Source organism: Kineosporiaceae bacterium (assembly GCA_016713225.1).
Classification (GTDB): Bacteria; Actinomycetota; Actinomycetes; order Actinomycetales; family Kineosporiaceae; genus JADJPO01.
In genome coordinates this window covers 692058-749728 of record JADJPO010000002.1, presented here as the reverse complement: position 1 = coordinate 749728, position 57671 = coordinate 692058, and the positions used below count along the sequence as shown (strand labels likewise).

General features: G+C 69.4%; 54 protein-coding genes (2 of these 54 cut by a window edge). 19 read left to right on the top strand and 35 right to left on the bottom strand.

All coding sequences use genetic code 11. The features are described from left to right. Positions 1-796, bottom strand: partial view of an AAA family ATPase gene (locus IPK24_09370; protein ID MBK8075759.1) — the 5' end (the start) only. Its footprint begins 2339 nt before the window's first position; 796 of the gene's 3135 nt are visible here — the first part of the coding sequence; its start codon is at positions 794-796; its stop codon lies beyond the left edge, outside the window. Positions 797-1060: 264 nt separating this feature from the next. On the opposite strand from IPK24_09370, the gene IPK24_09365 reads away from it, so the two are divergent. Continuing rightward, positions 1061-2254 (top strand): type III PLP-dependent enzyme, encoded by a 1194-nt coding sequence (locus IPK24_09365; GenBank protein ID MBK8075758.1) that lies wholly within the window; start codon positions 1061-1063, stop codon positions 2252-2254. On the opposite strand, the gene IPK24_09360 is transcribed toward IPK24_09365, so the two are convergent. The 7 genes from IPK24_09360 to IPK24_09330 form a co-directional block, all read right to left on the bottom strand. Then, positions 2223-2699, bottom strand: a complete 477-nt coding sequence (locus IPK24_09360) for a MarR family transcriptional regulator (protein MBK8075757.1) — start codon at positions 2697-2699, stop codon at positions 2223-2225. The genes IPK24_09365 and IPK24_09360 overlap by 32 nt on opposite strands. Beyond that, positions 2681-3664 carry a porphobilinogen synthase gene (hemB, locus tag IPK24_09355; GenBank protein ID MBK8075756.1) on the bottom strand — a complete coding sequence of 328 codons (984 nt, stop codon included), beginning with the start codon at positions 3662-3664 and terminating at the stop codon, positions 2681-2683. Before hemB ends, IPK24_09360 begins: the two co-directional genes overlap by 19 nt. Beyond that, the gene (locus IPK24_09350) at positions 3661-5289 is read right to left on the bottom strand and encodes a uroporphyrinogen-III synthase (GenBank protein MBK8075755.1); all 1629 of its coding nucleotides are present in this window, start codon (positions 5287-5289) and stop codon (positions 3661-3663) included. The genes hemB and IPK24_09350 overlap by 4 nt, the downstream gene beginning before the upstream one ends. Continuing rightward, positions 5286-6269 (bottom strand): hydroxymethylbilane synthase, encoded by a 984-nt coding sequence (gene hemC / locus IPK24_09345; protein MBK8075754.1) that lies wholly within the window; start codon positions 6267-6269, stop codon positions 5286-5288. Before hemC ends, IPK24_09350 begins: the two co-directional genes overlap by 4 nt. 8 nt (positions 6270-6277) lie before the next feature. Continuing rightward, on the bottom strand, positions 6278-7636 hold the full coding sequence (locus IPK24_09340; protein ID MBK8075753.1) for a glutamyl-tRNA reductase: 1359 nt from the start codon (positions 7634-7636) through the stop codon (positions 6278-6280). Further along, the gene (locus IPK24_09335) at positions 7633-8388 is read right to left on the bottom strand and encodes a redox-sensing transcriptional repressor Rex (GenBank protein ID MBK8075752.1); all 756 of its coding nucleotides are present in this window, start codon (positions 8386-8388) and stop codon (positions 7633-7635) included. The genes IPK24_09340 and IPK24_09335 overlap by 4 nt, the downstream gene beginning before the upstream one ends. A 108-nt stretch (positions 8389-8496) precedes the next feature. Beyond that, complete coding sequence (locus tag IPK24_09330; GenBank protein MBK8075751.1) at positions 8497-8733, bottom strand: glutaredoxin family protein; 237 nt, start codon at positions 8731-8733, stop codon at positions 8497-8499. A gap of 174 nt (positions 8734-8907) precedes the next feature. Between IPK24_09330 and IPK24_09325 the strand changes: the two genes are divergently transcribed. Next, positions 8908-9660 carry an HAD-IB family hydrolase gene (locus IPK24_09325; GenBank protein ID MBK8075750.1) on the top strand — a complete coding sequence of 251 codons (753 nt, stop codon included), beginning with the start codon at positions 8908-8910 and terminating at the stop codon, positions 9658-9660. A 108-nt stretch (positions 9661-9768) separates the two neighbouring features. Here IPK24_09325 and IPK24_09320 read toward each other — a convergent pair whose 3' ends face one another. The 13 genes from IPK24_09320 to IPK24_09260 all read right to left on the bottom strand — a co-directional run bounded on the left by IPK24_09320 (position 9769) and on the right by IPK24_09260 (position 20980). Beyond that, positions 9769-11235: an acyltransferase family protein gene (locus IPK24_09320; protein ID MBK8075749.1), complete on the bottom strand. Its 1467-nt coding sequence runs from the start codon at positions 11233-11235 to the stop codon at positions 9769-9771. Continuing rightward, positions 11235-12272: an NAD-dependent epimerase/dehydratase family protein gene (locus IPK24_09315; GenBank protein ID MBK8075748.1), complete on the bottom strand. Its 1038-nt coding sequence runs from the start codon at positions 12270-12272 to the stop codon at positions 11235-11237. The genes IPK24_09320 and IPK24_09315 overlap by 1 nt, the downstream gene beginning before the upstream one ends. Before the next feature lie 98 nt (positions 12273-12370). Beyond that, positions 12371-12469, bottom strand: a complete 99-nt coding sequence (locus IPK24_09310) for an AURKAIP1/COX24 domain-containing protein (protein MBK8075747.1) — start codon at positions 12467-12469, stop codon at positions 12371-12373. Between the two features lie 300 nt (positions 12470-12769). Continuing rightward, positions 12770-12964 (bottom strand): helix-turn-helix domain-containing protein, encoded by a 195-nt coding sequence (locus tag IPK24_09305; GenBank protein ID MBK8075746.1) that lies wholly within the window; start codon positions 12962-12964, stop codon positions 12770-12772. Positions 12965-13205: 241 nt separating this feature from the next. Continuing rightward, on the bottom strand, positions 13206-13532 hold the full coding sequence (locus tag IPK24_09300) for a hypothetical protein (GenBank protein ID MBK8075745.1): 327 nt from the start codon (positions 13530-13532) through the stop codon (positions 13206-13208). Between the two features lie 87 nt (positions 13533-13619). Next, positions 13620-14735 carry an acetoin utilization protein AcuC gene (locus tag IPK24_09295; protein ID MBK8075744.1) on the bottom strand — a complete coding sequence of 372 codons (1116 nt, stop codon included), beginning with the start codon at positions 14733-14735 and terminating at the stop codon, positions 13620-13622. Positions 14736-15044: 309 nt separating this feature from the next. After that, a complete protein-coding gene (locus IPK24_09290) occupies positions 15045-15824 on the bottom strand; it encodes a clan AA aspartic protease (GenBank protein ID MBK8075743.1) in 780 nt (259 codons plus the stop codon). Next, positions 15806-16663 carry a pyrroline-5-carboxylate reductase gene (proC, locus tag IPK24_09285; GenBank protein ID MBK8075742.1) on the bottom strand — a complete coding sequence of 286 codons (858 nt, stop codon included), beginning with the start codon at positions 16661-16663 and terminating at the stop codon, positions 15806-15808. Before proC ends, IPK24_09290 begins: the two co-directional genes overlap by 19 nt. 99 nt (positions 16664-16762) lie before the next feature. Further along, positions 16763-17698 (bottom strand): proline dehydrogenase family protein, encoded by a 936-nt coding sequence (locus IPK24_09280; GenBank protein ID MBK8075741.1) that lies wholly within the window; start codon positions 17696-17698, stop codon positions 16763-16765. A gap of 167 nt (positions 17699-17865) precedes the next feature. Beyond that, entirely contained in the window at positions 17866-18600 is a 735-nt protein-coding gene (locus IPK24_09275) for an ABC transporter permease (GenBank protein MBK8075740.1), read from the bottom strand. Next, positions 18597-19418: an ABC transporter ATP-binding protein gene (locus IPK24_09270; GenBank protein MBK8075739.1), complete on the bottom strand. Its 822-nt coding sequence runs from the start codon at positions 19416-19418 to the stop codon at positions 18597-18599. Before IPK24_09270 ends, IPK24_09275 begins: the two co-directional genes overlap by 4 nt. Positions 19419-19458: 40 nt before the next feature. Further along, on the bottom strand, positions 19459-20088 hold the full coding sequence (locus IPK24_09265; protein MBK8075738.1) for a TetR family transcriptional regulator: 630 nt from the start codon (positions 20086-20088) through the stop codon (positions 19459-19461). Between the two features lie 40 nt (positions 20089-20128). After that, positions 20129-20980, bottom strand: coding sequence for a sugar phosphate isomerase/epimerase (locus IPK24_09260; protein MBK8075737.1), 852 nt, complete (start codon positions 20978-20980; stop codon positions 20129-20131). 94 nt (positions 20981-21074) lie between these two features. Here IPK24_09260 and IPK24_09255 point away from each other — a divergent pair, with 94 nt between their 5' ends. From IPK24_09255 to IPK24_09220, 8 genes are all read left to right on the top strand, one after another. Then, a complete protein-coding gene (locus tag IPK24_09255; GenBank protein MBK8075736.1) occupies positions 21075-21932 on the top strand; it encodes a hypothetical protein in 858 nt (285 codons plus the stop codon). A gap of 107 nt (positions 21933-22039) precedes the next feature. Continuing rightward, positions 22040-22627 (top strand): class I SAM-dependent methyltransferase, encoded by a 588-nt coding sequence (locus tag IPK24_09250; GenBank protein ID MBK8075735.1) that lies wholly within the window; start codon positions 22040-22042, stop codon positions 22625-22627. A 48-nt stretch (positions 22628-22675) separates the two neighbouring features. Continuing rightward, a complete protein-coding gene (gene radA / locus IPK24_09245; GenBank protein MBK8075734.1) occupies positions 22676-24052 on the top strand; it encodes a DNA repair protein RadA in 1377 nt (458 codons plus the stop codon). A gap of 99 nt (positions 24053-24151) precedes the next feature. Then, complete coding sequence (disA, locus tag IPK24_09240; GenBank protein ID MBK8075733.1) at positions 24152-25288, top strand: DNA integrity scanning protein DisA; 1137 nt, start codon at positions 24152-24154, stop codon at positions 25286-25288. 46 nt (positions 25289-25334) lie between these two features. Then, a complete protein-coding gene (locus IPK24_09235) occupies positions 25335-25874 on the top strand; it encodes an adenylyltransferase/cytidyltransferase family protein (protein ID MBK8075732.1) in 540 nt (179 codons plus the stop codon). A 77-nt stretch (positions 25875-25951) separates the two neighbouring features. Further along, the gene (locus IPK24_09230; GenBank protein ID MBK8075731.1) at positions 25952-26368 is read left to right on the top strand and encodes an adenylyltransferase/cytidyltransferase family protein; all 417 of its coding nucleotides are present in this window, start codon (positions 25952-25954) and stop codon (positions 26366-26368) included. Beyond that, positions 26368-27348 (top strand): glycosyltransferase, encoded by a 981-nt coding sequence (locus IPK24_09225; GenBank protein MBK8075730.1) that lies wholly within the window; start codon positions 26368-26370, stop codon positions 27346-27348. The genes IPK24_09230 and IPK24_09225 overlap by 1 nt, the downstream gene beginning before the upstream one ends. Positions 27349-27437: 89 nt before the next feature. After that, positions 27438-28076, top strand: coding sequence for a polysaccharide deacetylase family protein (locus IPK24_09220; protein MBK8075729.1), 639 nt, complete (start codon positions 27438-27440; stop codon positions 28074-28076). A 173-nt stretch (positions 28077-28249) separates the two neighbouring features. On the opposite strand, the gene IPK24_09215 is transcribed toward IPK24_09220, so the two are convergent. After that, positions 28250-29704 carry a lipopolysaccharide biosynthesis protein gene (locus tag IPK24_09215; protein ID MBK8075728.1) on the bottom strand — a complete coding sequence of 485 codons (1455 nt, stop codon included), beginning with the start codon at positions 29702-29704 and terminating at the stop codon, positions 28250-28252. Between the two features lie 121 nt (positions 29705-29825). Here IPK24_09215 and IPK24_09210 point away from each other — a divergent pair, with 121 nt between their 5' ends. After that, positions 29826-30026 (top strand): hypothetical protein, encoded by a 201-nt coding sequence (locus IPK24_09210; protein ID MBK8075727.1) that lies wholly within the window; start codon positions 29826-29828, stop codon positions 30024-30026. Positions 30027-30050: 24 nt separating this feature from the next. Continuing rightward, complete coding sequence (locus IPK24_09205) at positions 30051-31154, top strand: hypothetical protein (protein MBK8075726.1); 1104 nt, start codon at positions 30051-30053, stop codon at positions 31152-31154. A gap of 29 nt (positions 31155-31183) precedes the next feature. Here IPK24_09205 and IPK24_09200 read toward each other — a convergent pair whose 3' ends face one another. Further along, positions 31184-33403 (bottom strand): right-handed parallel beta-helix repeat-containing protein, encoded by a 2220-nt coding sequence (locus tag IPK24_09200; GenBank protein MBK8075725.1) that lies wholly within the window; start codon positions 33401-33403, stop codon positions 31184-31186. A 223-nt stretch (positions 33404-33626) separates the two neighbouring features. Between IPK24_09200 and IPK24_09195 the strand changes: the two genes are divergently transcribed. Together IPK24_09195 and IPK24_09190 are read left to right on the top strand one after the other, a co-directional pair. Then, complete coding sequence (locus IPK24_09195) at positions 33627-34988, top strand: polysaccharide biosynthesis tyrosine autokinase (protein MBK8075724.1); 1362 nt, start codon at positions 33627-33629, stop codon at positions 34986-34988. Next, on the top strand, positions 34985-36271 hold the full coding sequence (locus tag IPK24_09190; protein ID MBK8075723.1) for an O-antigen ligase family protein: 1287 nt from the start codon (positions 34985-34987) through the stop codon (positions 36269-36271). The genes IPK24_09195 and IPK24_09190 overlap by 4 nt, the downstream gene beginning before the upstream one ends. 228 nt (positions 36272-36499) lie before the next feature. Here the strand turns inward: IPK24_09190 and IPK24_09185 are convergent, their stop codons facing one another. From IPK24_09185 to IPK24_09175, 3 genes are all read right to left on the bottom strand, one after another. Next, positions 36500-37468 (bottom strand): IS110 family transposase, encoded by a 969-nt coding sequence (locus tag IPK24_09185; protein MBK8075722.1) that lies wholly within the window; start codon positions 37466-37468, stop codon positions 36500-36502. Between the two features lie 143 nt (positions 37469-37611). After that, complete coding sequence (locus IPK24_09180) at positions 37612-38511, bottom strand: IS3 family transposase (protein MBK8075721.1); 900 nt, start codon at positions 38509-38511, stop codon at positions 37612-37614. Further along, positions 38508-38810, bottom strand: coding sequence for a transposase (locus IPK24_09175; GenBank protein ID MBK8075720.1), 303 nt, complete (start codon positions 38808-38810; stop codon positions 38508-38510). Before IPK24_09175 ends, IPK24_09180 begins: the two co-directional genes overlap by 4 nt. A gap of 199 nt (positions 38811-39009) precedes the next feature. Between IPK24_09175 and IPK24_09170 the strand changes: the two genes are divergently transcribed. Beyond that, a complete protein-coding gene (locus IPK24_09170) occupies positions 39010-39945 on the top strand; it encodes an A/G-specific adenine glycosylase (GenBank protein ID MBK8075719.1) in 936 nt (311 codons plus the stop codon). A gap of 34 nt (positions 39946-39979) precedes the next feature. Here the strand turns inward: IPK24_09170 and rfbD are convergent, their stop codons facing one another. Together rfbD and rfbB are read right to left on the bottom strand one after the other, a co-directional pair. Continuing rightward, complete coding sequence (gene rfbD / locus IPK24_09165; protein ID MBK8075718.1) at positions 39980-40843, bottom strand: dTDP-4-dehydrorhamnose reductase; 864 nt, start codon at positions 40841-40843, stop codon at positions 39980-39982. Further along, positions 40840-41853, bottom strand: coding sequence for a dTDP-glucose 4,6-dehydratase (gene rfbB, locus IPK24_09160; protein MBK8075717.1), 1014 nt, complete (start codon positions 41851-41853; stop codon positions 40840-40842). The genes rfbD and rfbB overlap by 4 nt, the downstream gene beginning before the upstream one ends. 197 nt (positions 41854-42050) lie before the next feature. On the opposite strand from rfbB, the gene rfbC reads away from it, so the two are divergent. The 3 genes from rfbC (at position 42051) to IPK24_09145 (ending at position 45015) form a co-directional block, all read left to right on the top strand. Further along, the gene (gene rfbC / locus IPK24_09155; protein MBK8075716.1) at positions 42051-42680 is read left to right on the top strand and encodes a dTDP-4-dehydrorhamnose 3,5-epimerase; all 630 of its coding nucleotides are present in this window, start codon (positions 42051-42053) and stop codon (positions 42678-42680) included. Continuing rightward, positions 42677-43573 (top strand): glucose-1-phosphate thymidylyltransferase RfbA, encoded by an 897-nt coding sequence (rfbA, locus tag IPK24_09150; protein ID MBK8075715.1) that lies wholly within the window; start codon positions 42677-42679, stop codon positions 43571-43573. The genes rfbC and rfbA overlap by 4 nt, the downstream gene beginning before the upstream one ends. Positions 43574-43869: 296 nt before the next feature. After that, positions 43870-45015, top strand: coding sequence for a hypothetical protein (locus tag IPK24_09145; protein ID MBK8075714.1), 1146 nt, complete (start codon positions 43870-43872; stop codon positions 45013-45015). A gap of 26 nt (positions 45016-45041) precedes the next feature. Here the strand turns inward: IPK24_09145 and IPK24_09140 are convergent, their stop codons facing one another. The 5 genes from IPK24_09140 to IPK24_09120 all read right to left on the bottom strand — a co-directional run bounded on the left by IPK24_09140 (position 45042) and on the right by IPK24_09120 (position 52635). Then, positions 45042-45971: a hypothetical protein gene (locus IPK24_09140; GenBank protein MBK8075713.1), complete on the bottom strand. Its 930-nt coding sequence runs from the start codon at positions 45969-45971 to the stop codon at positions 45042-45044. A 38-nt stretch (positions 45972-46009) separates the two neighbouring features. Then, positions 46010-48889: a discoidin domain-containing protein gene (locus IPK24_09135; GenBank protein ID MBK8075712.1), complete on the bottom strand. Its 2880-nt coding sequence runs from the start codon at positions 48887-48889 to the stop codon at positions 46010-46012. Between the two features lie 345 nt (positions 48890-49234). Next, the gene (locus IPK24_09130) at positions 49235-50578 is read right to left on the bottom strand and encodes a hypothetical protein (GenBank protein ID MBK8075711.1); all 1344 of its coding nucleotides are present in this window, start codon (positions 50576-50578) and stop codon (positions 49235-49237) included. A 104-nt stretch (positions 50579-50682) separates the two neighbouring features. Then, on the bottom strand, positions 50683-51399 hold the full coding sequence (locus IPK24_09125; GenBank protein MBK8075710.1) for a CatB-related O-acetyltransferase: 717 nt from the start codon (positions 51397-51399) through the stop codon (positions 50683-50685). A 21-nt stretch (positions 51400-51420) separates the two neighbouring features. Beyond that, the gene (locus IPK24_09120; GenBank protein ID MBK8075709.1) at positions 51421-52635 is read right to left on the bottom strand and encodes a polysaccharide biosynthesis C-terminal domain-containing protein; all 1215 of its coding nucleotides are present in this window, start codon (positions 52633-52635) and stop codon (positions 51421-51423) included. Positions 52636-53456: 821 nt separating this feature from the next. On the opposite strand from IPK24_09120, the gene IPK24_09115 reads away from it, so the two are divergent. Continuing rightward, positions 53457-55388 (top strand): DUF4082 domain-containing protein, encoded by a 1932-nt coding sequence (locus IPK24_09115; GenBank protein MBK8075708.1) that lies wholly within the window; start codon positions 53457-53459, stop codon positions 55386-55388. Between the two features lie 161 nt (positions 55389-55549). Here IPK24_09115 and IPK24_09110 read toward each other — a convergent pair whose 3' ends face one another. Both IPK24_09110 and IPK24_09105 read right to left on the bottom strand, forming a co-directional pair. Then, positions 55550-56896, bottom strand: a complete 1347-nt coding sequence (locus IPK24_09110; protein MBK8075707.1) for an O-antigen ligase family protein — start codon at positions 56894-56896, stop codon at positions 55550-55552. Positions 56897-56966: 70 nt separating this feature from the next. After that, positions 56967-57671, bottom strand: partial view of a glycosyltransferase family 2 protein gene (locus IPK24_09105; protein MBK8075706.1) — the 3' portion only. 204 nt of this gene lie beyond the right edge of the window; only the last 705 of its 909 coding nucleotides appear in the window; the start codon falls outside the window, past its right edge — the gene reads right to left on this strand; the stop codon is at positions 56967-56969.

The following is a 57671-nucleotide window of genomic DNA, read 5'->3' as shown; positions in this document are numbered from 1 at the left end:
GCGCCCCGAGCAGCTCCTCGACGAAGAAGGCATTGCCCTCGGCCCGTTCGACGATGCTGTTGGCCTGGGCCGCGGGCAACGGATCCGGGTGCAGCCGGGTGATCAGGCGATGCACGTCCTGTGGCGGCAGCGGGTCGAGCTGCACCCGGTGGACGCCGCGACGGCGTCCCCACTCGGCCAGGTAGGGCCGCAACGGGTGCCGTCGGTGCAGGTCGTCGCTGCGATAGGAGGCCACGAACATCACTCGGCCGTCCAGCGGCCGGGACAGCAGGAAGCCGAGCAGATCGCGGGTGGAGGAGTCGGCCCAGTGCAGGTCTTCGAGCACCACCAGCACCGGTTCGTGCCCGCCGACCCGAGACATGAGATCGCGTGCCGCCTCGAACAGCGCGCCCCGGTCGAGGGCCTCGCGATCGGCCTCGAGCCGAACCGGCCCGCCGAGCACGCGGCGTCCGGGCTGCAGTCGGGCCAGCGCCGGGTGGGTCGCGGTCGCCTCGGCGAGCACCTCGGGCAGCTCGGCCCCGATCCGGGCCACCACCTCGGAGAAGGCCAGGTAGGGCAATCCGCTCTCGGCCAGGTCGAGGCTGTGCCCGATGAACGGCCGCCAACCGCGCTCACGCGCCGCGTCGACCAGAGCGTCGAGCAGGCGCGTCTTGCCGATCCCGGCATCACCACCGAGCAGCACGGCGACAGGTGAGGTGGTGCCGACGTCCGGATCGCCGGGCCCCGGCCCCAACCCGAGCAGCGCGAGCAGCCCGGCGAGCTCGCGCTGCCGGCCGATCAGCTGTGTCTGCGGCACAGCCCCATCGTGACAGCGCCCACCGACAGCCACCCGGCGAGTGGCCGGCACCGGCTGGGATGTTCGGACCAATCGACCACGTGGACCGTGCCGCACTCGACCGGCGCGCTCGTGCCGGCCGGGCGTCAGGTGTATCGCCGGGCGTTTCCGCGCCTCCTGCCCACCAGACGCGGGCGAACCGACGACCCGTCCGACCCTCCCGAGAAGGACGCCATGGTCATGTACCCGCCTGAACCGGCACCGGCAGCACCGGCGGCACCGGCGCTGCCGACCGCTCGCATCGAGCAGTTCCTCTGCCGGCGCCCCGACCTGCCGACCCCGTTCCTGGTCGTCGATCTGGACGTCGTCGCCGAGCGGTACCGGGCGCTGTGCGAAGCCCTGCCGCAGGCCGCCGCCTACTACGCGGTCAAGGCCAACCCGGATCCCGCGGTGCTCGGCCTGCTCATCGATCTGGGGTGCGACCTCGACGTGGCCAGTCTCGGTGAGGTCGAGCTCTGCCTCGATCTCGGTGCCGCCCCGCGCCAACTCTCCTACGGCAACACCGTCAAGAAGGAGCGCGACATCCGCGTCGCCGCCGAGCTCGGGGTCACCGTGTTCACCGCGGATTGCGTCGCCGAGCTCGACAAGATCACTCGACAGGCTCCCGGCTCGACCGTGCTGATTCGCCTGGCCACCAACGGGGCCGGCGCCGACTGGCCGTTGAGCCGCAAGTTCGGGTGCGGCCCTGCCGATGCCCTCGCCCTGTTGCGCCGGGCGGCTGCGGCGGGACACCCGGTCGGGATGGGCTTCCACGTCGGATCGCAGCAACACGACGTGCAGTCCTGGGATGCCCCGCTGTGCCAGATCGCCACCGTCGCCGACGAACTCGCCGCCGACGGCATCGCCCTGACCACGGTCAATCTGGGCGGTGGCCTGCCGAGTTCGCACCTGGCCCCCACCCCGGACGTCACCGTGTACGGCGCGAGCATCGGAGCCGCCATCGACCGTCATCTGGCCCACCACCCGGGGCTGCGCTTCATGGTCGAGCCGGGGCGCTTCCTGGTCGGTGACGCCGGCGTGATCCGCACCGAGGTGGTCCTGATCTCGCGGCGCGACGGTGAGAGCCACCCGTGGGTCTACCTCGACATCGGCATGTTCAACGGACTGGCCGAGACCGCCGAGGAGTCCATCCGCTATCGCATCCGCTGCCCGCGTCCCCACGGCCCGACGGCGCCCGCCGTACTGGCCGGGCCGACGTGCGACAGCCTCGACGTGCTCTACGAGGACACGCCCTACCCGCTGCCCGTCGATCTGCGCGAGGGTGACCAGCTGGATCTGTTGGCCACCGGCGCCTACACGACGTCGTACTCCTCGGTGTGGTTCAACGGGTTCGAGCCACTTCGCGCCTACTACCTACCCGCCACACCCACCCGGCGAGCGGTCGACGTCACGACCCGCGCAGCTGCTCGTGAAGCGTGATCAACGCCACGCCGAAGGCCTCGGTCTCGGCGCCGTCCAGCAGATCGAACACCGCCGCGCGCACCGCCTCGACATGGCCCGGGGCCGCCTTCTCGATGACGGCGAACCCGTCGTCGGTCAGCAGACACCAGACGCCGCGCCGATCCTCCGGACAGGGCTCGCGGCGCACCATGCCGCGCGCCTCCATCCGCGAGACGGTGTGCGTCAGCCGGCTCCGTGAGTTCACGGCGCGCTCGGCGAGCTCCGACATCCGCAACCGGCGATCCGGACTCTCGGAGAGCTGCACCAAGATCTCGTACTCGGCCAACGACAGCTGGCTGTCCTCGGCCAGCTGGCGTCCCAGCCGCTCGTTCACCATCCGGGTCACGTCGAGATAGGCCCGCCACACCCGCTGTTCGGAGGCGTTCAGCCACCGCGGCTCGGCCGTCACGGCGCGCCCAGCCACTGCGCCACCTCGCCGGCCCAATACGTCAAGATCACCGAAGCCCCCGCCCGCCTGATGCACGTCAGCGATTCCAGCACCGCCCGATCCCGGTCCACCCAGCCCTGCGCCCCGGCTGCCTCGATCATCGCGTACTCACCCGAGACCTGATAGGCCGCAACGGGGACGGATACGGCATCCGCCACTCGGCGCACCAGGTCCAGGTAGGCCATCGCCGGCTTGACCATCACGATGTCGGCCCCCTCGGCGATGTCCAGGGCCACCTCGCGCAGCGCCTCGTCACCGTTGGCCGGATCCTGTTGATAGCTGCGTCGGTCGCCGGTCAACGAGGACCCGACGGCCTCACGGAACGGCCCGTAGAACGCCGAGGCGTACTTGGCCCCGTACGCCAGCACCGCGGTGTCGAGATGTCCGGCCGCGTCCAGCGCCGTCCGGACGGCGCGCACCTGGCCGTCCATCATGCCGCTGGGCCCGACCATCGTCGCGCCCGCCTCGGCCAGCACCACGGCCATCCGCGCGTAGTGTTCGAGCGTGGCGTCGTTGTCCACCCGTCCGGCCTCGTCCAGCACGCCACAGTGGCCGTGGTCGGTGAACTCGTCCAGGCACAGGTCGGCCATGACCACCAGGTCATCGCCCACCTCGGCGACCACGTCGCGCACCGCCACACTCAACACGCCGTCCGGATCGCATGCGCCGGAACCGGTTTCGTCCTTGACCAGCGGCACACCGAAGAGCATCACCCCGCCCAACCCGAGCTGGGCCGCCTCGTGAGTCGCCTTACGCAGCGAGTCCCGCGTGTGCTGGACGACGCCCGGCATCGACGAGATGGGCCGCGGTTCACGAGCCCCCTCGGCGACGAACAGGGGCAACACCAGTTCGGCCGGGTGCAACCGGGTCTGCGCCACCAGGCGGCGCATCGGCTCGCCGGCTCGCAATCGCCGGGGTCGCTGCACCGGATAGCCGCTCATCGCGCCCGCCGCCGCGACGAAGCCCGCCGCAGGCTCGGGCGCACCACCTCTTCACCGGCCTCGGCCGCACTGGCACGCAGCCAGTCGCCGTACTCGGCCAGCGCCCTCACCAACGCGGCGACGTTCGGCTCGGGGGCGAGCACGTCCACGCGCAACCCGTATTCCTGCGCGGTCTTCGCCGTGGCCGGGCCGATGCAGGCCACCACCGTGGTGGGGTGCGGCTTGCCGGCGATGCCGACCAGATTGCGCACCGTCGAGCTGGAGGTGAACAGCACCGCGTCGAAGCGGCCACTCTTGATCGCCTCACGGACCTCCGCGGGCGGTGGCGCCGCGCGCACCGTGCGGTAGGCGGTGACATCGTCGACGTCCCAGCCGAGTTCGCCCAGCCCCGCCACCAGGGTGTCGGTGGCGATGTCGGCGCGCGGCAGGAACACTCCCTTGATCGGGTCGAGCAGCTCATCGACCGCGGGCCAGATCTCCAGCAACCCGGCCGAGCTCTGTTCGACGTCCCCGGCGGGCAGCAGGTCAGGCTCGATCCCCCACGCCCGCAAGGCGGTCGCCGTGACCCCACCGACCGCTGCGACCTGGACGCCGGCGAACGCACGGGCATCCAGCCCGAAGGCCTCGACCTTCTCGCGGACGGCGCGTACGGCGTTCACCGAGGTGAACCCGATCCAGCGATACCGCCCGGTGACCAGACCCGTGATGGCCTTCTCGAACTGGGCCGGCGAACGCGGCGGTTCGACGGCGATGGTCGGCACCACTTGTGCCAGGGCACCGTGTTCGGCCAGCAACGCCGTCAGCGGGGCCGACTGCTCCTTGGTCCGCGGCACCAGCACCTGCCAGCCGAACAGCGCCCGCTGCTCGAACCAGCGCGCCCCCTCGGCCATACCGGCGGCTCGGCCGATGACGGCGACCAGCCGCCGAGGCGCCGGCCCGGCCAGGGCACCGGGCACCACCTGCGTCACCTGTGCCAGCGTGGTGGTGACGGTGCGCTGGTGCACCGTGGTGCCCTCGGTGATCACCGCCACCGGGGTGTCCGGTGCCCGTCCGGCGGCCAGCAACCGGCTCACCGCGGTGAGCAGCGCGGCGACCGGCCCGAGCACCACCAACGTGGTCGCCGGGCCGGCGTGCAGCGACCAGTCGGTCTCGTCGTCCGGCTGCACGATGTGGATCCCGGCCACCCCGGCGGCGGTCAACACGACCCCGGCATAGGCCGGCACGGCGGTCACGGCCGAGACCCCCGGTACCACCTCGAAGGGAAGGTTCTCCTTGCGGCAGGCCCGGATCTCGCCGTCCAGACCGTTGATCGTGGTCGGATCGCCGTCCAGCAGCCGCACCACGGTGGCGCCGGTCCGCGCCGCACGCACCACCAGCCGGGCCCGCGCATTGCGGGTCATCGGCTGGCCGTCGTCACCGAAGCCGGCGTCCAGCACCTGGACGTCGGGCCGGCAATAGGTCGCGATCAGGGCGGTGCGGCCGGGCTGATCGACCACGACCACGTCGGCCCGGGCCAGCCGCTCGACCGCCCGCAGGGTGAGCAAACCCTCGTCGCCGGGACCGACCCCGACGAAGCACACCGACCCCGCCCCCGGCGTCTGACCCGAACTCTGCCCGGAGGTCACCGCTCCACCTCCCCACGTACTGCCGCCACCGGGTGGCGACCGACGAACTCACCGGCTCCCTCGGCGAGCAGTTCGGCGGCCAGGGCCACCCCGATGCTCGCGGCGCTGGTGGGAGCACCCAGTGCCGAACGCCGCAGACTGTGGCTGCCGTCCACCGAGGCGACGACGGCTCGAAGCCACAGCTGCTCACCGTCCTCGTCGTCCACGATCTCGGCGAGCGCGCCCAGCGGCGCCGCGCAGCCCGCCTCGAGCGTGGCCAGCAGGGCGCGTTCGGCCTCGACACACGCCCGGGTGCTCGCGTCGTCCAGAGGCCTCACGAACGCCACGACCTGCGCTGCGTCGGCGTCGGCCGACGGATCGCGGCACTCGACGGCGAGGGCGCCCTGACCGGGGGCGGGCAGCATCACCAGCGGATCGATCACCTCGCTCGCCTCGTGGTCGCGGCCCAGCCGCACCAACCCGGCCCGGGCGAGCACCACGCCGTCCAGGTCACCGGCCGCCCCGGTGGGCGAGCCCAGCACCCGAGCGATCCGGGTGTCGACATTGCCCCGCAGGTCGACGATCTCCAGGCCGAACCCCATGGCCCGCAACTGGGCCGCGCGCCGGGGCGAACCGGTGCCGATCCGCGAGCCGGCGGGCAACTCGGCCAGACTCGCCCGGTCGCGGGCCACCAGCACGTCGCGGGGGTCCTCCCGCGGGGGGATCGCTGCGACCACGAGTCCCGGGGCCGGCGTCGTGGGCAGGTCCTTCAACGAGTGCACGGCCAGGTCGATCTCACCGGCCGACAGTGCGGTACGCAGGCTCGACACGAACACCCCGACCCCGCCGAAGCTGGTCAGGGGCGCCGTCGAGGTGTCGCCCTCCGTGGTCACCTCGACCAACTCGACCCGCACGGCCCCACCGGCAGCCTGTTCGATCCGGCGGGCGACCCAACCGGACTGGGCCAGGGCCAACGCCGAGCGCCGGGTACCCAGGCGCAACACGCGGGTCACGGCGCACCCACCCCCTCGATCGTGAGGCTCACCTCGGCCGAGCCCGACTCGGCCGTCAGACTCAGCGTGCTCACGGCCGCCACGCGGCGGCCCAGGTCGAGGCCGAACAGTTCGCGCAAGGCCTCGGCATACACCGAACCGTTGGGCTCGCCCGCAAGTTCCTTCACCCGCACCGTGGGCATGTGCAGCAGCTTCTCCACCACCCGGTGGACGGCGCGCTCGAGCTCGGCCAGGGTGCGCCGATCGACGTCGTCCCCCAGTCGCGCCCGCAGCCGGGTGAGTTCGGAATCCATCACGCCACGGGCCATCTCGCGCAACGCGGCGACCGTCGGCGCGGCGTCCAGGGCGGCCGCTGCCACCAGGTAGGCCTCGACCTCCTCGGCGACCAGGGTGCGCGCCTGCTCGACCCCGGGGGCCCGGTCGGCGTCGGCCACCAGGTCGCCGAGTTGGGCCAGATCGATCAACCGGACGCCGTCCAGGGCGCCGATGGCCGGGTCGATGTCCCGGGGCAGGGCGAGATCGAGGTAGACCTGTTGCCCGCGGGAGCGCCCGTACCCGGCCGAGGCCACCGCCTCGGGGCGCACCAGGTAACCACCCGCGCCGGCGCAGCTGATGACCAGATCGGCCTCGGCCAGCGCGGCGGCCAGGTCGGCCAACGGCCGGGCCGAGCCGCCGGCGGCGGCGGCCAGTCGTTCGGCACGTTCCGGGGTGCGGTTGATCACCGTCAGGGTGCCCACCCCGGCCCGTTGCAGGGTGGCCACCACCAGGCCACTCATCGCCCCGGCGCCGAGCACCAGGGCGTGCGTCTGCTCCAGCGGGCCGAGAACGGCGCGGCCGGCGTCCAACCCGGTCTCGACCAGCGAGACGGCCGTGCGGTCGATGTCGGTCTCGGTGTGCACGCGCTTGCCGACGCGCAACGCCGTCTGCAGCAAGGGGATCAGTCGCCGGGAGGCCGTCCCGCCGTCCTGGGCGGCCCTGAGCGCGCCCCGCACCTGGCCGAGGATCTGCTGCTCGCCCACCGCCATCGAGTCCAGCCCGGCGGCCACGGCGAACAGGTGCTCGATCGCCGCCCCCTCGTAGTGCACGTAGAGGTGTTCGGTCAGGTCGTCCAGCCGGACGCCGGTGACCTCGGCGAGCAGGTCACCGACCGCCGCCAGCGCGGCATGGAACCGGTCGACCGAGGCGTAGACCTCGAGCCGATTGCAGGTCGAGAGCACCACGGCCTCGGACACGTGCTCGGCGCCGCACAGCCGCAGCTCCAGCGCACGGCAGGAGGCTGCATCGAGCGCAGCGCGTTCCAGCAGGCCGAACGGAGCGGTGCGATAGGACAGGCCCACCACCAGCGGATTGGTCACAGCGCCTCCGCCAGCGGCACGTGACGGCCATCGGCCGGTCCATGGCGTTCGGAGTGGCGGTCGGAGTGGCGTTCGGAGTGGAAGGCCTTGCGCTGTTGGTGGAAGGCGAGGATCTGCAGCTCGGTGGACAGGTCGACCTTGCGCACCATGACGCCGTCGGGCACCTCGAGGACGCAGGGGGCGAAGTTGAGCACGCTGGACACGCCGACCTCGACCAGCCGGTCACAGGTGGCCTGGGCCGCTTCGGCGGGCAGGGCGAGGACCCCGATGTGGACCCCGGCGTCCGCCACGACCTGCTCCAGGTGGTCGATGGAGCCCACCCGGAGGCCGGCGATCTGTTCGCCCACCCGCCCGGCGTCCACGTCGAGCAGCGCCACCACCCGGAATCCGCGGGAGGCGAACCCGCCGTAGTTGGCCAGGGCGTGGCCGAGGTTGCCGGCGCCGATGATCAGGACGCGCCAATCCTGGGTCAGACCCAGCTCACGCGAGATCTGGTAGATCAGGTAGTCGACCTCGTAGCCGACCCCTCGGGTGCCGTAGGACCCCAGGTGCGACAGGTCCTTGCGGACCATGGCCGAACCCACCCCCGCCGCCGTGGCCAGCTCCTCCGAGCTGAGCGTCTCGACACCGTCCTCGGCCTGCAGCGTGAGGACCCGCAGGTAGACCGGCAATCGGGCGACCGTGGCCTCGGGTACCGCCGGACGCAGCGATCGGGCAGCACCGGGCAATCGGTGGGCTCTGTCGGTGGACACGAGTGGGACGAACTCCTCGACCTGGGGTGTCCCGCCAGCCTAGGCACTTGTGAACGAATGCACAAAGTCGATCGTGGGATGTCCCGACGACTCACACCTCGTCGTCGGTCAGCGGTCGAGAGCGGCCCGCAGCCCCTGCTCCTCCACGCGGTACATCGCGAACTCGCCCCCGTCAACCATGATCACCGGGATCTTGTCCCAGTACTTGCGCTTCAGGGCGCGGTCGTCGTCGATCGAGACCTTCTCCCACGTCGTCCCGGTGTCGGCACTGACCTTTTCGATCACTTCCTGGGCGACGTCACACAGGTGACATCCCGGCTTGCCGATGAGGGTGATGCGTGCCATCGGGCCAGCCTAGTGCGATGGACGACAAGGGACCGCAGACCCCCGTCCTGTCCCGCCCGTCCCGCCTAGAGTGAGGCCGTGGTCGAGATCGGGGACGCCGTCCCGCCCGAGGCCGGCGAGCCGCCGTCGGACGAACCGCCACGCGCCGCCTTCTTCGACCTCGACAACACGATCATGCGCGGCGCCTCGATCTTCCAGATGGCCCGAGGCCTCTATCAGCGCAAGCTGCTCACGTGGCGCGACATCGCCCACTTCGCCTGGCAGCAGATCAACTTCCTGATGCTGGGCGAGAACCTGGACCACGTCGCCGACATCGAGGCCAAGGCACTGTCGTTCGTCGAGGGGTACCGGGTCACCGAGCTGCGAGCCATCGGCGAGGAGATCTACGACGAGCTGATGGCCGACAAGATCTGGCCCGGCCCCTATGCGCTGGCCCGCGAGCACATGGCCGCCGGGCATCAGGTCTGGCTGGTCACCGCCACCCCGGTCGAGGTGGCCGAGGTGATCGCCCGTCGGCTCGAGCTCACCGGGGCGTTGGGCACGGTCGCCGAGGTCGTCGACGGCGCATACACCGGCCGGCTGGTGGGCGGCATCATGCACGGCCAGGCCAAGGCGGATGCGGTGCGCGCCCTGGCAGCCCTCGAGGGTCTGGACCTCGCCGATTGCTCGGCCTACAGCGACTCGACGAACGACCTGCCGATGCTGTCGCTGGTCGGACGTCCGGTGGCGGTCAACCCCGACGCCGCGTTGCGCGCCCACGCCCGGACCAACGGCTGGACGATCCGCGACTTCCGCACCAGCCGCAAGGCGGCTCGCATCGGCGTCCCGGCGACGCTGCTCACCGGCATGGCCGTGGGCGCGGCCATGGGCGCCCTGGCGGTCCGACGCCGCCGCACCCCCACCCCTGACCCACTGACCCCTCGGTGATGCCCTGCTGACCCCTCGGTGATCATGTAATCCGTGCACAAAGCCGTCGTGACCATGCAAACGATGCACAAAACGTGCACGGATTGCATGATCACCGAGGGGTGGGGGTCAGAAGAAGACCGACTGGCGCTGCACCAGCAGCTGGTAGAGCGTCTGCTGGATGGTCTGGCGCACCTGATCGGTGAGGTCGAAGACCAGCATCGGATCCTCGGCGGCCGCAGGGCCGAGATGGTCGGTGGGCACCGGGGCGCCGAACTCGATCAGCCACTTGCTCGGCAAGGGGATCGCCCCGAGCACCCCCAACAGGGTGAACGTCGGGGTGATCGGCGCGTACGGCACCCCCAGCAGCCGGGCCACCGCGGGCATGTTGCCGATGATCGGGTAGGTCTCCTCCGAGCCCACGATCGCGCACGGAATGATCGGCGTCCCGGTGCGCAGCGCGGCCGACACGAAACCGCCCCGGCCGAAGCGTTGCAGCTTGTACCGCTCACTGAACGGCTTGCCGATGCCCTTGAACCCCTCGGGCCAGACCCCCACCACCTCGCCGGAGGACAGCAGCCGCTCGGCATCGGCGTTGTTGGCCAACGTGGCCCCGGTCTTGCGCGCCAACTCACCCAGGACCGGCGCCGAGAACACCAGGTCGGCGCCGAGGGAGCGCAGGAAGCGATGCTCGGGGTGCTCGTCGTGCAAGGCCACTTGCACCATCACGGCATCCAGGGCGATCGCGCCGGCGTGGTTGGCCACGATCAGGGCACCGCCGGTGGACGGCACGTTGTCGATGCCGCGCACCTCGACCCGGAACCAGTGCTTGTAGAGCACCCGGGTCAGGTGGAGCAACACGGTCTCGGTCAGTTCGGGGTCGAAGCCGAACTCGTCGACGGCGTAGTCACCGGTCAGCCGACGCCGCAGGAACGCGAGGATCTCGACGATGCGGCCCTCGAGGTCACGGGCACCGCCGCTGCCGGCCGCACCGGCGCCCTCCTGCTCGATGGCCTCCACGATCCGCTGACCGGCCTCGGCCGCCAGATCCGCGACCGCCACCAAGCGCTCGCCCCCCGAGGTCTGCCGGGCAGCTGGACGTCGCGGCGCCGCAGCCGCCTTCGCCCGTCGGGACGCACCGATCACCGCGGATCGCGGTGGCGGGCCGGGTGTCCGGGTCGGCGTGGAGGTCGGCGTGGAGGTCGGCGTCGAGGTGGGTGGCGAGTCGGGCGGTGAGGCCGGCGCGGGTCGGGCGGCAGGTGCTCGCTTCGAGGCCGGCGCCGGTTTCGAGGTCCGGGCCGGTTTCGGTGCTTGTTTCGGTGCTTGTTTCGGTGCCTGCGCCGGCATCGCGGCCTGAGCAGAGGCCGCGGTACGGGGCTTCGCGGCCTTGGTGGGCCTCGATTCCTGAACCGATTCCTGAACCGATTCCTGAACCGATTCCTGAACCGATTCAGGAATCGGTTCGAGGTCGGCCAGCAGCGGCGTCGTCCGGCGGCGGCGGCGCGCCCGCTCACCGGAGGCGCGCTCGGCCCCTGCGATCACAGCGGAACTCGCGCGTGTGCGTGCCGTGGCGTGTCCGTGCGTGCCCTCGGCCATCAGGCACCCGCCTTCTGGTCCTGATGGGTCAAGACGCCGAGCAATCCGTGCTCCACGCGCGCCACCACCTCAGGGGACAGCGGTCCGTGCAGACCGCGGCCGCGGACGAAATCGACGAATGCCTCACGGGTGGTGTACCCCGGCGAGAAGCCCAGCACCTCACGCATCCGGGTGGTGTCCATCACCCGGCCGTAGGACAGGAACCGCACCTGCTCGGGCGAGAAGTCGGCCAGACCGGCCCGACGGACCAACTGGCCGATCACGCCGGACAGTTTGTGCGGCACCGCCACGAAGGGATGCCCCACCATCCGCACCGCTTGGCTGAGCGTGATCACGCCGTCCCCGGCGATGTTGATCGTGCCGGTCACCTCGCCGACGGTGGCCCGGCGCAACGCCTCGAGGCCGTCGTCCTCGTGGATGAACTGCAGCCGGGCGTCGAACCCCAGCACCGTCGGCACCAGCGGCAGGGTGAAGTAGTCGGTGAGCGGGGTACGCACCTGCGGGCCGATGAAGCTGGCCAGCCGCAGGGTGATCACCTCGACGTCCGGACGGCGCCGCGAGAATCCGCGGACGTAGCCCTCGACCTCGACGCAGTCCTTGGCCCATCCAGAGCGCGGCAACACCTTGGCGCCGGTCTCCTCGGTGAACATGGCCGGATCGCGCGGGCTCGAGCCGTAGACGCCGGCGGTCGACTTGACCACCAACCGGCGCACACTCGGCGACTTCTGACAGGCCGCGAGCAGCTGCATGGTGCCGATGACGTTGATCTCCTTCATGGAGACCCGCCCGCCGGCACCCGTCGGGGTGGCGATCACGTTCATGTGGACGACGGTGTCGACCTCCGCCCGGGCGATCACCTTGGCGATCACCGGGTTGCGGATGTCGGCGCGCACGAACTCGGCGTCACCGATGTCCTGGGTCGGCGGGACGACGTCCACGCCGATGACACGTTCGACCGAGGGGTCACGGGTCAGGAGATGGGCGAAACGCCCCCCCAGATACCTCGAGACCCCCGTCACGAGAACCACTCGCCCCATCGTTGCCCCTGGTGTGGAAGGTGCCGCGTCGAGGTCGGACAGCGTCGGATGCGACCGTGCCGGGTCGGCCGGCCGTCGGGGACGGCCGACCCGCCTGGTCACTTGCGGTTGCGGCGCTGGTGGCGCGTCTTGCGCAGCAGCTTGCGGTGCTTCTTCTTGGCCATGCGCTTGCGGCGCTTCTTGATGACGGAGCCCACGGGACCTCGCAGTCGGTACGGATGACACTCGATAGGGATGCAGTCCGGCGACGCGCCCGATTCACCCGAAGGGAGAGCGGACGAGCAGCAGAGCAGCGGATACCGGTGGCGGCACCCGATCTGCGTCAGCCTACCCGGCCGACACGGTGGCGACGGCCGCCGCGGACAACTATTCGACCTGCTTCGACCCGGGATCACCCGACACCACCCGAGGCGGGGTGAGGATCACCGGACGCGGGCGCCACGAAGCCGTCCAGCGGGTCGGATCGAGACCCACCGCCGACGCCTGCCTCGTCGAACTCAGGCGGTATCGACGTAGGAGTGGCGCAGATAGTCGTGCACCGCCGACTCCGGTACGCGGAACGAACGTCCCACCCGGACGGCGGGCATCTCGCCGGAGTGCACCAGCCGATACACCGTCATCTTGGACACGCGCATGATCGACGCGACCTCGGCCACGGTCAGGAACCGAACGTCGTTGAAATCACCGGGCATTACCTGAGCACCAACCCCTCGTGCCTCGGCCGGCACACCCCCGGGACGGCCTGTCTGCGTTGCGTTGGTCCAACTGATCGAACTCACGCCACTGGTGGAACTGAGGAGCACACTAGAGGCAGGCGTGACAGATGGGAAACCGCCGTCGTGTCGGACTCGGCGACAGCGCCCGTGACCTGCAGCGACACCGGTGACGGTGCTCACACCCCAGGAGCCCCGAATCGGCCTCGGGTCGGCCGGCTCACCGCGTCGGACCGTCCAACAGGCGGACGATCGGTGGCCACAGCCGCCAGAACGCCACCATCAGGGCCGCCATCGACAGCACGTCGGCCGCGGTGATGCCGTGATTCCACGACAGCGCCAGCAAGGTCGGCCCCTCGACCAGTTGATTGGCCATCAACCAGGCGCCGGCCAGGGGCACCAGCGCGGCCGCCGCCCACCGGCTGCCACCGAGGGCCAGCATCAGGGCGACCAACAGACACCCCAGCACGGCGAGCATGATCGTCGGCGAATACGACATGCGCTCCCGAACCTCGGCGAGGTAGTGGATCAGCGTCACCCGGGACATCCATCCATGAGACCACGCCCGGCTGTCAGAAACCTGGGCAGCCGTCGACCGGAACCGGTTCGGCGCACACCGCCGGTGTGATCTTCGTCAGTCGAACCAGGGATCGAGCCCACGCAGTGGGAAGACCGCCCGGCGGGTCGCCATCACCGAGCGATCGACCGCATCGCCCGGGTCGTGGCCCATCGCCCACGAGCGGTAGTGCACCTCGGCGCCGTCCGTCATGCGGGGCGGCGCATGCCGGGCGAAGCGTTCCATGACGTAGTCCCGCCACCCGGGAGGGATGGCCGTCTCGGGGTCGACCGGGGCGTGCGCCGCGATCCCGATCAGGTGTGACCAGGCCCGCGGGACGACGTCCACCACCTCGTAGCCGCCGCCGCCGAGCGCCACCCACCGACCCGCCGAGACCTCGTGCGCCAGGTCGTGCAGCGCCTCGTAGGAGGCACGCTGACAGTCCAGGGACAGCGCCATGTGGGCCAGTGGGTCGAGCACGTGCGAGTCGCAGCCGTGCTGGGTGACCAGGACGTCGGGTTTGAACGACCGCAACAGCGGCGGGACGACGGCGTGGAACGCGCGCAACCACGCGGCGTCCCCGGTGCCGGGTGGGAAGGCGACGTTGACCGCCTCGCCCTCGGCACGGGGGCCGCCGATGTCGTTGGCGTACCCGGTTCCCGGGAAGAGCACCTGGCCGGTCTCGTGCAGCGAGATGGTCAGCACCCGGGGTTCGTCCCAGAAGATCTTCTCGACGCCGTCGCCGTGGTGGACGTCGATGTCGACATAGGCCACCCGGCGGGCACCGGCGTCCAACAGGGCCTGGATGGCGACGGCCACGTCGTTGTAGACGCAGAATCCGCTGGCGTGAGCGGTCATGGCGTGGTGCATGCCCCCGGTGAAGTTGACCCCGTGGGCGGCCTCGCCGTTCCACACCGCCAGCGCCACGTCCCGCGAGGCCGCGACGATGCGGGCGCTCGCCTCGTGCATGTCCGGGAACACCGGCACGTCGGCCGTACCCAGGCCGGCGTGGAGGTCGGTCGCCGCCGGGTCGACCGAGGCGGCCTTGACCGCCGCCACGAACTCGGGCGTGTGCACCGAGTACAACACCTCGTCGCTCGCCGGCTCGGCGCCGACCACGTGCACGCCGGGCTGGTCGAACAACCCGAGCTCACGCGCCAACATCGAGGTCAGCAGCAGCCGGACCGGCGCCATCGGGTGCCCCGCGCCGAAGTCATACGCCGCAAACGACTCGTCCCAGATCACCCGAACCGCATCCACGCGCCAAACCTACTGGCCCACCCCGCTCCGCGCTGTTGAGCGCAACGTCACGTTGCGCTCATCCAGCGAGCGTGACGTCACGTCGCGCTCGTCCGAGATGAGCGTTTCGTCGGTGATTCACCGGTCATCGCTACTCTCCGTGGAGATCACAGCGGTGCCTCAGGGATGCGGCATGGCGGGCGATTGTGTGTGGTGGAACTGGGCGTATGCGCCGACTTCGACCACACAAACCTCTGGCTGACGTCAGGCGTGGACGGCCCAGCGCCGTCCGGGCACGTCGAACCACCACTCGGCCTGGCGAAGGGTGGGGTAGCCCAGCAGCAGGTCGGTCGCGAGTCCGGACGTCGAGGTCACCGCAGACAGGTCCACCAGGGCCACCCGATGCGCCGCCAGCCTCAGGCCACCCACACTGGCCCCGTGCATCACGGCGGTGGGCACCTCTTGCCGCTGCCCGGTGGCGTCCTCACCCGACGAGCTCCCCGCCGGCACGAACAGCTCGGGGTGCGCGGCGTGAAAGGCCACGTCGACCAGGGTCATGGCCGAGCCGCTGTCCCAACAGGCCTGCCCACTCACCCCCGGCCAGGCGATGGTCACATAGAGGTGCGCGGCGGCGTCCACCACCAGAGGCAGGGTGCCGGCGCTCGGCGGGTCGGCGTCCAGCACCAGCTCTGCGGCCCCGAGGCGCACCGCGAACCGGCACGAGGCGAGCACGTCCATGCCGAGCAGACCCTCGCCGCCGGGGCCGGCGACGGTGACGTTCAGCGCGGCCACGCGTAACGGCCCCAGCACCAGGTCGGGCACCCGCACCAGCCGACGGGACGCCACGCCGAACACCCCGGACGACGACAGGTCACCCACCACAGGCCAGCTCGCCGCGAGGAGGTCGTTGGGCAGCTGACTGCGGGCCGCGCCGGTGTCGAGCACCCACCGCTGCACCCGCCCGGCGATCGTGACGTCCACCCAGGGCAGGGCACAGTCGGCGTCGTCCGGATCGGGTTCGATGATCAGTGGGACGACGTGCATCGGCGATCACCCGTTCCGGCTCGCGCTCCGGCGGCCGAACCGGAGGACAACTCCCGCGACCGGTCGCGCGCGGCCTCCATGGCGGTCAGGAATGCCGCCCGCACCTTGTGGTCGTCGAGCTGACGCAAGGCGGCCATCGTCGTCCCGGCCGGACTCGACACCTGCTCGCGCAGCACGGTCGGGTGCTCGCCGGTCTCCTTGAGCATGGTCGCCGCGCCGTAGAGGGTCTGCACCACCAGTTCGGTGGACGTCGAGCGCGGCAGCCCCAGCAGGACGCCGGCCTCGATCATCGCCTCGACCACGTAGAAGATGTACGCCGGCCCCGAGCCACTGATCGCGGTGATCGCGTCCTGGTGGTACTCGGCGACCTGCAGCACCTTGCCGGTGGCCTCGAGCATCGCCCGGGCGCGGTCCAGATGCGCTGTGTCGCAGTACTTTCCGGGCGACATCGCCGCCATGCCCTGATCGACCATGGCCGGCGTGTTCGGCATCACCCGCACCACCGCCGTACCCTCGGGCAACCGTTGCTCGACGAACGAGGTCGAGATGCCCGCCGCGATGCACACCACCAGCGTGCCCGGCCGCAGAGCCCCGGCGATCTCCTCCAGCAGCGAGGCGATGTCCTGGGGTTTGACCACCAGCACGACGGTGTCGGCTGCGGCGGCCGCCTCGACGTTCTCACTCACCCGAACCCCGTAGCGCTCACCGAGTTCGGTGGCCCGGTCGGCGCGGCGTTCGGTGATGACCACGTCGTCCGCGGTCCAGCCGGCACGCAGCAGCCCCGACAGCAGGGTCTCACCCATCACGCCGGCACCCAGGATGGCGATCTGCTCGCCCATCGAAAACCCCTCTACCCGAACAGATCTCGTCAATGCTTACCAGTGCTTACCAGTGCTGGTCCCTGCTGGTTCGTGCTGGTTCGTGCTGGTCAGTTCACATCAGCTCTTGGTCAACAGCGAGCGCAGGAAGAACGACACGTTCGCCGGACGCTCCGCCAGCCGCCGCATGAAATAGCCGTACCAGTCGGTGCCGTACGGCACGTACACCCGCATCGTCTCGCCGTCCGAGGCCAGCCGCCGCTGCTCCTCGGGGCGGATGCCGTAGAGCATCTGGAACTCGTACGTCCCCTGCTGCCGCTTGTTCTGGACGGCGAGCGCATTGCCGATGTCGATCAGTCGCGGGTCGTGGGTGGCCAGCATCGGGTAGCCTGCGCCGGCCATCAGGGTACGAGCGCACCGCACGTAGGCCAGGTCGACGTCCTTCTTGCTGGCGTAGGCCACCGACTCGGGCTCGGCGTAGGCGCCCTTGCACAACCGCACCCGCGACCCGGCGTGGGCCAGGTCCACACAGTCACCTTCGGTGCGGTAGAGGTAGGCCTGCAGCACCGCGCCCACCCAGGGGTAGTCACGGCGCAGCTCGCGCAGGATCGACAGCGTCGAGTCGACGGTGGTGTGGTCCTCCATGTCGAGGGTCACCGTGGTACCCGCGGCAGCCGCCGCCGCGCAGATCTCGTGAGCGTGCTCGAGCGCGATCTTCTCGCCGTCGGAACCGAGTGCCTGCCCGATCGCCGACAGCTTCACCGAGACCTCGCAGCGCCCACCCTCGGTGAGCCCGGCGTCCGAGAGCGCCTCGAGCACCACCCGGTAGGCATCCCGGACGGCGCGCGCCGCGGCGATGTCGACGGTGTCCTCACCGAGGTGGTCCAGGGTGGTGTTCAACCCCTGGCCGACCAGGTCGTGACAGGCATTCACCGCATCGGCGGCCTCGGTTCCCGGCACATAACGGCGCACCACCGACCGCGACACCGGAGTCGTCTCGACCAACTCGCGCACCTGCCGGCTCTGCGCCGCCTGGAGCAGCGCACCACGCAACACATCCACGATCGCGGCCCTCCTCGCGGATCCGAGCGCCCGCCCGAGTCCCGAGGTGAAGGCTAGAGCACGCCGGGACGTGACACCGGGCGGGATCCGCGAGTTGTCCGCCGGCGTGCCCGAATTGCCTGATCACCGCGGGTGGGTGGGACGGCAGCGGACCGGTCGAGTCACGGGGTGCGGCGGCGCAGCGTGGCCGCGCCGAGCGAGATCAGCACCACCACGAAGCCCATCACGATGCCGATGTCCCCCAGCACCTCGGAGGTACCGTTCGCATCCACCGTGATCGTCCGCATGGCGTCCACCGCGTACGACAGCGGCAACACGTCCGAGGCGTAGCGCAGCACGTCGGGCAGCATCTCGCGCGGCACCAACAGCCCACACAACAAGAACTGCGGCAGCACGAAGGCCGGCAGGAACTGCACCGCCTGGAACTCGGTGGCCGCGAAGGCCGACAGGAACAGCCCCAACGCCGTCCCCAGCAGGCAGTCGACCACGGCCACGATCAGCAGCAGCCAGGCGTGCCCGGCGACGTCCAACCCGAGGGCGAAGATCGCGAACGAGCCGACGATGATCGCCTGCACGGTGGCCACCAGGCCGAAGGCCAGCGCGTACCCGGCCAGCAGATCCGCCTTGCCCAGCGGCATCGCCAGCAACCGCTCCAACGTGCCCGACTGCCGCTCGCGCAACGTGGCGATGCTGGTCACCAGGAACATCACCAGGAACGGGAACATGCCGAGCAAGGGCGCCCCGATCCGATCGAACACCGGGGTGTTCTGGTAGATCCAGGCCAGCAGGCCCATCAGCACGCAGGGTGCGACGATCAGCAACCCCATGGTGCGGTGGTCGTGGCGCAACTGACGCAACACCCGGGCGGCGGTGGCCATGGTCAGCGACGGCTTCATCGGGACTCCTCCGCAACCTCTGCCGCACCATCGGCGGCATGGCGGCCTCGAGCAGGTTCCCCGGCGGCGTCCGCGGCATCGACGGCCCGGTCGACCAGGGCGAGGAAGGCCTGCTCGACGTCCGGGGCACCAGTGGCGGCCAGCACGCCGTCCAGGGTGTCGTCGGCCAGCATCCGACCGGCGCGCATGAGCAACAACCGGTCACAGCGCACCGCCTCGTCCATCACGTGGCTCGACACCAACAGCGTGACGCCGCTGTCGGCGAGCCGCCGGAAGATCGCCCACAGGTCGCGGCGCAGCACCGGGTCGAGACCGACGGTGGGCTCGTCGAGCACGAGCAGCTCGGGGGTGCCCACCAGGGCGGCCGCGAGCGAGACCCGCGAGGCCTGCCCGCCGGACAGGTTCTGGACGGTCGAATCGGCGTGATCGGCCAGGTCGACCAGGTCGAGCACCCGGGCGACCTCGGCGCCCAGCCCGCTACGAGGTGTGCCGACGACGGCAGCGAAATAGCGCAGGTTCTCGGCGATGGTCAGGTCGGCGTAGACACTCGGGTCCTGCGTCACATAGCCGACCCGATGCCGCAGTGGCGCCGTCCCGGCCGGCAGGCCGAGCACCTCGACCGTGCCGCCGGCGATCTGCTGGACGCCGACCAGGGCACGCATCAGCGTGGTCTTGCCGCAGCCGCTGGGGCCGAGCAGACCGACCACCTGTCCGGCCGGGATGTCGAGGGTCAGGTCCTCGATCACGGTGCGTTTGCCCCGGACGACGCGCAGCCCGGCGATGCGAATGGCCGGGTCACCCCCGTCACTTTTCATCATGCGGCGAAAGTAGCCCCGAGGTCTGCACCGGGCAAGGGCATCACGCCCCGCGCGCCGGGACCTCGCCGGTGAGATACCCCTGAATGGTGGGGGCCAACAAGGCGACGAGATCCTCGACATCCGCCGAGGCGATCGGCTCGATGGCCAGCGCGTAGCGCAGCATGGCGGCACCGAGCATCTGGCCGGCCACCAGGGTGGCCCGCAGCTCCGGGTCCTCGGCATCGCAGGCCGCGGCCAGCCGGCGCAACACCGCCTCGGTCAGGAACTGCCGGAACATCGCCGCGCTGTCGGCGCTCGAGGTCGCCACGCTGAGCAGCCCGGTGATGGTCTGACGGCGGTCACCCTGATCCCAGATCCCGAAGAACTGGCGTACCAGCCGGGCGCCGATGTCCGCCCGGGGGCCGTCGATCACGCGCGCGATGAGCCGGGCGGGGACGTCGGGCAGCTCGAGTGCCTCGACGAACAGCACTTCACGACTGTCGAAGTAGTGGTGCACCAGCCGCGGGTCCACCCCGGCCGCTCGAGCGATGCCGCGCATGGTGGCACCGTCATAGCCCCGCGCGGCGAATTCCGCCCGAGCAGCCGTCAGGATCGCCCCCCGGGTGTCGTGCCCGGCCGGACGACGCCCGCGGCGGCGAGGTGCGACCTCGCTGACGTCGGGCCCGCTCATCTCGGGCCCACTCATGTCGGGCTCACGTCGGGCTCAGGGCTCACGTCGGGCTCAGCGCCCCGGCCAGGTGCCGGCGGGCGAAGGCCAACGACTCGGCCAGGTCGGCCTCGCGCTCGACCCGGGTGCGACAGCGCCGGGTGTTCACCTCGACCACCACCGTGCCGCTCCAGCCGCGCGCGGCGAGCGATTCCAGGACGGCGCCGCACGGCTGGCCGCCCCGGCCCGGCACCAGGTGCTCGTCCTTGGCCGAGCCCAGTCCGTCGGCCAGGTGCAGGTGCGCCAGCCGGTCACCCAACGCCTCGGCCATCTCGAGCCCGTCCTGGCCGGCGGTGGCGGCGTGGGACAGGTCGAGCGTCACATCGGGATAGGGCAGACCCACCGGGTCCCAGCCGGGCGAATAGGCGAGCATCTCGCGTTGTCCGGCCCGCCACGGGTACATGTTCTCCACGGCGATGCGCACCCCGGACCGGTCCGACACCTCCTGAACGCCCTCGACGAAGGCCGCCGCGTACTCGCGCTGCCACCGGAACGGTGGGTGCACCACGACGGTCGACGCCCCCACCTCGCGCGCCAGTTCGCACGCCATCTCGACCTTGGTCCACGGCTCGCGGCCCCAAACCCGTTGGGTCACCAGCAGAGTGGGGGCATGTACGGCCAGCACGGGGACGTCGTGATACTCGGCCAGGCGGCGCAGCGCCGTGGGGTTCTGGCTCACCGCATCGGTCCACACCATCACCTCGACCCCGTCGTAGCCGAGTTCGGCCGCCAGGGCGAAGGCATCGGCACAACCCTCCGGGTACACCGAGGCGGACGAGAGCGCCACCTGGGTCGGCGTCCGGACGGCGTCCGCCCGCGACGCGGTGGAGTGGGTGGGGTCGTACCCGCGAGTCATGGCCTCCAGGTTACTGACCTGAACCGAACGTCACCGCCAGGCGGGGTTGGCGAGCCCGGACGCCGGGCGTGGCGCCGTCCCCTACCCTGTCCTGATGGCGAAGCCGAACCGGCCACCGGCCGGTGAGACCCCGTTGAATCCGACCCGCTTCTGGGTGGAGTTCCCCGACCCGAGCGGACCGGTGGGCGAACTCGACCCGTCATCACGGTCCGAGCCCGCACAGACCGAACAGATCTACCGCTGCGACCTGACCTTCCTGACCTCGGCGTGGACCTGTATCTACGGCCGTGGCTGCCACGGCATCTACGCCGACCGCCCCACCGACGGCTGCTGCACCCTGGGCGCCCACTTCGCCGACAAGAACGATCGGGTGCGGGTGTCGAAGGCCGTCAAACGCCTCACCGCGAAGCAGTGGCAGCACAAGTCCCTCGGGGACGACGAGGGCTGGACCGACCGCGACGAGTCCGGCACCCGCACCACTCGGGTGGTGGACGGCGCCTGCATCTTCCTCAACCGCCCCGGCTTCGCCCCGGGCACGTTCGCCGACGGCGCCGGCTGCGCGCTGCACCGGCTGGCCCTGGAGGAGGGGGTGGATCCGCTCGAGCTCAAGCCGGACGTGTGCTGGCAGTTGCCGTTGCGCCGCTCCTACCGCACCGTCGAGCGGCCGGACGGCTCCAGCTATCTCGAGATCACCCTCGCCGAGTACGACCGCGGTGGCTGGGGGGCCGGCGGGCTCGACCTGGACTGGTACTGCACGGGCAGCCCGGCGGCCCACGTCGACGACCGCCCGGTGTACCTGACGCTGCGAGGCGAGATCGTGGCCCTGATCGGCCAGAAGGCCTACGACGTGCTGGTGACCCACTGCGAACAGGTCATGGCCAGCCGGCGCGCCCGCACCCTGGTGCTGCACCCGGCCAGCCGGGTCGCGGCGTCCGAGGGTGGCAAGGGGTAACCAGCGTGGCGGCGGAGGTCCGGCCGAGTCCGAACATCTGGTACTCCCCGGCGGTCTACGAGGTCGAGAACCGCAGCTGCGATCCGGACGGGGTGATCGAGGCGGCGATGCGCACGATCCGCGACTGGGACGGCGCGGACGTCCTGGACGTCGGCTGCGGCACCGGCTTCCACCTGCCGCGGTTCGCCGCCACCGCCCGCTCGGTGATCGGCGTCGAGCCGCATCCACCGCTCCTGGAGTTGGCACGGCGGCGCTGCCAGGGGCAGACCCGGGTCAGCGTGCGCGCGGGCACCGCCCAGGCGTTGCCGGTGGCCGATGCCTCGGTGGACGTCGCGCACGCCCGGTGGGCCTACTTCTTCGCGCCCGGTTGCGAGCCCGGGATGCGCGAGCTGGCTCGCGTCGTCCGGCGGGGTGGGGTGGCGTTCGTGATCGACAACGACGCGTCCAGGTCGACCTTCGGATCCTGGTTCCGGCGCTTCCTGCCCGAGCACGATCCTGTTGCGGTGCAACGATTCTGGGCCATGAACGGCTGGGAGCGGCAGAGCCTGGACATCCGGTGGGCGATGGCCACCCGGGCCGACTTCGAGGCCGTGGTGCGCATCGAGTTCACCGCCGACCTGGCCGAGGCGATCCTCGCCGAGCACCCCGGCTGCGAGGTCGACTACGCCGTGAACCTGTTCTGGAGGCGGTTCTGACCACCCGCCCCCGGTGGGTTGTCGGGGGTGGCGTCTAGCGTGCCGACCATGACCTCGCCGACGCGCTCGACCAAGAACCCTCAGTTCCGCTGCACCGAGTGCGGCTGGACCTCGGTGAAGTGGGCCGGTCGGTGTGGCGAGTGCCAGACCTGGGGCACCGTGAGCGAACTCGGCGCGCCCCCGGCGGGGCAGACCGCCGTCCGCGCGGTCACCGCCCCCGCCCGGCCCATCGCCGAGATCGAGGCCACGCCCGCGGCGTCCTGGCCCACCGGCGTCGAGGAACTCGACCGGGTGCTCGGCGGTGGATTGGTCGGCGGTTCGGTGGTGCTCCTGGCGGGTGAACCCGGGGTGGGCAAGTCGACCCTGTTGCTGGACGTCGCGAGCCGGGCGGCGTCCTCGGCGCGCACGGTGCTCTATGTCACCGGTGAGGAATCGGCCGCCCAGGTCAGGCTGCGGGCCGAGCGGATCGGGGCTCTGCGGCCGCGGCTGTTGCTGGCCGCCGAGACCGACCTGGGCGCCGTGCTGGGGCAGATCGAGGCGGTGGGTCCGGATCTGCTGGTGCTCGACTCGGTGCAGACGGTGGCCAGCGAGGCGATCGACAGCGCGGCGGGCGGGGTGGCGCAGGTGCGGGAGGTCGCCGCCAGCCTGATCCGGGTGGCCAAGACCCGGGGTATGGCGACCGTGTTGGTCGGGCACGTGACCAAGGACGGGGCCATCGCCGGGCCGCGGGCGCTCGAACACCTGGTGGACGTCGTGTGCCAGTTCGAAGGCGAGCGGCACTCTCGATTGCGGCTGCTGCGCTCGACCAAGAATCGGTACGGCGCCACCGACGAGGTCGGCTGTTTCGACCTGACCGACACCGGCATCCAGGGACTGACCGACCCCAGTGGGCTGTTCCTGTCCCGACATGCCGAGTCGGTACCCGGCACCGCCGTCACCGTCACCCTCGAGGGACGGCGACCGCTGATCGCCGAGGTGCAGGCCCTGGTGTCGGCCAGTGCGCTGAGCAACCCCCGCCGAGCCACCTCGGGATTGGACTCCTCCCGGGTGGCCATGGCGCTGGCCGTACTCGAGCGACGGTTCGCGGTGACCCTGTCCGGGCGCGACGTCTATGTCTCGACGGTGGGCGGGGTCCGGCTGGGCGAACCGGCCGCCGACCTGGCGGTCGCCCTGTCGGTCGCCAGTTGCGCCTACGAACGTCCCCTGCCTCCCGACACCGTCGTCATCGGCGAGGTCGGGTTGGCCGGCGAGGTCCGCCGGGTGAGCGGGGTGGGCCGACGTCTGAGCGAGGCGGGCCGACTCGGGTTCACCCGGGCCGTCGTGCCCGCCGGAACCGACGACACGGCGCCCGAGGGCATGACCGTGCACGAGGTGCCCGACGTGCTGGCTGCGCTGAATGCCACGGGTCTGATGGGCGGGGAGTGATCCAGGTGACGACGGCCGAACGAACTCCCGGTGACGACTTTCAGGCGTTCGGCCGGGGCGCAGTGATCACGCCGAGACAAGAACGCCCCGCTCAGTAGAATGCCCGCAACATCCCGTCGTCCACACGTCGTCCACACCGCCTGGGAGCCCGCAGTGCTTGGTGAGCGCTCCGCCGAGGAGCTGCTGCGGGCGACGCTGGCCGCCGTCGCCCCGGGGACCGAACTGCGTGACGGCCTGGAGCGCATCCTGCGTGGCCGCACCGGCGCCCTGATCGTGCTGGGCCACGACTACGTGGTCGAGAGCCTGTGCACCGGGGGGTTCGCGCTCGACGTCCGGTTCTCGGCCACCCGGCTGCGCGAGCTGGCCAAGATGGACGGCGCGATCGTCACCGACGCCGAGGCCCGGCGGATCACCCGCGCCGCGGTACAGCTGGTGCCGGACTCGGCGATCGAGACCTCCGAGTCGGGCACCCGGCACCGCACCGCCGAGCGCGTGGCCAAGCAGACCGGGTTCCCCGTCATCTCGGTGAGCCAGTCGATGCGCATCGTCGCCCTGTACGTCGGGGGGCTGCGCTACGTGCTCGAGGGCTCGGACGCCATCCTCGCCAAGGCGAATCAGGCCCTGGCCACCCTCGAGCGGTACAAGGCCCGCCTCGACGAGGTGACCGGGGTGCTGTCCCAACAAGAGATCGAGTCCGCCGTCACGGTGCGCGACGTCGCGATCGTCGTCCAGCGGCTCGAGATGGTGCGCCGGATCTCGGAGGAGATCGCGCACTACGTGGTCGAGCTGGGCGTCGATGGCCGGTTGCTGTCGCTGCAGCTCGACGACCTGATCGGCGGGGTCAGCCCCGACCGCGAGCTGGTGATCCGTGACTACCTGGACGCCGCCGGGCCGGAACGGTCGATGTTCGAGGTGCTCGATGATCTGGCCGCCATCTCCTCCGCCGAACTGGTCGACCTGGTGCAGGTGGCCGGGGTGCTCGGTTTCGCGACCACCCCGGACAGCCTCGACATTCCCGTGCACCCCAAGGGCTACCGCCTGCTGAACAAGGTGCCCCGCATCCCCGGAACGATCATCGAACGCTTGGTGGAGCACTTCGGTGACCTGCAGAAGCTGCTCGCCGCCAGCCTCGATGAACTGATGGCCGTCGAAGGGGTCGGCGAGCAGCGGGCGCGTACCGTGCGCGAGGGCCTGTTCCGCGCCCACGATCTGATCATGGTCGACCGGTTCGTCTGACCGGTTCGTCGACCGGTTCATCCGACCGGCCCAGCACCCCGGCCGGATGAGTGAAATCACGGTCCGTGACACAGCTCCTGCGCAGAAGAGCCATCGCGCGATCACCGGCCCACTTAGCATCGAATGTGTGACATCCCAGGCCCCCCTTCCGGAGCCACGTCGACGTGGAGTGATCGGCTACACAGCAGGCGTGTTCGACATGTTCCACATGGGACACCTCCATCTGTTGCAGCAGGCCCGCGCACGATGTGACTACCTCGTCGTCGGGGTCACCACCGACGAGCTCGCCCTCGAGACCAAGGGCCACCCGCCGGTGGTCCCGTTGCTCGAGCGGCTCGCCATCGTGCAGAGCATGCGCTGCGTCGACCACGTCCTGCCGCAGCTGAGCATGGACAAGGTGGCCGCCTGGCGCACCTTCGCCTTCGACGTGGTGTTCGTCGGGGACAACCTCGCGCACTCCCCGCAGTGGCAGGTCGTCGAGACCGAACTGGCCGAGGTGGGGGTGCGGCTCGAGTTCCTGCCCGCCACCTACGCCCGCCCGGGCGAGCTGCTCGAGCGTGGCCTGGCCGACCTGGTGGCCGAGTGAACCGCGACCTGCGGGGCCTGCGACCCCCGATCACCTCAGGGCAGGTGCGCCGCTACCACGCCAGCGGCCGCACCGAGCTGGTCGGGTACGCCCCCGGCGCCTATGACCTGTTCCACATCGGGCACCTGAACCTGCTGCGCCGAGCTCGTATGGAGTGCGACTACCTGATCGCGGGCGTGGTCAGCGACGAGGTGGCCGTGGCGCAAAAGGGCCGGCTGCCCGTCGTCCCGCAGGACGAGCGGCTCGAGATCGTGGCCAACCTCGACGTGGTCGACGAGGCCTCGATGGAATGGACCACCGACAAGCTCGCCACCTGGGAGCGCGTGCGATTCGACGTGATCTTCAAGGGCAGCGACTGGGTGGGCTCGACCAAGTGGACCGCCCTGGAGCAGCAGTTCGCCGAGCGTGGCGTCCGCGTGGTCTACCTGCCCTACACCGGGCATGTGTCCACCACGGTGCTGCGCACCCAACAGCGCGAGGGCAAGCCGACGTGATCCCGGCGCGCGAGCCGATCCGGGTCACGGTCGCCATCGCGACCTTCCGGCGCAACGAACACCTGACGGAGCTGATCCCACTGCTGCGGGCGCAGGGCGGCGAGCTCGGCGCGGACGGGCGCTACGTCGTCCGGGTGCTGATCATCGACAACGACCCGCAGGGCGGGGCTCGCGAGGTGGTGGCCACGCTCGCAGCCTCCGGCGAGGCCGCGCTCGGCTGCCCCGTCGTCTACTGCCACGAACCCACCCCGGGGCTGACCGCGGTGCGCAACCGGGCCCTGGCCGAGTCACCGGACCAGCGCCTGGTCGCCTTCATGGACGACGACGGCCGCCCCGCCGCAGGATGGCTGGCCGGATTGGTGTCGACCTGGGCCGACACCGGGGCCGAGGCCGTGGCCGGCCGCGTGCTGGAGGAGTACGAGAGCGAACCGAGCCGCTGGATCCGGGCGGGTGGCTTCTTCACCCGCCGCTCGCTGACCACAGGCACCGTGGTGGCTGCCGCCCCGGCCGGCAACCTGCTGCTCGACCTGGACGCCGTCCGCGCTCACGGCCTGCGCTTCGACCCGCGATTCGGACTGACCGGAGGTGAGGACACCCTGTTCACCACCCAGCTCACCGCGGCCGGGGGGCGGATCGTGTGGTGCGAGCAGGCCGCCGTGGTCGACCTCGTCCCCACCGACCGGATGACCCCGCGCTGGGTGCTGGCCCGGGCCTGGAGCCACGGCAACACCGCCGCTCTGGTCCGCCGGGCGATGGCGGGCTCGACCCGACAGGCCCTGGCCGGCCGGGTGAGTTGTGCGGCCGGCGGGATCGTCCGGGTCGTGGTGGGCGGCGCACGGGCCGCGATCGGGTTCGTGCTGCGCTCGCCCCACCACCAGGCCCGCGGGCTCCGGGTGGCCTCCCGCGGGGCAGGCCTGACCGCCGGTGCCCTCGGTCACGTGGTGCGCGAGTACGAGCGTGCCCCCGAGGCGGTCCGGTGAGCGCGCCGGCCGCGGTCGCGTCCGCCAAGACCTGGCTGCGGCGCCGCGCCGCCGTGATCGGCTCGATCGTGGCCACCACCTCACCCGACATGGTGCTGACCCTGGACGACGGCCCGGACCCCGACCAGACCCCACAGGTGCTCGAGGTGCTGGCCGCACACGACGCCACGGCCACGTTCTTCGTCCTGCTGACCCGGGCGCGCCGACACCCCGATCTGCTGCGCGCGATGGTGGCGGCCGGTCATGAGGTGGCGCTGCACGGGCCGGACCACCGGCCGCTGACCGAGTTCGGATTCGCCGCGGCGCGCGAACGCACCGTGGCGGCCCGCCGTGAGCTCGAACAACTCGCCGGCGTGCGGGTGCGCTGGTTCCGGCCGCCCTACGGCAGCCAGACCCCGCTGACCTGGCTCGCCACCCGCCGCGCCGGGCTGATGCCCGTGATGTGGACGGCGACCACCTGGGACTGGCGCGAGGCCCGCCACGAGGAACGTCTGGCGAAGGCCCTGGCCGGGGCGCGCCCCGGGGGCATCCTGCTGGCCCACGACGGGTTCGCCGGGCTCGAGGACGCCGCCGACGACGGCCCGCCCGCGCTGGCCGATCGAGCCGGGCTGCTCGGCGAGGTCCTGGACCGTTACCACGAGGCAGGCCTGCGCGGCCGGTCACTGGGTGAGGCGCTGCACGGCGGGCGCGCCGTCCGGGCCGCCGTGTTCTCCGTCAAACAGCTCTGACCCCCCACAGCCCTAACCCGGTGATCATGTAATTCGTGCACAAACCCGTGGTGATCATGCAATCCGTGCACGTTTGTGATTTGTGCATCAATTGCATGATCACGGGCGTTTTGTGCACGAATTACATGATCACCGGGTGGGGAAGGTTCGGCGGGGGGGTGGGTCGCCAGACGTCAGCCGCGGCGCAGCGCCCGGCGGCCCACGGCCAGCACCCCGACCAGGTCACGCCGCACCGGCCGCACCAGCGCCGCCACCGCCGCGATCACGGCCAGCCCGGCGAGCCCACCGAGAACCAACTCGATCAGCGCGGACAGCTCGAGTCGTCTGGTGACCGCAGCCGCCGCCACCCCGGCGGGAGCACTCACCAGCAGGACGGCGCGGGACGCGGTGACGAACAGCGGCCGGACGGCGACCCCGGTGCGCCGTCCGACATTGAGGTAGGCCACCACCCAATAGAGGAAGAACGCCACCAGGTGGCCGTAGGCCACGCCGATCAGACCCCACGGCAGCCCCGCCAGCATGATCACGATCATCACGGGGCGCGCCAGCATGTCCTGGCGCAGCTGCGGCCCGGTGAGGCCCTTCGCCAGGAAGATCCAGTAGGAGACGGTTCCCAGGGTGCGGAACACCCCGCCCATCGCCAGGACGGCGAACACCGGCGCGACCGGCAGCCAGCGCTCGCCGAACATCACCAGGGTCAGCGGGGTGGCGAGCCCGGCCGCGACCGCCAGCAGCACTCCCGTGCCGTAGCACGCCAGCAGTTGCACCCGGGCGACGTACCGCGGAAAGGCCTCCTCGTCGTCCGCGACGCGCGACAGCGTGGGCAAGACGACGGCGGTCATCGGGGCGTCGATCTGCTGCAAGGGCGTCATCAGCAGCTGGTACGCCCGGTTGTAGTAGCCCAGGGACGTCGCGCCGAGCCGCGCCCCGATGGCCATCGCCGCCACGCTGCGCATCAGGTAGGCCAGCAGATGGGTGCCGAGCACGCCACCGCCGAAGCGGAAGAAGCGCCGCAACGGCACGTCGCGGTGCGGCCACGAGGGCAGCCAGCGCACGCTGATCACGTTCATCACCAGCGCGACCACCGCCAGGGTGATCTGTTGGGCCACCAGTGCCCAGAGGCCGGCGCCGCCCACCGCCAGCGCGGCGGCAACCAGGATGGCCACGAGCTGGGACACGATGTCCGAGGTGGCCAGCTGGCGATAGCGCATCCGGCGCATCAGGTCCGAGCGGTACTGGGTATTGGCACCACTGATCACGAACACCCCGGACAGCGCCCACACGATCGGCCCCAGCCGGGGCTCGTGGTACCCGGCGACGATCAGAGGTCCGGCGGCAGCGGCAGCGAGTCCGGCGGCGGTGCCCAGGCCCAGGTTGGCCCAGAACAGGTTGGTGCGCTCGCCGTCCGTCAGGTCCTGGGCCTGCACTGCCGCGGTGGACAGCCCGAAGTCCTTGATCATCTCGGCGATGCCGATCACCGCGGTGACCATCGCCACCAGACCGAAGTCCTCCGGGGTCAGCAGCCGGGCCAGCACCACCATCGAGGCGAACTGCAGGCCGACCCGGGCGAGTTGGGTACCGAGAACGACTCCGGCGCCACGCGCTGCGGTATCGCCGAGGGTGGCCACGCCTCGAGCTTACGAGGCAGCCGGGGTGGCGATGACCTCGACGGCGATTCACCAGCCTGCGCCCGCGGCAAGCCGGGGCATTCTTTGGACGCTGCCACACCGAGCGTGTCACGATCGGTGGGTGCGACGCTTCGGGCTCATCACCGGGCAGGCGCGCCGACCGGACAGCATCACCGACTACCTGGCGATTCTGCGCTCCCGATGGGGAGTTCTGGTGGCGGTGCCGTTGCTGGCCATGGCTGTGACCGGGCTGCTCGCCCTGACCACGACGCCGAAGTACTCGGCCACCGCGGTGATCTACTTGGCACCACCACCGGCCTAGGCGCCCTACAGCCTGCTGCCGAACTTGCGCTATGCCCAGGACATCGTCGGATCGCACGCCCTGATCGCGACCGAGTCGCGCATCCTGACACCGGTGATCACCCGGCTGGGGCTGCAGACCACACCCGAGGAGCTGGCCGGCGACATCTCCGCCTCGGCGCGCACGGACACCCTGATCGTCGAGGTCGAGGCCCGAGCCCTGACCGGCCGTGCCGCCGCCGATCTCGCCGACGCCGTCGCGCGCGAACTGTCCCAATCGGTCGCGGCACTGAATCCCCGGGTGACGGGCAGCTACTCACCGCTGCGGGTCTACTCGGTGGCCGGCGCCGAGGTGCCGACCCAACCCGCGATCCCCCGCACCGGGCTCAACCTCTTGGTGGCGCTGGTGCTGGGCACGCTCGGTGGCATGGTCACCTGCATCGCGATCGAACACTTCGCACCACGCGTCCGTTCGCCGCGCGACCTTCAGCGCGCGGTGTCGGTGCCGGTCATGGGGTGGCTGCCCCAGCAGGGGGCGGCGCGCACCGGGCGGCTCAGCCGGCGCCGAGAGGCGCCCGCCGACCTCGCGATGACGCACGTCTACGCAGGTCTGCGCGTCATCATCGAGGACAACGACTTCCAGGTCATCGCCTTCGTCTCGCCGTCCTCGCAGGCGTCCCGGCAGGTGGCAGGCGAGGTGGCGGACCTGCTGACCCACGACGGCGTGCGCACGATCCTGGTCGATGCCGACATCGCGCTGCGTCGGCTGACGGACCCGGTGACCAACGAGGTCTCGGGGCTGTCGGACGTCATCGCCGGCACCGTGGACTGGCGCCAGGTCGTGATCCCCGGCGGCGCCGTCCGGGCGGATCAACTGCCGTCGGGTTCCGCATCGCCCGACCCGTCGGACCTGCTCGACCGGCTCACCACCGATCGGTTGCTCCCCGAGCTGCGTACGGCCTACTCGATGGTGGTGCTCAATCTGGCGAGCATGACCAGCACCGCCGACTGGCTCGCCCTCACCGAGGCGATCGACGGCATGTTCCTGGTCGCCGACGTTCCCGAGCCCGCGTACACCGAGCTGATGGACACCCTGGTCACCCTGCATCGGCGTCCGGCACCGCTGGCGGGAGTTCTGCTCAACGGCTGATCGCCATCCGGCTCGGAGGGCGCGAACGCTCAGAACCCCAGCCCGGACAGCGCCGTCCAGTCGGTCAGCGAGGCGTAGCTGCGGCACTGCCGGTCGGCGCTGCACCAGACGAACGCCTGAGTCCCGGTGAGGGTGTTGCCCGAGACCGCGCCGAACATCTGCGGCGAGGCGATCTGGTTGGTGGCGTAGGAGTCCAGCCACCGCTGGGTACGGGGGCCACCTCGCAGCACATTGTCGATCACCTGGAGGCCTCGGGTGTCCCAGCTGAGCCCCAGCGCCGCGGCATAGCCATCGCTGGACGCCGACCGCCGATCGTCGTAGACGGCCAGCTGGGACTGATTGTCCACCAAGACGTTTCCGGAGACGATCACCGCATCGGACCCCGACACCCGAATGCCCTTGTGCGCCTTCTCGACGTAGTTCCCGACAATGCGCCCCCGGGAGGACACCTCGTAGAAGATGCCGTCGAAGCCCCCGGAGATCGCATTCCGAGTGACGACCACGTCGGTACAGCCCAGGTCGCACCAGAAGCCGTTGCCCGCGTTGGCGACGAAGGCGTTGTCGGCCACGGTGAGGTCGTCGGTGTGGGCTGCCTTGAACCCGGCGATGGTGCACGAGTCGCCGCACCCCTCGACCGTGAAGCGGTCGGTGTTGTTGCGCAGGAACTGGTTCCGTCGGATCACTGCCCGGTGGATCCGGTTGCCCTGCAGGCCCTCGGCCGCGTTGTCCGAGATGGTGGTGCGCTGCACGACGACGTCGCTGGCCGCGAGCTTCAGACCGGCCCCCGAGCTGTGGTCGAACTGGGAGTCCTCGATCGTGGTGCGGGGGGCCGACACGTACAGCTCGGCGCCGTCGTCCAGGTGGGGTGCGGCGTAGCGCGTGAACCGCACACCGCGGATGACCGACCCGGCAGCCGCGGCGTCCAGGGTCAGACCCCGGGTGCGACTGCTGAGCTCGAGGACGGCGCCACGCGGGTCGTCGGCGACGTAGAGCGCCCGCGAGGACGGGTTCACCCAGAAGGTGCCCGGCACCAGCTCGCCGCGGGCGAGCACCTGCTGCAGCGCGGACCCATCACGATAGGCCTGCTCGACCTTGCCGGCCGCCGAGCCGGCCGGTACCTCCTGCGCGCGGAAGTCGTTCTGCCCGAACGGCGATCGCCATGAGGTGGTGCGCCAGTGGCCACCCTCGGCGGTCCAATCGCTCACCACGTCGGCGCCGCTCAGCACCGGGATCTCGCCGGGGTAGGCCTGCAGGGTGAGCGGCGTGTTCACCGATCCCGCACTCTGCCGATAGGTCCCGCCCCGCAGCACCACGGTGCCGCCGGCCGGTACCCGGGCCAGCGCCGCGCTGAGTGAGGCCAACGGCGCCTGCACGGTCCCGGCGGCGGCGTCGTCCCCCGTCGGCGACACGACGATGGCGCCGTCGGGTACCGAGTAGCGGGTCGGCAGTACCGCACCACCCGCGGCCAGGGCGGCGTCCAGCGGGGCGGCGCCGGTGCCGCCGGCCAACCGCCCGGAGCCGAGGTCGCCGTCCGCGGGCAGACCGGCAGGGGACGGCGGGGCCACCGGGACGGCGGCGGCAGGCAGGGCCGCGAGTGCGGCGAGCTGCAGGTCCATCTCGTGGGTCGCCGACGACGACAGGTAGGCCCAGGCCCGACTCGATCCGGTGCCGACGACCGGCGAGGAGGAGTCGACCCCGGTCAGCTGCCAGTCCGGTGCCGTGCCCCCCTCGGGCCAGATCCGCACTCGAAGGGTCGTCGCGGCGGCGCCGAAGACCTCACCCTGCACGCGCAGGTTGGTGGCACCCTCGCTCGGCACCCACAGCGGCACCGAGGCCTGCCCCAGGGCGACCTCCCGACCGTCGATCACCTTGCTCACCTCGAGGCCGACGGCGCCCTGCGGAGTGATCACGGCCTTGGTGCGGTACAGGCCCTTCGCACCCTGACGCAGTTCGACCCCGAGGTAGACATTGCCGCCCCGCGGCGTCCCCCGCAGCCGGTAGGTGGCCGCCACGCCGCCGTCGGAGAACCCGGTCTCGATCGAGGTCAGGCTCGACCGGCCCGGCTCCAACGACACCGCGACCGCCGCGGTGTCGCTGGTCCCGCGGGACAGCAGGGTCGAGGCCAGCACGAGGCCAGCCACCGCCACCAGAAGGGCGCCGATCACCGCCGCGACAAGGCGACGACGAGGTCGGTTGGCCCCGTGGCGCGCCGTCGTCCCGGTGTCGTCACCCTCCACGCCGCGCCTCACGCCCTCGTTCTCGTTCTCGGGCCGCTCCGCGGCTGCTCTGTGATCACCCCTGCGGCCACCCTGTGACCACCCAAGGTCGGCGGCGCCGTGACCCACCCCATCCTCGCCGATCGGACGCCCGCACGCGTGAGCTCGACGGACTTGCCCCGGAGCCCCGGAATCGGCCGGTAGCCTGGGCTCGACCCCTGGATTTAGTCAACTCATAAGGTACGGAGCACGCGGGATGAATCTCCGCCAGATCGTTGCCGCCATCGTTCGCTGGCGGCTTCCGCTCGCGGCAGTCCTGCTGGCGTCGATCGCCATCGCCGGGGCATATGCCGGCTTGGCCCAGCGCACCTACACGGCCACGTCCACCCTCTTCTTCGTCCCCGACCGCAGCGCCACGGTCAACGACCTCGCGCAGGGCAACAACTACACCCAGGGCATCCTGCGCTCCTACGGCCGTCTCGCCACGCTGCCGGTGGTCCTCGACCCGGTGATCAACGAGCTGAAGCTCGGCGACACCGCGGAGGACCTGGCCGAGCGGATCTCGGTCGAGACCCCGCCCAACACGGTGCTGATGAGCATCTCGGCCACCGATGTGTCCGCCGAGCGCTCCGCCGCGATCGCCAACGCCGTGGCCGCGCAGATCCCCAAGGCCTTGACGACCCTGGCGCCGCCGTCCGCTGCTCGCGCGAAGGATGCCGTGTCGCTTCAGGTCACCACGGTGGCCACCGCCCGGACGCCGGCCGCGCCGTCCGACCCGAACGTCCCGGTGGTGATGGCCGCAGGTATCGCGATGGGCCTGATCCTGGCCGGTCTGATCGGCTCGCTGCTCGAGTTCTTCGTCTCGCCCCTGCTCACCTCGGTGGCGGCCGGTCGCAAGGCCCCGGTCCTCGGGGTGGTACCCCGCACCCGCGGTGTCTGGACCCTGCCCCTGGGCACCAGGCCGCGCTCGTCGTTCGCCGAGGCGGTGCGCACCATCCGCACCAACGTGCAGCGCACCGGCGTCCCGGACACGCTGCACACCATGGTGGTCACCTCGGCGTTGCCTCGCGAGGGCCGCACCACCTTGGCCGTCAATCTGGCCCTGTCGCTGGCGCGCACGGGCCGGTCCGCCATCGTGGTGGACGCCGACCTGCGCCGTCCGGGGGTGGCTCGCCTGCTCGCCATCGAGGACGGCGTCGGGCTCTCGGACGTGCTGCGCGGGGAGGTCCCACTCGGCGCCGCGGTGCGCGAATGGCGCTCCAGCGCCCAGGACTCCCCACTGGTGGTGCTCACCTCGGGGCGGGTGGACGACGACGCCGCCGAACTCATCGCCCGCGAGGAGATGAACGACCTCATCAAGCGCCTGGCCTCGCTCTACACCTACGTGGTGATCGATGCGCCGCCGCTGCTCGAGGTCACCGACGCCAGCCTGATCGCCGCCCGCGTGGACGGCACGCTGCTGATCGCCCGTGACCGCCAGGTCACCGAGCACCAGTTCGAGGCCGCGATCGACAAGTTGGAGCTGGCCGGCGGCCGACTCGAGGGTGTCGTGATCAACGGCGCCCACCGGGTCAGCGCCAACCTGCTCGCCGGACGCCAGCGGGAGACCGTGGGGTGAGGCAACGCCTGGCCGCGGAGATCACCGGCGCCCCGGTCCTGCAGGTGCTGGTCTGGGCCAGCGTGGTCCTCCCGGCGCTGATCCAGACCATCGTGGCCCCCAAGAATCGGGTGTTCACCACGAGTGTGGTGCCCTACAGTCCCGTGGCCTCCGCCGCCGGCGCCGTGCTCACCCTGGCCATCGTGGCCTGGGGTGCGCTGATCCTGTTTCGTCGCTTCGACTCGCTGCCGACCGACGGGCGCACCGTCCTGCTGGTGCTGCTGTTGCCCTGGGTCTATCAGGTGACCCGTGACCTGTACGAACCGGCGCCGCCGCGGCTGGGCCTTGTTGTGTACCCGGTGATCGTGATCACGATGTGGGTGCTGCGACCCCGGCTGGAACAGCTTAGCACCCTGTGTTCCCTCCTCGGGTTGACTGCTGCGTTGAGTCTGGTCCTCGCCGTGGCATCGCCCACGAAGGGCATCCTGGTCTCGGCCGCCGGCACCGTGGTGACCCCCGACAAGCAGATCCTGCCGTGGGGAATCCTCATCGGGCCGTTCACCGACGGGAACCCGCTCGGCGAGTTCCTGTCCCTCGGCCTGCCGGCCGTCGCCTTCATCCGCTCGCGCTGGCTCCGCCCCCTGATCATCGTGATGACGATCTTCGCCGTGGTCTGGACCGCGACCCGGTCGTCGATCGCCGGGATCGGGATCGCCGCCGCGTTGGCGATCGGGCTCACCGTGATCCCCGCCCGACTGCGCCGGGTGACGGCGATCGCGGCACTGGGTGCCGTGGCCGTCACCTGCATGGTGCTCCCACTGATCACCACCACCTCGTATGCCTTCAGCAACCGCGGGTACATCTGGCAGGCCAGCCTGCGGGCCTGGGAGCAGCGGCCCGTGGTCGGCCTGGGTTCGCAGTGGTACGCCGAGTCGGCGAAGTACACCACCGCCATCGGCGAGACCGCCTTCCACGGGCACAACGAGTTCGTCCAGCTGCTCGTGCTGGGCGGACTGATCAACGTGGCCCTGATGGCACTGATGCTGGGCGTCGTGATCTGGCGTGCCCTCAGCCGATTGCGCGAAGGACGCACCGCCCCGGTCGCCCTGATCATGCTGATCCTGGTCTCCGGGTGCTTCGAGGTGTCGTTCTCCTTCGTCCACCGCAGCTACCTGATGCCGGTCACCGCAGTACCCGTGGCCCTGCTGGTGTTCGCCCGTCCAGGCCGGACGGCGAGCGGCCGGACGGCGAGCGCATCGCCCAGCCCGACCAGCGCAGCCGACCCGGTGGTCGCCACCACCTGACCCGGTGATCATGTAATCCGTGCACAAATCCCTCGTGATCATGCAATAGATGCACGGGCTTCCGCGATCTGTCGCCGGCCGCGCCAGAACGTCCCACTGATGACGACAGCGAAGACCCACGTCGGGGCTCACACTTCAGCAGCCCTGCCACCCGCCCGCCCGGGCGGCAGCGTGCACGGATTACATGATCGCGATGGATTTGTGCACGGATTGCATGAAGCTCTCTTGTCAAGCGGCGGTGGCGGTTTGGGGTGTTTGGGTGGTTGTGGTGGGTTGGGTGGTGGTGCGGGCGTCGCGCCACATGCGCCTGATGATCACGTTGGCGAGGAGGCGTTTGTGGGCGCGGCGGGCCATTCTGGGGGTCTGGCCGGGTCTGGTGTCCAGGCGGTGGGTGAGGTAGTCCCGGGCGGCGCCCTGGGTGCGGGCCTGGGTGACGTGCATGATGTGCAGGACGCTGTTGACGGCGCGGTTGCCGCCCAGGTCCAGGCGGTGACGTAGGGGCCGGGTGTCGCCTTCGCCGGAGGAGATCTCCAGTGGGGCGATGCCGCACCAGCGGGCGAAGGCGCCCTCGGTGGCGAACCGGGTCGGGTCGCCGATCTCGGCCAGCAGGGTCATCGCCGCGACCACCCCCACGCCCGGCAGGCTGGTCAGGGTGCAGCCCAGGGCCGCCAGCAGTGGCTTGGCCTGACGTTGCAGGTCTTTCAGGACCGCATCGGCGGCCGCGACCCGGGCGGCGATGGCCAGTGCCCGCCGGACCCGGACGACATCGCCGCCGGACAGCCGCTGCTGGTGCTGTGGGAGGTGGGTCAGGGCACCCAGGCGACGGGCGACGCTGCGGGTGTCGGGTAGCAGGTCCCGGACCGGGGCCGACAGGCCGGTCAGGACCGCTTCGGCCTCGTTCAGCAACCGGCGGCGGGCCTTGACCTCACTGGCCCGCCACGCGTGCAGGGCGGACAGCTCCTGCCAGGCGCCGGGCATCTGGGCGTGCTTACCCGCCGGCGGCAGGTCGGCATCGGCCAGCACCTCCCGGGCGATCGCGATCGCGTCGTGGGTATCGCTCTTGGCCCGGGTGCGACGCCGGCGCCTGAGCGCGGTCCGGTTCGCCGGGACCTCCCGCACGTCATACCCCAACGCCCCCAGAGCCGTGGCGACCTGCATCCCCAACCCTGCCGAGCCCTCCACCCCGATCCGGGACAACGACCAGCCACCCCGCCAACGCCGCGATCCCGGCCGCGGTCATCGCGAACGAGGCCGACGCGACCAGCCCACCGACCCCGCTCAGCACCGCCACCGTCGCCGAGGAGCTTGACCCGGTTTCCCGGACACGTTCGGTGTGTGGTTCAGGCTGCCGGTTCGGCGGCCTGCGGGGTCAGTGTGGCCCAGTATCGGGTCTCGTACTCGGCTGGGGACAGGTAGCCCAGGGCGGAGTGGCGGCGGACGGGGTTGTAGAAGCCTTCGATCCATTCGAAGATCGCGGTGGCGAGCTCGTCCCGGGTGGTCCAGGTGCGCCGGTCGAGCAGTTCGCGTTGCATGGTCGACCAGAAGGATTCGATCATGCCGTTGTCCACGCTCGAGGCGACCCGTCCCATGGATCCGAGTAGTCCCGCGGCGCGCAGGCGATGACCGAAAACCCAACTGGTGTACTGGCTTCCGCGATCGGAGTGCACGATGGTGCCGGGTTGTGGGCGGCGCCGCCAGCGGGCCATCTCCAGGGCGTCGACGACTAGGTCGGAGCGCATGTGGTCAGCGATCGACCAGCCCACGACCATGCGGTGATAGACGTCCAGCACCGCGCAGCAGTACACCTTCCCGGTGGCGGTGGGGTGCTCGGTGACATCCGTGCACCACAACCGGTCCGGGGCGTCGGCGACGAACCGCCGCTGCACCAGGTCGTCATGGACCGCCGGATCGGGGCGGCGGCGCTTCTTGCGCCGGCCGCCGACCCCGACCAGCCCGTGGGCGCGCATCAACCGTGCCACCCGCTTGCGGGCGCACCGCTGGTCCAGGCCCAGGGTGAGTTCGGCGTGCACCCGCGGGGACCCGTAGGTGCCGCGGGAACCCTCGTGCACGGCTCGGATGGTCTCGACCAGGTCGGCGTCGGCCACGGCCCGCGGCGAGGCCGGCCGGTCACGCCACTCGTAGTACCCCGACCTGGACACCTCGAGCACCCGGCAGGCCACCGCGACATCGACCTCCAGGTCGCTGTCATCGGCGAGTTCACGGACCAACCGGTAGATCATTTTGGGTCCGAGGCCTTCGGCAGGATGTTCTCCCGCGCGAAGTAGGCACTGGCCCGCTTGAGGATCTCGATCTCCATGGCCTGGACCCGGTTCTCGCGGCGCAACCGGACCAGCTCGGCCCGCTCCGGGCTGCTCAGGCCCTCGGTGCGGCCGGCGTCGATATCGTCCTTGGCCATCCAGTTCCGCAGGCAGGACTCGCTGATCCCCAGGTCCTTGGCGATCGCCGCGATCGGTTTGTCCCCGAGGCGGGCCAACTCGACCGCCCGACGACGGAACTCCGGTGGGTGTGCAGCAGGCATACAGGACTCCTTCCCAAGATGAAGATCATCATCTCAGATCAGGTGTCCGGGAAACCGGGTCAAGCTCCCAAACACCCCAAACCGCCACCGCCGCTTGACAAGAGAGCTTCATGCAATCCGTGCACGCTCGTGAACGGATTCACGAGCGTGCACGGATTGCATGATCACCGCGGTTTGGGGTGGGTAGGCTGACCCGGCCATGGCCGACCATCGACTCCACGCGCCCGTTCTGGCCTGGTATTCCGTCGAGGCCCGCGATCTGCCCTGGCGTGACCCGGACTGCAGCCCCTGGGGAGTGCTGGTCAGCGAAGTCATGCTGCAGCAGACGCCCGTCGCCCGGGTCCTGCCGGCCTGGCAGCGGTGGGTCGAGCGGTGGCCGACACCGGCATCGCTGGCCGACGAGGCGGTGGGTGAGGCGATCCGCGCCTGGGACCGGCTGGGCTACCCACGCCGCGCCGTCCGGCTGCACGAGGCGGCCACCGCGATCGTGGCGCGGCACGGCGGCCAGGTGCCGGATGACCTGGACCAGCTGCTCGCGCTGCCCGGCATCGGCAGCTACACCGCCGCCGCGGTGGCCAGCTTCGCGTTTCGGCAACGACATGCCGTGGTGGACACCAATGTCCGCCGGGTACTCGCCCGCACCGTCACCGGCATGGCCCAGGCGGCGCCGTCCCTGACCGCCGCCGAGCGCGCCCTGGCCGACGAGCTGGTGCCGGACGACGCCGAGCGCGCCGCGACCTGGGCGGTGGCCTCGATGGAGCTCGGGGCACTGATCTGCACCGCTCGGGCGCCCCGGTGCGCCGACTGTCCGGTGATCGGGCTGTGTCGATGGCAGGCGGACGGTGCCCCGGCCTACGCCGGACCGCCACGGCGCGGCCAGCGCTACGAAGGCACCGACCGGTACGTGCGAGGCCTGTTGTTGGCCGCGCTGCGCGAGGCCCACGACCGCCGGGACGACGGCGCCGGCCCAGCCGGGAGCCTCACCCAGCAAGAACTCCTGGACGCCGTCCCGGACGACGCGCTGCGCGACGTCGTCCTCGATCCGCACCAGCGCGAGCGGTGTCTGGACTCACTGGTGACCGACGGACTGGTGGAACCGTTGCCGCACATCCGGTTCCGTCTTCCAGGGAAGTAAGGAGCGTGGCCGCTTGAGCAGTCGATCGGCTTGCTCAGATGGCGGTGATCCGTGTCGTGCTCATCGCCTCGGCGACGGCCTCACGCCAGTCACGCATCGGCGGTAACCCGGCCCGCACCCAGCTGTCATGACCCAGGACCGACCACGCCGGCCGAGGCGCCGGACGGACGAAGTCTCGTGACGTCGTCGAGCGGACGCGTGCAGGGTTGGCCCCGACGCCGGCGAACACGGTGCGAGCCAGGTCGTACCAGGTACCCGCCCCTGCAGACGTCGCGTGATAGGTGCCGACCGGGGCGTTGCACTGCACCACATCGATGATGCGCTGGGCCAGATCCCGCGACCAGGTGGGTTGACCGTGCTGATCATCGACCACGTCCACCGTCGGGCGCGAGCGCTCCAGTTGCGCCATCGTCCGGACGAAATTGGGACCGTTTTCGCCGTACAACCACGCAGTGCGCAGGATCCAATGCCGTTCTGGTAGCTCCGCGCGCACCGCCCACTCACCAGCAGCCTTGGTGCGCCCATAGGCCGTTCGCGGGGCGATCGGGGCATCCTCGGCATAGGGCCGGTCGGCGTCCCCCGCAAAGACGTAGTCGGTAGAGATGTGGAGCAGCCTCGCCGCGCTGCGGGCAGCGGCTCGCGCAAGGTGTGCGGGGCCGATCGCATTGGCGGCGAAGGCCTCGGCCTCGCGCGACTCGGCGTCGTCCACGGCCGTCCAGGCGGCACAGTTCACCACCACGTCATGGCCTTCGACGGCCTTGGTGACGGCCACGAGGTCAGTGATGTCGAGCTCGGCGCGGGTCAGCGCAGTCACCGTGGCATTCGCGTCGTCGCCGAGTAGCACCAGCAGATCGTGGCCGAGCATGCCGCCGGCGCCTGTCACGAGCCAGCGAGTCACGGACCTACCGTGCCCTGTGCGGCGACCTCGGTGGCGACCCCCGATTTGAGCGGCTCCCACCAGGCCCGGTTGCCCCGGTACCAGGCCACCGTGTCGGCCAGCCCGGCCGCGAAGTCGACCTTCGGCACATAGCCGAGTTCCGTGGCAATCTTGCTGATGTCGACCGAATAGCGCCGGTCGTGCCCGAGGCGGTCGGCAACATGATCCACCCGCGACCAGTCCGCGCCGCAGGCCTCGAGCAGGCGCTCGGTGAGCTCCTTGTTGCTCAGCTCGGTCCCCCCGCCGATGTTGTAGACCTCCCCCGCCCTGCCCTTCTCCAGCACCAGTTGGATCCCCCGGCAGTGATCGTCGACGTGCAGCCAGTCGCGTACGTTACCGCCGTCCCCGTACAGCGGCACCCGCCCACCGTCCAGCAGGTTGGTGACGAACAGCGGAATGACCTTCTCGGGGAACTGGTACGGGCCGTAGTTGTTCGAGCAGCGCGTGATACACACGTCCAGCCCATAGGTTCGGCTGTAGGCCCGGGCCAGCAGGTCGGAACCGGCTTTGCTCGCCGAATAGGGCGAGTTGGGCTCCAGCGGATGCGTCTCGGGCCAGGAGCCCTCGGGGATCGAGCCATAGACCTCGTCGGTAGAGACGTGGACGAAGCGCTGGACGCCGGCGCGGCGCGCTCCTTCGAGCAAGGTTTGTGTGCCGAGCACATTGGTCAGCACGAAGTCGGCCGCGCCGGCGATCGACCGGTCGACATGCGACTCCGCAGCGAAGTGCACCACTGAATCGGCGCCGTCGAGCACGGTGGCCACCGTCCCTGGGTCGCAGATGTCCCCTTGGACGAAAGACAGCCGCTCGGAGCCGGACACCGGCGCGAGGTTCTCCAGCGAACCTGCGTAGGTGAGTTTGTCCAGGACGACCACCTGTGCTCCCGCAACCTCGGGATACGACCCAGAGATCACGTTTCGGACGTAGTTCGACCCGATGAATCCGGCTCCGCCCGTCACGACGACCTTCACAGAACACTCCCCTTGCAGGCCGATCCGATCGCCGGCTGGATTCCTTGATTCTCACCCAGCCTAGTTTCGCTGCGGGACCGTCAGGGCGAGATCGTCGCAACTGGGGATGCCCATCTGCGCATACGGTTGACGAATGCCCCAAAGTCGCGACGCTGTCCGGCCCGGGTTCCTAGCATCGTGACACCAAGGAGGTCCGTGTGCGTATCGACGAGCTCGCCGTGGCCGGCAGCTACCTGGTCACTCCGCGCGTGTTCGGGGATGACCGTGGTTCGTTCTCTGAGTGGTTCCGCCAGGACTCCTTGACCGCCCAGCTGGGGCACGAGCTCCGCCTCGAGCAGGCCAACTGGTCGACGTCACGTCGCGGCGTGATCCGGGGGATCCACTATGCGGACGTCCCACCCGGCCAGGCCAAGTACGTGACGTGCGTTCGGGGCGCCGTCCTCGACGTGATCGTCGACCTGCGCGTCGGCTCCCCCACGTTCGGCAAGCACGACACCGCCCAACTGGACGCCGAGAGCCGCCGAGCGGTGTACCTCGCCGAAGGAATGGGGCACGGGTTCTGCGCCATCACGGACGACGCCACAGTGCTCTACCTGTGCTCCACCGGCTACAACCCGGCAGCCGAGCACGGTGTGCAGCCACTCGACGCCGAGTTGGGCCTGCCGTGGCCGAGCGACGTTGAGCACGTACTGTCCGAGAAGGACGCCGCCGCGCCGACGATCGCTCAGGCGCTGGCCGCCAGCGCCCTGCCGACCTTCGAGAGCTGCCGAACCTGGACCAGGCAGCTGGCCGATCACGCGCGGACGGTGGGGGGGGCGGCGCGGTGAAGGGCATCATCCTGGCCGGCGGCACCGGTACCCGGTTGCACCCGATCACGCTGGCAATCAGCAAACAGCTCATGCCGATCTACGACAAGCCGATGATCTACTACCCGCTGTCCACGCTGATGTTGGCAGGGATTCGCGAGGTGCTGGTGATCACCACCCCGCAGGACTCCGCCGCGTTCCGCGGCCTCCTCGGCGACGGCTCGCGGCTGGGCATGCGCATCGAGTACGCGGCGCAACCGCGCCCCGAAGGGCTGGCCCAGGCTTTCGTGATCGGCAGCGACTTCATCGGCGCGGACGGCGTAGCCCTCGCCTTGGGCGACAACATCTTCCACGGATCCGGCCTCGGCACGAACCTGCGACGACTCACGAGCGTGGTCGGCGGGCATGTCTTCGCCTACCGGGTGGCCGATCCCTCGGCCTATGGCGTGGTGGACTTCGACCGGGATGGGCGCGTGCTGTCCATCGAGGAGAAGCCCCGTGAGCCACGGAGTGACTTCGCCGTCCCGGGCCTGTACTTCTACGACAACGACGTTGTGGAGATCGCCCGCGCCATGACCCCATCCGCGCGCGGCGAGCTCGAGATCACCACCGTCAACCAGACCTACCTCGACCGTGGACAGCTGAACGTCAGCGTGCTCGAACGTGGCACCGCCTGGCTCGACACCGGCACCTTCGAGTCGATGATGGCGGCGGCCGAATACGTGAAGGTGATCGAGGCGCGCCAGGGCTACAAGCTGGGTTGCATCGAAGAGGTGGCCTGGCGCCAAGGCTGGATCCGCGACGAGGACGTGCTGCGGCTGGCCGCCGAGCTGGACAAGAGTGGCTATGGCCACTACCTGCAGCGGTTGGTCACCCAGGCCCAGGACGACGCTCAGCGACTGACCACGACGTGACCCTCGGTACGATACCGTGCGCGGACGGCCGCGAAGGCGCAGGTCAGCGGCAGGAAGCAGCTGACGTCAGGGGGCCGGAGGCCACGGCCGATCAACTTCCGACCGCCATCGAGAGGTATGATCACTCGAGGCCCCCCCGCCTCGTCCGAACCTTCGTCGCGCGCACGTCGACCACCCACTCTCGGCGCATTCATTGACGTACACACCCCGACCGCCGGGCAACTGTTGCATGATGGAAGCGTTCCCCACGCGGGCGGTGAGAACAGCCTGGGACGCGACTAGGAGTGTGTGCACCTGTGGACTTGCTGTCGATCGCCCGGGCTGTGTGGCGTCATCGAATTCCCTCGGGGATCATCATTGCGCTGACGCTCCTCGGTTGCGGCGCAGCTGCGTTCATGAATCCTCCGACATACGAGGTCCAGACCTACTTCGTCCTACTCTATCCGCCTCCCGTCCCGTCCTCCGAAGAGCTGGATCGACACCCCGAACTCAGGCGCCTCAACAGTGACAACCCCTTCCTCCGCTTCACGGACTCCTCCGTCATCGTTTCCATTGTTGCTCGGAAGATGAGCGAGGACAGGGTCGTGGAGTCGTTGGAGAAGCAAGGGGTGAACAAGACCTATCAGGTCGCCCCCGACAACAAGTACGGACTGTCGTCGCCGATTCTCGGCGTATCGGTGTCCGAACCCAGCGAAGCCCGAGCGGTCACGTCGTCCAAGATCGTCGGGGAGCGTCTGGTCAGTGAGCTCCGGGCAATGCAAGCCGTCCACGGCACCGATCCGCACTACATGATCACCGCGTACGCCGCAGAGACGCCGGACCGAGCGACCGCCAGGTTCTCCAGCCTCTTGCGAAGCCTCGTTGGGATCTTGGCCCTGGGGGCGTTCACGCTGATGTTCGTCTTGTCGGCCATCCAGGCGATCGAGCGCTACCGGGCCGAGAAGCGTGCGGCCGGGATGCCCGCCGGCTCCGAGGCCACCGAGCCGGATCCGCCCTCCGCGGCGAACGCGTCGCCGGGCGTCACTGCCACCAACCCGACCATCGCCCCCCCAGGGCAGGATGCCACGGCGGACACCATGCCAGACACGACCACGACCACGACCTCGCTGGAGATCGAGCACGAGGCGCCGTCCCCCTTCGTCATGGGTGGCGATTCCGGTGCCTGGTCACCGCCCGGCGCCGACGAAGTACCCGAGCACGCGATGCACGGCTCTTCACCGCTGCCGGCCTCGGGCCGCCTCCGGACGATCTTGCCTGGCCGACCAGCAAGCGCATCGGAGGCCTCGCCCGTTCCGCCTGGGACAGGTGCCGACGAGGAGGCGCCCGACCCAGCGACGGACGAATCCACGAGAAACGAGAACACCAATCCGGCGACAGCGCAGCGGGAGGCTCCTCCCACCGTGCCCCTGCCTCTCGGGCACCAGCGCCGCGAGACTTTCTGACCTCGGACGTCGCAACCGAGCGGTCGTCAGCTTCCGGCAGTTTCTGACGCCAAGGTGACCAGTCGATCGAAGATCACTTCGCGCTGTTTCAGGGTCATACCAATTGTTGATTGCAGATTGCAGAGGACGTGATGGTCCTCCATCTGCCGCACAAAGGCCTCCTCGTCAGCCTGGCCCTCGAACGACCCGACCCAGCGAGAGAAGCTCAGCGATTCAGCCGTCCGAAAGTGCCCGGCATCGCCGCCGAGGACATGATCGGCATAGACCCCGTACAGGATGTACTCCGCGAAATGAGGAGTCCGTGACAACGTTACCATCCAATCGGAGCCGCACGCCTCCTCGATTCGACGAGCAAGGCCCTGCGTCACGTCTCGCCGCCAGACCACCAGCGGGTTGATGTAGTCGGCACCGAAGTAATTCTGCTCGGGGAGTCCGAGCAGGCCGGCGGCGGCGCGATGCCACCGGTTGTGGGGCAGCATGTCCGCGTGACCGGGGTTTCGGTAGAGGCGGACAGCGCCTTCCTGCACCAGCCGGTCGTAGGTGAGTGGGCGGAAGAACACGTTGTCGCTGTCGACATGAACGATGACATCCCACGGGGCATCGTGGGCGATCGCGAGCTTGCGTAACTGCTGAACGAGCCAGCCCCGTATCGGAAGTCCGCGCATCGAGAACAGCACCTCACGGCGCGGCAGATGCAGCCGCTCCCGCCACTTCGGCCCAGGCATGGGCACGGTTCTCAAGAACGATGGCTGAACGGTCTCCGCCACCACAACCTCACGGCGCGCCCCTGTAAGACCCGCGAACAGCTTCAGATCTGATTTCGGCACCACGAGGAGGTGCCGGAAATCATCGGGGACAAACCGGTCGATCGATTCACACAGGACCTGAGCCGGTTGCAGGTCTCCGGCATAGGAGCAGGTGACGATGCCGATCGACAGACGTTCTCCCGAACTCAATCCATGACTCCTTCATCAGTCCGGGCGGTTCGCTGGTTCTAGTTGGCGGGGACGCCCCAGGCTTCGAACTCGGCGAGTCCGACGTTGCCGGTTCCGGCGGACACCGTGTTGACGGTGAGCCTGACCCAGGTGACCGTCCGCGGTGTGAACGTCACCGTCACCGCCGAACCGTCATTGGTCAAGGACCCGACCGGCGCCGAGGACCCGTCTGAGAAGGTCAACGTGCCGCTGGTGATCTGGTCACTCGCGTTCGGCCGGTCGTTCAGCACCACGTGATCCAGCGTCACCGAGTTGGCCCACGTCAACTGGATCCACGCACCGGCGCCCTGGCGCACACTGGCCCACTCTCGCGAGTAGTCCGCCGGGTACCCGAGCGGCGAGCCATCGATCGCCTTCGCCGCCGTCTGACCGTCACCCGTGTTCTGCGTCGAGGCCGTGGCGGTGGCACCCAGCGTCCGCGCCACGTTGGCGGCCCCCGCAGCCGGCACCGAGACCGTCACCGTGTCGGCCACACTGCTCAACGAGCCGTCAGAGACCACCAACGAGAACGTCACCGACGATCCCGCCGCCGGCGCCGTGAACGTCGGCGACACCGCCGTCGCACTCGACAACGTCACCGCCGGCCCCGACGTCTGCGTCCACGCATACGTCAACGTGTTCCCATCAGGATCGCTACTACCCGACCCCGACAACGTCACCGTCGACCCAGCCGACACCGACTGATCCGCACCCGCATTCGCCACCGGAGCCCGGTTCGCGACCACCGAGACCGTCACCGTGTCGGCCACACTGCTCAACGAGCCGTCAGAGACCACCAACGAGAACGTCACCGACGATCCCGCCGCCGGCGCCGTGAACGTCGGCGACACCGCCGTCGCACTCGACAACGTCACCGCCGGCCCCGACGTCTGCGTCCACGCATACGTCAACGTGTTCCCATCAGGATCGCTACTACCCGACCCCGACAACGTCACCGTCGACCCAGCCGACACCGACTGATCCGCACCCGCATTCGCCACCGGCGGGCGGTTGGTGGGCCCTCCATTCGCGGGGACGCCCCAGGCTTCGAACTCGGCGAGTCCGACGTTGCCGGTTCCGGCGGACACCGTGTTGACGGTGAGCCTGACCCAGGTGACCGTCCGCGGTGTGAACGTCACCGTCACCGCCGAACCGTCATTGGTCAAGGACCCGACCGGCGCCGAGGACCCGTCTGAGAAGGTCAACGTGCCGCTGGTGATCTGGTCACTCGCGTTCGGCCGGTCGTTCAGCACCACGTGATCCAGCGTCACCGAGTTGGCCCACGTCAACTGGATCCACGCACCGGCGCCCTGGCGCACACTGGCCCACTCTCGCGAGTAGTCCGCCGGGTACCCGAGCGGCGAGCCATCGATCGCCTTCGCCGCCGTCTGACCGTCACCCGTGTTCTGCGTCGAGGCCGTGGCGGTGGCACCCAGCGTCCGCGCCACGTTGGCGGCCCCCGCAGCCGGCACCGAGACCGTCACCGTGTCGGCCACACTGCTCAACGAGCCGTCAGAGACCACCAACGAGAACGTCACCGACGATCCCGCCGCCGGCGCCGTGAACGTCGGCGACACCGCCGTCGCACTCGACAACGTCACCGCCGGCCCCGACGTCTGCGTCCACGCATACGTCAACGTGTTCCCATCAGGATCGCTACTACCCGACCCCGACAACGTCACCGTCGACCCAGCCGACACCGACTGATCCGCACCCGCATTCGCCACCGGAGCCCGGTTCGCGACCACCGAGACCGTCACCGTGTCGGCCACACTGCTCAACGAGCCGTCAGAGACCACCAACGAGAACGTCACCGACGATCCCGCCGCCGGCGCCGTGAACGTCGGCGACACCGCCGTCGCACTCGACAACGTCACCGCCGGCCCCGACGTCTGCGTCCACGCATACGTCAACGTGTTCCCATCAGGATCGCTACTACCCGACCCCGACAACGTCACCGTCGACCCAGCCGACACCGACTGATCCGCACCCGCATTCGCCACCGGCGGGCGGTTGCCGCCCGCCGGCCCGCCGGCCCTGCTGTCCAGCACATATCGCCGGGGCACCATGCTCTGCACCCACGGGTCGGCAGCTCCCGGGTCGAACTGGGCCTCCGCCGCGAGGGCCGCCTGCTTGCGCGTCAGGTCGACGCCCGACACATTCGCCGGGCGGGACGCCGTCCCGTACCCCTGGTAGGCCATCAGCGTGTGAGCTGTGCTGGTGTACAAGCTGTCCGCTGCCAGGGTGAAGGCTGCGGTCATCAGGTGATCCGAGTGGTCTGCGTCGGACACCGGGGACACGTAGTCCTGGGTCCGAATCGTGGTCGGCTGGAAATCCGCCATCATGGCCGCGAGCGTGCTGATCAGAGTGCTCCGACTGTATGTCTCGGAACCGTCCACGGCCGTGATGCTCGAGATCGACCCGGTCCACAGCTTGCTCAGGCTCCGCCCACCGTAGGTGGCCGACCCTTGGCCGGAGGGGAACCCATCAGGCAGCCGCAGGAACGCGATGGAGACTCTGGAGTTGCCCGCCAGGTTCAGCACCTGAATGGTGCGACCGGACACACCGTCATCCGTGGCCACCCAGTTGTTGGCCACTCCAGCCATCTGCGCGTATGCCGCTTTGGGTCCGTTCTCGCGGTAGAGACTGTCCGGGTACGAGTTCCCGGCGTCACCCGCAGTGACGAAGAGTGTCCGAACGCATCGCCCAGCACGAATGTCGTTGAGGACGTCAGGATTGACGAAGATGGTGTCGTCATCCTCGTGCGCGACGATCGTCAGCGCACTGCCTGGGCAAGCCGCTGCTGCAGCAGGCGTCGCGACGACAGCCGGCAACGCCAGACTCGCTGCCGCGAGGAGCAGCGCCGAACCGCGCCACCTCCGGCGCGCCAGGACGGCCATCTCACGCATCATCCGATACCTGGACAATGCCGCTCGGCTCTCCACCCGCACGTCACCTGCCGCCCGATCTCCGCCCCACCGACGGGGTCACCATGTCATAGGATGCCGCTCATACCACTCGCGGCAGCGTAGCGGAAACACCGTGACGCCACCGGCGGTTCACCCGCTTTCCTCGACATGAAGACATCGACGGTAACGAGCCGAGATCCGTCACACGACGCTGCAACCATGGGACGTTACGTGACATTCTGCTCGAAATGCCCCAATGCCCATTTTGTCACGAACCGCTCGACACGTGCCCGGCTCAACTTTTCGGGCACACGCCCGACGGCAACACATTCGCTCCTATGGCTGTTCCAAGTGACAGGTGGAACCGCCGTCCAATCGATAGAGGTGCACGGCGTTCCCGTCCTCGAAGACATCCTCGAAGACGCCACCCTTGACCGCAATCGTTCGCTCTTCGCCGAGGACGACGGCCGTGGCATCGCCCACGCAGGGGAGGGAGAACTGCGTGGTGTGCTTGGCCGGCGTCGCCGAGCCCGCCAGGACATAGATGTGCCCGTCGAGGAACTTGAGCAGCAGATCGGTGGTTTTGGTCGTATACACGCCCGACGTGGTCTTGACGCCTCCGGTCACGGCCGGGGACGCCCCCTTCAGGATCCCGGTCACGATGGGCGCATTCAGGACCGGAGCCAATTGCGTGATCTGCTCGTTGATCCGCTTCACAGCAGCCAGGGTCTCCGCATAAGCAGGCTCTCTGAGCGCGTGCTGGCTCACGGCGCTGCCACCGAACGAGTGATTGAAATAGACAATCCCTCGTGCACCGTGGATTATGCCGCTCCACACCGCCGCGCGGATCTGAGGTGGCGTGATCGTGGGCCAATCGTTCTCACTCGAGGGATGCCCCACCTCGACGTAACTCCACACCGGCTTCGCACCCTTTGGCTCGATCAGTGATCGAACTCGGTCGATGGTACGACCGTAGTTCGCCGCCAAGTGGCACTGCTCCGGGGGGAGCTGTCGCCAGGCTCCCAGGAGTTGACCCCCTTGCGAGGCATGGCAGACATCGCGGTCGGTGAACCAGTAGGTGTCAGCGGAGACGATATCCGAGTAGTTGTTGACGAAGGCCTTCGCCTCCACGTCCGTCTCCCAGAAGATCACGCCCTTGCCGTAGTTGGCATAGACGAGTCTCCGGTCGTTCGCGGGGATTCTCTCGAGAGTTCTCGCGAGCGTCTTGGGTCCCTTCTTCGGACCCTCGTTCATGTCGATCTCGTCGGGAAGAAGCCAACCCTTCAGGGTCGCCGACGAACTCTCCGGGCGGCTTGCCCACACATCGATCTGGGCGAGAACATGCATGCCCTCCCGAGCAGCGAGTTCAATATTGCTCGTCGGCACCAGGCCCACATAGGTATTGAGGCCGGCGGCTTTGTCCTTGGCGACATCCGGGGGATCGACGATCGACTCCAGCCAGACACCGATCGGAAAGTACGCGGGGTCATCGGGAAGGGAGCCGGGGAACTTCGACATGAAGTGCAGGCCGCCGTCCGGTTCCAGAAGGGCAGGCCCCGCTCCCACGGTGGCGGGGTGGGACGCCGCGCCGCCCGGCGACGGACTCGCGATCGGCGACTTGCCGACGCTCCTGTCCGTCGTGAGGAATTGAGTGAGCGAGAGTGCCCCCAGGAGTGCCACGAGCGCACCGAGCACTCCTGCCAGACGGGTCCTGGAGATCTTGGCCGATCGTGATCGGCGACGCGTCGAAGGCTGGACCGAACGGCCTTCTGGGTCATGGGAGCTCATCGCGGCGACGTCCCTTCGACGGAGTCTCGGTCGGCATGCCCGGACGCGGACCCACCGGGGTTCGTCGACGGGGACGTGTAGTAGTGCTGAAACTCCTGGAGACGGGGCGCCAGGTCCGAGAGATCGTTCGCCCACCATTTCTCCTCGAGCAGCGCGGCGATCGTCTCCGGCGGGAATCGGTACTTCACGACCCTGCCGGGGTTACCGAGCACCACGGCATAGGGTGGGACATCCTTGTTGACCACCGCGCCGGCGCCGATGACGGCGCCGTCGCCGATCCGATTGACCTCGGGCAAGATCACGGCGTGGGCACCGATCCAGACATCGTTGCCGATTTCCGTGGGGTTCAACTCCACGAGCCAGCGATCCGTCAACCCGAGACTGGGGTTGAAGAACAGGCCGCTCGTGCTCTTGAACGACAAGGGATGATTGTGATTCAGGACCCGGACGCCGCCGGCGATCGACGTGTACCTGCCGATACGGGTGCCCGGATCGATCATCCAGGGCACGAAGCAACCACCGTGCGTGTACATCCCGACCTCGACCCCCCAGTGCCGCTGGAAGATCCGACGCAAGGTCACGGAACGGAACTCGTCTCCACGGTCTCCCTCGAGACGTCGTATCAACCACAAAACCACGCCCCGCAGGCGGTTGATGCCGTAGAGACGGACCAGTAGGTCGAGCAGTGGAGAGATGGGGCCGGTTGCGGACATCGTCACCTGGAACTCCCGGACTCAGTGGGCACGCATCGATGAGCGGCGCTTGATCAGGATGGAGAGGGCAAGAGCCGTCAACAGCAGTGAACTGGCCACGGCCACGGCGAGACCTGCGACGTAGGGCTGATCACGGAGCAGCGACCGCGCCACGCTCGCCGCGACGACCAGTACCACCACGCCGCCACACTCGGCGAGCAGGCGGCGCACGTTCAGGCGCCATGGAATGAGCTTTCGGCCGGCGACACCAACAGCAGCTGCGTACAGGAGATAGCTGACGAGGGTGGCGTACGCCGCTCCCGGGTAGCCGAGGACCGGGATGAGGGCGAAACACAGGGCGATGTTGGCGACCGCCGCAACCGTGCTGAAGCCAACCATGACGCGCGTCCGGTTGATGATCTCGAACGGCTTGTGCGTATAGCTACCGACATGCGACAGGAACACGCCCCCCAGGACCACCGGCATCACGATGGTGCCCTCGCGAAACTCCTGCCCCAGCAAGACATGGCCGAGGTCTCGATGCAGCAGGGCGACCGCCCCGACGCAGGTGGCGCCGACCAACAGCAGACTCTCCACGATGGTGCCGATGACCTCGCCGACACGATGAGTCTCGGCCGAGCTGGCGACGCGCATGAGATACGGGTGCAGGGTGTAGGCGATCGGCACCACCATGAGGGAGGCCAGTCCGGCGATGAGGCGGTAGTTGGCGTCGTAGATACCGACCGGGCCCGAGCCCATGAGATATCCCAGGACATACCTGTCACCGACGTCGAGCAGCACGCCGAAGAAGAACCACACGGTCATGGGCATGCCGAACATCACGAACGAGCGCGTGAAAGCACGAGTCTCGGGAGACGCCCAGATCGACAGCACCCGCCGGGGACCGGGCAGTCCGGCCCGTGACCACATGACGGGTACGAGCACACCGTTACTCACCAGCACCGACCAGAACATCAGCGCAATGTCCATGTGGAACAGGGCAGAGACGAACACCAGCCGGAGAGCCAGGGTGGCGACGCTGTCGATCACCTTGTACACCGTGAACTCACCCGCTCGCGCCTCGGCGGCGAAGACCACGCTCAGGACCTCGAAGAGCGAGGTCACCACGAGGAACAGCGCAACGGGCAGCAGATAGGCGTGCCATTCATCTGGTGCGAGTTGACGGGCGAGTAATAATCCCGCGAGGGTGATCAACGACTCGACGGCCAGAATGAGCACCGCCGAGACGAGGACCACCTCCTTGACCCGGAGAATCCCGCCCTGCTCACGCTCGATCGGCAGAAAACGGGCGATGCTCTGGGTCAGCTACGTCGTGCACAGCAATCTGATCGGAGTGACAAGCACGAGCAACAGGCTGTAACGCCCGAAAGCAGCCGGCGTGAACACTCGGGTGAAGACCATGGAGGTCACCAGGGCGAGCGCTGCCGGAACGACACTTCCCGGGATGAAAGCCACGATTCGAGTGATGATCGAACCACTCCCGGCCACGGAAGTCCCGGGGTCCACAACGTGCTCCTCGGCCGACTCCGCCCCCGGCTGTGATCGTGTCGTCTTCACGAGGTGATCGACTTGTAGCGCATAGTCCCTCGAGTCTAAGTGGCTCGACATGGGGATCAAGCGTCAATGCACGATTCGATGACCGAGCGAGCCCACAGTCACAATGCGAGCACCGACGGTAGGTGGTCTGGTCGTTCGAGTGACCCCGGCACCATCCTCGGCTGCCTCACCGCCCGCGCCTCGACCTGCCGCTCGCCACACGCCGGCACGCCGCCGGCACGCCCCTCGGCGCGCACAACGCCTCGCCCGAGCCACTGATTGGGAAAGGCTTAAGAGTCTCCTGGGCTGGACATCACCCATGGCGAAGCCGGGTGAAGTTGGCTGATATCGCTTAGTTGCCGTGAAGGAGTCGTTTGATGTCAGGGTTCCACCAGGCCCGAGAGCACGCCGATCAGAGTGGCAGCGCCCAGCCGGAGCATGTCGCAGGAGGGCTTGCAGCAGGGGCGTCACACAGTCGTCCTCGACGTCGGGAGCTGCGCCAGACTCGGCGTCGACGCGGCGTGATCGGTGCGTCCGTCGTCGCCCTCCTGGCCCTGCCGGGCCTGGCGATCGGGCTGACCAGCACCACGTCAGCGGCCGTGACCACCTACTCGCCGCTCGAAGGCGCCGACCAGTCGACCGCCAAGGTCGGCCTGTCACGCGCTGCGCTCGAGCTGGGCGTGCGGTTCACCGTGACCAAGGCATCGACCGTGACAGCCCTGCGCTTCCTCAAGGCTCCTGGCGACATAACGTCACACAAGCTGACCATATGGGACGGATCCGGCCGGCAGGTGGCGACGGCGAACACGACCGCCGAATCGGCGTCCGGCTGGCAGCAGGCGCTCCTGACGAAGCCCCTCGCCCTCACCGTCGGCACCGAGTACACAGCGTCCTACGGCGCACGCCGCTACATGGTCACTCCGCGGTTCTTCACTCGTGACCGCACCATCGGACCAGTGGTTCTCCCCGCACACGCCGGCGTACTGGGACGCGTTTCGTCCAAACCCAGAAGGTCGTATCAGGACAGCAACTACTGGATCGACGTGATCGTGGCGTCGGAGACGACACCGTCGACGACCTCGCCGACGTCCGGCCCCACCACAACGACCAGCACGACCGCCACCACGACCTCGGCCCCGACGACCTCCACCTCGCCGGCGACCACGACCACCACCACCACCACCACGACCCCAGCCAGCCCGACGCCGACAACCAGCACGACGACATCGACGTCCACCCCGACGTCCACCCCCACGACCCCGACCGGCACGAGCACCCCGCCGGCGTCGGAACCGGGTGACCTGCAACTTCCCCGAGTTCCCTGGGAGGGCGGGTCCGCCTACTACAGCAAGTTCCCGGCCGCGAGAGCAGCGGGCTGGAGCAAGCCATCCTTCTTCCCCTTCGCCGTGTTCTACGGCAAGCCCGAACATGCCCCGAAGCTGCACTCGCTGGGCATCAACACCTACATGGGAGCCGAGCACGACGGGTCCCGGATGTCGACGATGACCAACGCGGGCATCTCCGTCATTGCACAGCAGAGCGAGTGGACGCCCGCTGAGGTCGGATCCGATCAGAGCGTCGTCGGCTGGTTCATCTCCGATGAGTGCGACATGGGCTACTCCTGCTCCGGCACCACGGATCAGGAGAACCTCGCGTCCCAGAAGCAGATGGTGGCGACCGCCAGATCTCGGGCAGATGGCCGTTTCACCCAGGCGAACTTCGGCAACGGGGTTCTGGACACGTGGTGGGCGCGCGGAACGATGTCCGAATTCGTGAACAGCGTCGACGTGGCAAGCGTGGACAAGTACGCCTACACGAGTCCGCACGTCCAGAGCATCATTCCGCAGTCGCCGCACTGGGTGGCAGGAGGTACGGCAGGATCCAGCGCCACCTACGGTTGGCTGTCGGACCAGTTGCGGAATTTCGGAAGCAACACTTCGCCGCATCCGTCGTGGGTCTTCGTCGAGACGGCCAGGCCGTACCTGGACGAGGCGGGATCGAAGGTGATCAAGCCAGAGCAGATCGAAGGTGCCGTCTGGGCAGCGGTCATCCACGAGGCCCGAGGCATCGCCTACTTCCAGCACTCGAACGACGCGACGTGTTCGGGCTACTCGCTGGTCGACTGTGATCAAGCCCGCCAGGATGCGGTGCGTTCCGTCAACGCCAAGGTCACCGCCCTCGCCCCCGTGATCAACACCCAGAGCTTCATCTGGAACTTCAATTCCGGCACCGACACGATGCTCAAGACCTACCAGGGTGATGCCTACATCTTCGCCGGGGTCGGGCTGGCTCAAAAGGCCGGCCAGAAGACCTTCACGCTACCCGCTGGGGTGCACGGCACGACGGTGACCGTGGTCGACGAGAACAGGACCATCCCGGTCACTGCCGGGAAGTTCACCGACTCGTTCGCGGCGGAATCCAGCCACCACATCTACAAGGTATCGATTTCCTGACACCCGATGATGACCGTCCGGTCTCCCGCGAGGGAGACCGGACGTTCGTCAGGTTGTGGGCGTGGCGCCGGCGGCTTCCGCTCCCGGAACGAACACGACGGAGTGACACGAGTCAGGGGCAGGCGTTGTTTCGTCGTCACGGGCTCGCCGCAGCGCGCGGATCATACCGGCGCTGGACCCCGCCGCGTCATCGTCGAGGTCGCTGCGGTGATGCCCAGGACAAGGGCATGGACTCCAGTGAACATGGGGAACGAGAAAGCATCGAAGGTGAACATGCTCACGGCGGCACCCAGCGTGGCGCCCAGGCATGCCGCGGACAGCGACGCCGACACTTCGTCATTCGACCGCGCAAAGGAACGCAAAGCCAACAGCGCCGGAAAGAGCACGTAGCAGAGCAGGGCGATGAGTCCGGCCAGACCCAGGTCCAGGACGGTGCTGAGATACTGATTGTCCAGGATCTCGAAGACGTCCTGAGGTATGACGGTGCCGCCTCCCCTGCCGAGCACCGGATGCTTTTGCAGCTGGGCCAGGACGAACGGATAGTCGCCGGTTCGCGTGTAGATGGACGGGTCCGAGGTGCCGGCTTGGAAGAACGCGAGGAGCGTGCCGATGAGACCCGGCGTGGAGACGAATATCGCCGAGACGACCACGGGCGCCAACAGGAACCCTTGAATACGCCGCATGGGTGGTTGACAGACCAGGTAGACGCCGAGCGACACCGCGGCCGCCAGGATGGCCGACCTCGACACGGCTGCGGGAATACCCGCAGCAATCAACAATGTGGGCAACAGTCGACGCCACATCTGCTTCTTCTTGTCGAAGATCAGCACGTGTATGGCGAAGGGAAGCACCATTGCCGTCGTGGTTCCCAACTCGATGGGATGGATCGCCGTGCCGGACACTCGATTGAGTGATCCGCGGAGTTGGATACCGAACTCCTCGGCATTGATCTTCAAGCCGGGTAGCTGACGGAGCAGGGGCGACAGATCGACAGAAGCCCAGAACTGCAGCGCCGCAACCAACCCACAGACAGCCCCCGCCCAGGAGAGCGTCCTCAGCACGGACATGACGTCATCACGGTCACGCAGGTGGTTCCCGGTGATCATGATGACGCCGGTCAGCCCTGCCAGCAGGAGGAGCCAACGGTCTGCGGCGAGGGAGGTCGTCCCGTCGTGCGCGTCCAGGTTGAACTTGAGATAGGACGAGAGGGACACCAGCCAGAAGAGAATGACGACCGACCGCAGGGGATGCTTCGTGATCTCGGCTCCGCCCGTCCCCCGCAGCATCCAGACCATGTACGCCGCGAAGGTGACGAGTGCAACGATTGAGGCGACGTATCCCGAGGCGCCCAGCGGAGGAAACACGGCGTCCGAGGGGAACAGCATGATGGCGATCATGTACGACTTGATCAGTCGAATCGCGATCACGTGTCGGGTGCTGAGTGACTCGGCGAGTTCTGCCTCGCGAGTGAGCAGCGCCTTGTCGTCGACGGGCCCGCCCTGACTCATGCCGCCGCCCCGGTCAGCTCGCGAGCCTCCGAACCGGCCGTCGGGCAACGAGGCGGCCTGCCGCCGGCGGTCATCGGAGGCTCTCCTGCTGCCCCGATGGGAACGAAGGGGCGGGCAAGGTCGCCTGCACCGAGCGCGACAAGAGTGCGCGCAGTGCCAATCCGGACTCCGAACGGCGCCACCTGACGAGTTGGTGGAGCATGATCATGCCCCGGAACACCATGCTCGGAATCGGCCCGTGGTAACGCCTGTAGTAGCGGACCATGCTGACCGCACCACGGGCATGGAGACCGTCCGACACCCCCGATGCGCCGCCCACATGGCGAACCACGGAAGTCGGCTCGTAGCGGACATGCAGCCCCGTCGCTCGCACTCGACGTAGATAGTCCGTTTCCTCGCAGTAGAGGAAATACCTCTCATCCCAGTCGCCGACCGCGGACCGGCAGTTGGGCGAGATGAGAAGTGCGGCGCCAGTGGCCCACTCGCAGTGTCGGGCCGCCACATAAGCCGAATCGGGCCACACGATCCCGCTGGCGCCGCAGGGTAGCCGACTGGCGTGGTCACCGAGGAGGGCGTCGACGAGGGCTCGCCCAATCGAGGGCTCGTGCCGCAAGGACTTGGAGAGCTGGCCCTCCATCGTCTCGAGGCGGGGTGCCACCACGCCGACTCCTGAGACCGCCAGCCCGTCCAACAGTCGCCCCAAGGACCCCTCGAGGGGGACGATGTCGGGGTTGAGGACCAAGATGGCCCGGTCTTCGGACACGAGCCGACTTCC

Excerpts from the sequence above, each read along its gene's own strand:
- disA (MBK8075733.1), top strand. The coding sequence starts at position 24,152 with ATGCCCGCAACATCCCGTCGTCCACACGTCGTCCACACCGCCTGGGAG.
- IPK24_09265 (MBK8075738.1), bottom strand. The coding sequence starts at position 20,088 with ATGAGCGGGCCCGACGTCAGCGAGGTCGCACCTCGCCGCCGCGGGCGT.
- IPK24_09325 (MBK8075750.1), top strand. The coding sequence starts at position 8,908 with ATGCGCGGCGCCTCGATCTTCCAGATGGCCCGAGGCCTCTATCAGCGC.
- IPK24_09260 (MBK8075737.1), bottom strand. The coding sequence starts at position 20,980 with ATGACTCGCGGGTACGACCCCACCCACTCCACCGCGTCGCGGGCGGAC.
- hemB (MBK8075756.1), bottom strand. The coding sequence starts at position 3,664 with ATGAGCGGCTATCCGGTGCAGCGACCCCGGCGATTGCGAGCCGGCGAG.
- IPK24_09330 (MBK8075751.1), bottom strand. The coding sequence starts at position 8,733 with ATGGCACGCATCACCCTCATCGGCAAGCCGGGATGTCACCTGTGTGAC.
- proC (MBK8075742.1), bottom strand. The coding sequence starts at position 16,663 with ATGGGCGAGCAGATCGCCATCCTGGGTGCCGGCGTGATGGGTGAGACC.
- IPK24_09275 (MBK8075740.1), bottom strand. The coding sequence starts at position 18,600 with ATGAAGCCGTCGCTGACCATGGCCACCGCCGCCCGGGTGTTGCGTCAG.
- IPK24_09250 (MBK8075735.1), top strand. The coding sequence starts at position 22,040 with ATGCGCACGATCCGCGACTGGGACGGCGCGGACGTCCTGGACGTCGGC.
- IPK24_09220 (MBK8075729.1), top strand. The coding sequence starts at position 27,438 with ATGGTGCTGACCCTGGACGACGGCCCGGACCCCGACCAGACCCCACAG.
- IPK24_09315 (MBK8075748.1), bottom strand. The coding sequence starts at position 12,272 with ATGGGGCGAGTGGTTCTCGTGACGGGGGTCTCGAGGTATCTGGGGGGG.
- IPK24_09255 (MBK8075736.1), top strand. The coding sequence starts at position 21,075 with ATGGCGAAGCCGAACCGGCCACCGGCCGGTGAGACCCCGTTGAATCCG.
- IPK24_09110 (MBK8075707.1), bottom strand. The coding sequence starts at position 56,896 with ATGAGTCAGGGCGGGCCCGTCGACGACAAGGCGCTGCTCACTCGCGAG.
- IPK24_09290 (MBK8075743.1), bottom strand. The coding sequence starts at position 15,824 with ATGCACGTCGTCCCACTGATCATCGAACCCGATCCGGACGACGCCGAC.
- IPK24_09235 (MBK8075732.1), top strand. The coding sequence starts at position 25,335 with ATGAGTGAAATCACGGTCCGTGACACAGCTCCTGCGCAGAAGAGCCAT.
- IPK24_09320 (MBK8075749.1), bottom strand. The coding sequence starts at position 11,235 with ATGGCCGAGGGCACGCACGGACACGCCACGGCACGCACACGCGCGAGT.
- IPK24_09135 (MBK8075712.1), bottom strand. The coding sequence starts at position 48,889 with ATGGCCGTCCTGGCGCGCCGGAGGTGGCGCGGTTCGGCGCTGCTCCTC.
- IPK24_09125 (MBK8075710.1), bottom strand. The coding sequence starts at position 51,399 with ATGTCCGCAACCGGCCCCATCTCTCCACTGCTCGACCTACTGGTCCGT.
- IPK24_09270 (MBK8075739.1), bottom strand. The coding sequence starts at position 19,418 with ATGATGAAAAGTGACGGGGGTGACCCGGCCATTCGCATCGCCGGGCTG.
- IPK24_09195 (MBK8075724.1), top strand. The coding sequence starts at position 33,627 with ATGAATCTCCGCCAGATCGTTGCCGCCATCGTTCGCTGGCGGCTTCCG.
- IPK24_09180 (MBK8075721.1), bottom strand. The coding sequence starts at position 38,511 with ATGATCTACCGGTTGGTCCGTGAACTCGCCGATGACAGCGACCTGGAG.
- IPK24_09295 (MBK8075744.1), bottom strand. The coding sequence starts at position 14,735 with ATGGCGCCGGTCCGGCTGCTGCTGACCTCGATGTTGGCGCGTGAGCTC.
- IPK24_09175 (MBK8075720.1), bottom strand. The coding sequence starts at position 38,810 with ATGCCTGCTGCACACCCACCGGAGTTCCGTCGTCGGGCGGTCGAGTTG.
- IPK24_09305 (MBK8075746.1), bottom strand. The coding sequence starts at position 12,964 with ATGCCCGGTGATTTCAACGACGTTCGGTTCCTGACCGTGGCCGAGGTC.
- radA (MBK8075734.1), top strand. The coding sequence starts at position 22,676 with ATGACCTCGCCGACGCGCTCGACCAAGAACCCTCAGTTCCGCTGCACC.
- IPK24_09300 (MBK8075745.1), bottom strand. The coding sequence starts at position 13,532 with ATGTCCCGGGTGACGCTGATCCACTACCTCGCCGAGGTTCGGGAGCGC.
- IPK24_09170 (MBK8075719.1), top strand. The coding sequence starts at position 39,010 with ATGGCCGACCATCGACTCCACGCGCCCGTTCTGGCCTGGTATTCCGTC.